General features: G+C 65.6%; 56 protein-coding genes and 1 tRNA gene (2 of these 57 running past the window's edge). 38 read left to right on the plus strand and 19 right to left on the minus strand.

What is annotated here, in order from left to right:
* The 5 genes from GB880_RS00840 to lpdA form a co-directional block, all read left to right on the plus strand.
* On the plus strand, window positions 1-1,034 hold the 3' portion of the coding sequence (locus tag GB880_RS00840) for an inorganic phosphate transporter (RefSeq protein WP_154494401.1). Its footprint begins 451 nt before the window's first position; only the last 1,034 of its 1,485 coding nucleotides appear in the window; the start codon falls outside the window, past its left edge; the stop codon is at window positions 1,032-1,034.
* 133 nt (window positions 1,035-1,167) lie between these two features.
* The gene (locus GB880_RS00845; protein ID WP_154494402.1) at window positions 1,168-2,424 is read left to right on the plus strand and encodes a 3-methyl-2-oxobutanoate dehydrogenase (2-methylpropanoyl-transferring) subunit alpha; all 1,257 of its coding nucleotides are present in this window, start codon (window positions 1,168-1,170) and stop codon (window positions 2,422-2,424) included.
* 1 nt (window position 2,425) lies between these two features.
* Window positions 2,426-3,442, plus strand: coding sequence for an alpha-ketoacid dehydrogenase subunit beta (locus GB880_RS00850; RefSeq protein ID WP_154494403.1), 1,017 nt, complete (start codon window positions 2,426-2,428; stop codon window positions 3,440-3,442).
* Between the two features lies 1 nt (window position 3,443).
* The gene (locus tag GB880_RS00855; protein ID WP_263467225.1) at window positions 3,444-4,760 is read left to right on the plus strand and encodes a dihydrolipoamide acetyltransferase family protein; all 1,317 of its coding nucleotides are present in this window, start codon (window positions 3,444-3,446) and stop codon (window positions 4,758-4,760) included.
* 3 nt (window positions 4,761-4,763) lie between these two features.
* Window positions 4,764-6,152 (plus strand): dihydrolipoyl dehydrogenase, encoded by a 1,389-nt coding sequence (gene lpdA / locus GB880_RS00860; RefSeq protein ID WP_154494434.1) that lies wholly within the window; start codon window positions 4,764-4,766, stop codon window positions 6,150-6,152.
* Between the two features lie 7 nt (window positions 6,153-6,159).
* Here the strand turns inward: lpdA and argF are convergent, their stop codons facing one another.
* The 3 genes from argF to GB880_RS00875 form a co-directional block, all read right to left on the minus strand.
* Window positions 6,160-7,086, minus strand: a complete 927-nt coding sequence (gene argF / locus GB880_RS00865; RefSeq protein WP_154494433.1) for an ornithine carbamoyltransferase — start codon at window positions 7,084-7,086, stop codon at window positions 6,160-6,162.
* 150 nt (window positions 7,087-7,236) lie between these two features.
* Window positions 7,237-8,421 (minus strand): aspartate aminotransferase family protein, encoded by a 1,185-nt coding sequence (locus tag GB880_RS00870; RefSeq protein ID WP_154494432.1) that lies wholly within the window; start codon window positions 8,419-8,421, stop codon window positions 7,237-7,239.
* Window positions 8,422-8,588: 167 nt separating this feature from the next.
* A complete protein-coding gene (locus GB880_RS00875; protein ID WP_154494431.1) occupies window positions 8,589-9,410 on the minus strand; it encodes an ABC transporter permease in 822 nt (273 codons plus the stop codon).
* A 125-nt stretch (window positions 9,411-9,535) separates the two neighbouring features.
* Here GB880_RS00875 and GB880_RS00880 point away from each other — a divergent pair, with 125 nt between their 5' ends.
* The 7 genes from GB880_RS00880 (at window position 9,536) to lpxK (ending at window position 15,535) form a co-directional block, all read left to right on the plus strand.
* A complete protein-coding gene (locus GB880_RS00880; protein ID WP_263467226.1) occupies window positions 9,536-10,075 on the plus strand; it encodes a GcrA family cell cycle regulator in 540 nt (179 codons plus the stop codon).
* A 1-nt stretch (window position 10,076) separates the two neighbouring features.
* On the plus strand, window positions 10,077-10,508 hold the full coding sequence (locus GB880_RS00885) for an NUDIX hydrolase (protein WP_154492951.1): 432 nt from the start codon (window positions 10,077-10,079) through the stop codon (window positions 10,506-10,508).
* A 68-nt stretch (window positions 10,509-10,576) separates the two neighbouring features.
* Window positions 10,577-12,295, plus strand: coding sequence for a methionine--tRNA ligase (metG, locus tag GB880_RS00890; protein WP_154492949.1), 1,719 nt, complete (start codon window positions 10,577-10,579; stop codon window positions 12,293-12,295).
* A 296-nt stretch (window positions 12,296-12,591) separates the two neighbouring features.
* Window positions 12,592-12,677, plus strand: a tRNA-Leu gene (locus tag GB880_RS00895).
* Between the two features lie 381 nt (window positions 12,678-13,058).
* Entirely contained in the window at window positions 13,059-13,304 is a 246-nt protein-coding gene (locus GB880_RS00900) for a DUF4170 domain-containing protein (protein WP_154492947.1), read from the plus strand.
* A gap of 15 nt (window positions 13,305-13,319) precedes the next feature.
* On the plus strand, window positions 13,320-14,549 hold the full coding sequence (locus GB880_RS00905; protein ID WP_154492945.1) for a 3-deoxy-D-manno-octulosonic acid transferase: 1,230 nt from the start codon (window positions 13,320-13,322) through the stop codon (window positions 14,547-14,549).
* On the plus strand, window positions 14,546-15,535 hold the full coding sequence (lpxK, locus tag GB880_RS00910) for a tetraacyldisaccharide 4'-kinase (RefSeq protein WP_154492943.1): 990 nt from the start codon (window positions 14,546-14,548) through the stop codon (window positions 15,533-15,535). Before GB880_RS00905 ends, lpxK begins: the two co-directional genes overlap by 4 nt.
* Window positions 15,536-15,544: 9 nt before the next feature.
* Here the strand turns inward: lpxK and GB880_RS00915 are convergent, their stop codons facing one another.
* Complete coding sequence (locus tag GB880_RS00915; RefSeq protein ID WP_154492941.1) at window positions 15,545-16,207, minus strand: DsbA family protein; 663 nt, start codon at window positions 16,205-16,207, stop codon at window positions 15,545-15,547.
* On the minus strand, window positions 16,204-16,743 hold the full coding sequence (locus tag GB880_RS00920; protein WP_229774658.1) for a DUF721 domain-containing protein: 540 nt from the start codon (window positions 16,741-16,743) through the stop codon (window positions 16,204-16,206). The genes GB880_RS00915 and GB880_RS00920 overlap by 4 nt, the downstream gene beginning before the upstream one ends.
* A gap of 76 nt (window positions 16,744-16,819) precedes the next feature.
* Between GB880_RS00920 and GB880_RS00925 the strand changes: the two genes are divergently transcribed.
* The 3 genes from GB880_RS00925 to GB880_RS00935 all read left to right on the plus strand — a co-directional run bounded on the left by GB880_RS00925 (window position 16,820) and on the right by GB880_RS00935 (window position 20,092).
* The gene (locus tag GB880_RS00925) at window positions 16,820-17,845 is read left to right on the plus strand and encodes an A/G-specific adenine glycosylase (protein ID WP_154492939.1); all 1,026 of its coding nucleotides are present in this window, start codon (window positions 16,820-16,822) and stop codon (window positions 17,843-17,845) included.
* Complete coding sequence (locus GB880_RS00930; protein ID WP_154492937.1) at window positions 17,842-18,969, plus strand: alkane 1-monooxygenase; 1,128 nt, start codon at window positions 17,842-17,844, stop codon at window positions 18,967-18,969. The genes GB880_RS00925 and GB880_RS00930 overlap by 4 nt, the downstream gene beginning before the upstream one ends.
* Window positions 18,970-19,084: 115 nt before the next feature.
* Window positions 19,085-20,092, plus strand: coding sequence for a hypothetical protein (locus tag GB880_RS00935; RefSeq protein WP_154492935.1), 1,008 nt, complete (start codon window positions 19,085-19,087; stop codon window positions 20,090-20,092).
* Between the two features lie 102 nt (window positions 20,093-20,194).
* Here the strand turns inward: GB880_RS00935 and GB880_RS00940 are convergent, their stop codons facing one another.
* The 4 genes from GB880_RS00940 to GB880_RS00955 form a co-directional block, all read right to left on the minus strand.
* Window positions 20,195-21,325, minus strand: coding sequence for a site-specific DNA-methyltransferase (locus tag GB880_RS00940; protein ID WP_154492933.1), 1,131 nt, complete (start codon window positions 21,323-21,325; stop codon window positions 20,195-20,197).
* An 87-nt stretch (window positions 21,326-21,412) separates the two neighbouring features.
* Window positions 21,413-22,045: a ribonuclease HII gene (locus GB880_RS00945; protein ID WP_154492931.1), complete on the minus strand. Its 633-nt coding sequence runs from the start codon at window positions 22,043-22,045 to the stop codon at window positions 21,413-21,415.
* A complete protein-coding gene (locus GB880_RS00950) occupies window positions 22,042-22,521 on the minus strand; it encodes an ureidoglycolate lyase (protein ID WP_154492929.1) in 480 nt (159 codons plus the stop codon). Before GB880_RS00950 ends, GB880_RS00945 begins: the two co-directional genes overlap by 4 nt.
* A 57-nt stretch (window positions 22,522-22,578) precedes the next feature.
* The gene (locus GB880_RS00955; protein ID WP_154492927.1) at window positions 22,579-23,766 is read right to left on the minus strand and encodes an MFS transporter; all 1,188 of its coding nucleotides are present in this window, start codon (window positions 23,764-23,766) and stop codon (window positions 22,579-22,581) included.
* A 233-nt stretch (window positions 23,767-23,999) separates the two neighbouring features.
* Between GB880_RS00955 and GB880_RS00960 the strand changes: the two genes are divergently transcribed.
* The 3 genes from GB880_RS00960 (at window position 24,000) to GB880_RS00970 (ending at window position 27,109) form a co-directional block, all read left to right on the plus strand.
* A complete protein-coding gene (locus tag GB880_RS00960) occupies window positions 24,000-24,749 on the plus strand; it encodes a GntR family transcriptional regulator (protein ID WP_154492925.1) in 750 nt (249 codons plus the stop codon).
* A gap of 94 nt (window positions 24,750-24,843) precedes the next feature.
* A complete protein-coding gene (locus GB880_RS00965) occupies window positions 24,844-26,340 on the plus strand; it encodes a L,D-transpeptidase family protein (RefSeq protein WP_195840788.1) in 1,497 nt (498 codons plus the stop codon).
* A gap of 22 nt (window positions 26,341-26,362) precedes the next feature.
* Window positions 26,363-27,109: an extensin-like domain-containing protein gene (locus GB880_RS00970; RefSeq protein ID WP_229774659.1), complete on the plus strand. Its 747-nt coding sequence runs from the start codon at window positions 26,363-26,365 to the stop codon at window positions 27,107-27,109.
* A gap of 4 nt (window positions 27,110-27,113) precedes the next feature.
* Here GB880_RS00970 and GB880_RS00975 read toward each other — a convergent pair whose 3' ends face one another.
* A complete protein-coding gene (locus GB880_RS00975) occupies window positions 27,114-27,845 on the minus strand; it encodes a Crp/Fnr family transcriptional regulator (RefSeq protein WP_154492921.1) in 732 nt (243 codons plus the stop codon).
* Between the two features lie 121 nt (window positions 27,846-27,966).
* A complete protein-coding gene (locus tag GB880_RS00980; protein ID WP_229774339.1) occupies window positions 27,967-29,289 on the minus strand; it encodes a FliI/YscN family ATPase in 1,323 nt (440 codons plus the stop codon).
* A 159-nt stretch (window positions 29,290-29,448) separates the two neighbouring features.
* Between GB880_RS00980 and GB880_RS00985 the strand changes: the two genes are divergently transcribed.
* From GB880_RS00985 to GB880_RS01030, 10 genes are read left to right on the plus strand one after another with little or no spacing between them, the layout of a single operon-like run.
* The gene (locus GB880_RS00985) at window positions 29,449-29,835 is read left to right on the plus strand and encodes a FlgB family protein (protein ID WP_154492953.1); all 387 of its coding nucleotides are present in this window, start codon (window positions 29,449-29,451) and stop codon (window positions 29,833-29,835) included.
* Between the two features lie 11 nt (window positions 29,836-29,846).
* The gene (gene flgC, locus GB880_RS00990; protein ID WP_154492917.1) at window positions 29,847-30,239 is read left to right on the plus strand and encodes a flagellar basal body rod protein FlgC; all 393 of its coding nucleotides are present in this window, start codon (window positions 29,847-29,849) and stop codon (window positions 30,237-30,239) included.
* Between the two features lie 11 nt (window positions 30,240-30,250).
* Entirely contained in the window at window positions 30,251-30,529 is a 279-nt protein-coding gene (gene fliE, locus GB880_RS00995) for a flagellar hook-basal body complex protein FliE (RefSeq protein ID WP_154492915.1), read from the plus strand.
* A gap of 8 nt (window positions 30,530-30,537) precedes the next feature.
* On the plus strand, window positions 30,538-30,804 hold the full coding sequence (locus GB880_RS01000) for a flagellar biosynthetic protein FliQ (RefSeq protein ID WP_154492913.1): 267 nt from the start codon (window positions 30,538-30,540) through the stop codon (window positions 30,802-30,804).
* A 2-nt stretch (window positions 30,805-30,806) separates the two neighbouring features.
* Window positions 30,807-31,523 carry a flagellar hook-basal body complex protein gene (locus tag GB880_RS01005; protein ID WP_154492911.1) on the plus strand — a complete coding sequence of 239 codons (717 nt, stop codon included), beginning with the start codon at window positions 30,807-30,809 and terminating at the stop codon, window positions 31,521-31,523.
* An 11-nt stretch (window positions 31,524-31,534) separates the two neighbouring features.
* Complete coding sequence (gene flgG, locus GB880_RS01010) at window positions 31,535-32,320, plus strand: flagellar basal-body rod protein FlgG (protein WP_154492909.1); 786 nt, start codon at window positions 31,535-31,537, stop codon at window positions 32,318-32,320.
* Entirely contained in the window at window positions 32,317-32,733 is a 417-nt protein-coding gene (gene flgA / locus GB880_RS01015) for a flagellar basal body P-ring formation chaperone FlgA (RefSeq protein WP_154492907.1), read from the plus strand. Before flgG ends, flgA begins: the two co-directional genes overlap by 4 nt.
* Window positions 32,734-32,744: 11 nt before the next feature.
* Window positions 32,745-33,494, plus strand: a complete 750-nt coding sequence (flgH, locus tag GB880_RS01020) for a flagellar basal body L-ring protein FlgH (RefSeq protein WP_154492905.1) — start codon at window positions 32,745-32,747, stop codon at window positions 33,492-33,494.
* Between the two features lie 8 nt (window positions 33,495-33,502).
* The gene (locus GB880_RS01025) at window positions 33,503-34,030 is read left to right on the plus strand and encodes a hypothetical protein (protein ID WP_154492903.1); all 528 of its coding nucleotides are present in this window, start codon (window positions 33,503-33,505) and stop codon (window positions 34,028-34,030) included.
* A 60-nt stretch (window positions 34,031-34,090) separates the two neighbouring features.
* Complete coding sequence (locus GB880_RS01030) at window positions 34,091-35,056, plus strand: glycosyltransferase (protein WP_154492901.1); 966 nt, start codon at window positions 34,091-34,093, stop codon at window positions 35,054-35,056.
* 12 nt (window positions 35,057-35,068) lie between these two features.
* On the opposite strand, the gene rfbA is transcribed toward GB880_RS01030, so the two are convergent.
* Genes rfbA through rfbC form a run of 4 tightly spaced genes read right to left on the minus strand, consistent with a single transcriptional unit; the run spans window position 35,069 to window position 38,424 of the window.
* Window positions 35,069-35,965: a glucose-1-phosphate thymidylyltransferase RfbA gene (rfbA, locus tag GB880_RS01035; protein WP_154492899.1), complete on the minus strand. Its 897-nt coding sequence runs from the start codon at window positions 35,963-35,965 to the stop codon at window positions 35,069-35,071.
* A complete protein-coding gene (gene rfbD / locus GB880_RS01040; protein ID WP_154492897.1) occupies window positions 35,955-36,812 on the minus strand; it encodes a dTDP-4-dehydrorhamnose reductase in 858 nt (285 codons plus the stop codon). Before rfbD ends, rfbA begins: the two co-directional genes overlap by 11 nt.
* Entirely contained in the window at window positions 36,809-37,846 is a 1,038-nt protein-coding gene (gene rfbB, locus GB880_RS01045) for a dTDP-glucose 4,6-dehydratase (protein WP_154492895.1), read from the minus strand. The genes rfbD and rfbB overlap by 4 nt, the downstream gene beginning before the upstream one ends.
* Window positions 37,843-38,424 (minus strand): dTDP-4-dehydrorhamnose 3,5-epimerase, encoded by a 582-nt coding sequence (gene rfbC, locus GB880_RS01050; RefSeq protein WP_154492893.1) that lies wholly within the window; start codon window positions 38,422-38,424, stop codon window positions 37,843-37,845. Before rfbC ends, rfbB begins: the two co-directional genes overlap by 4 nt.
* 186 nt (window positions 38,425-38,610) lie before the next feature.
* Between rfbC and GB880_RS01055 the strand changes: the two genes are divergently transcribed.
* The 3 genes from GB880_RS01055 to GB880_RS01065 all read left to right on the plus strand — a co-directional run bounded on the left by GB880_RS01055 (window position 38,611) and on the right by GB880_RS01065 (window position 43,880).
* The gene (locus GB880_RS01055) at window positions 38,611-41,586 is read left to right on the plus strand and encodes a calcium-binding protein (RefSeq protein WP_154492891.1); all 2,976 of its coding nucleotides are present in this window, start codon (window positions 38,611-38,613) and stop codon (window positions 41,584-41,586) included.
* A 527-nt stretch (window positions 41,587-42,113) separates the two neighbouring features.
* Complete coding sequence (locus GB880_RS01060; RefSeq protein ID WP_263467227.1) at window positions 42,114-43,199, plus strand: capsule biosynthesis protein; 1,086 nt, start codon at window positions 42,114-42,116, stop codon at window positions 43,197-43,199.
* Between the two features lie 3 nt (window positions 43,200-43,202).
* A complete protein-coding gene (locus tag GB880_RS01065; RefSeq protein ID WP_154493786.1) occupies window positions 43,203-43,880 on the plus strand; it encodes an ABC transporter ATP-binding protein in 678 nt (225 codons plus the stop codon).
* On the opposite strand, the gene GB880_RS01070 is transcribed toward GB880_RS01065, so the two are convergent.
* Window positions 43,881-45,272 carry a phosphomannomutase gene (locus GB880_RS01070; protein ID WP_327077749.1) on the minus strand — a complete coding sequence of 464 codons (1,392 nt, stop codon included), beginning with the start codon at window positions 45,270-45,272 and terminating at the stop codon, window positions 43,881-43,883. It abuts the gene before it with no gap.
* Window positions 45,273-45,430: 158 nt separating this feature from the next.
* Between GB880_RS01070 and GB880_RS01075 the strand changes: the two genes are divergently transcribed.
* From GB880_RS01075 to GB880_RS01085, 3 genes are read left to right on the plus strand one after another with little or no spacing between them, the layout of a single operon-like run.
* Window positions 45,431-45,832, plus strand: coding sequence for a ketosteroid isomerase-related protein (locus GB880_RS01075; protein ID WP_154493787.1), 402 nt, complete (start codon window positions 45,431-45,433; stop codon window positions 45,830-45,832).
* Window positions 45,829-46,410 (plus strand): GNAT family N-acetyltransferase, encoded by a 582-nt coding sequence (locus GB880_RS01080; protein WP_154493788.1) that lies wholly within the window; start codon window positions 45,829-45,831, stop codon window positions 46,408-46,410. The genes GB880_RS01075 and GB880_RS01080 overlap by 4 nt, the downstream gene beginning before the upstream one ends.
* A complete protein-coding gene (locus tag GB880_RS01085) occupies window positions 46,407-47,276 on the plus strand; it encodes a carbon-nitrogen hydrolase family protein (protein WP_154493789.1) in 870 nt (289 codons plus the stop codon). The genes GB880_RS01080 and GB880_RS01085 overlap by 4 nt, the downstream gene beginning before the upstream one ends.
* On the opposite strand, the gene GB880_RS01090 is transcribed toward GB880_RS01085, so the two are convergent.
* On the minus strand, window positions 47,273-48,781 hold the full coding sequence (locus GB880_RS01090) for a 2-isopropylmalate synthase (protein WP_154493790.1): 1,509 nt from the start codon (window positions 48,779-48,781) through the stop codon (window positions 47,273-47,275). The genes GB880_RS01085 and GB880_RS01090 overlap by 4 nt on opposite strands.
* 146 nt (window positions 48,782-48,927) lie before the next feature.
* Here GB880_RS01090 and GB880_RS01095 point away from each other — a divergent pair, with 146 nt between their 5' ends.
* Both GB880_RS01095 and GB880_RS01100 read left to right on the plus strand, forming a co-directional pair.
* The gene (locus tag GB880_RS01095; protein WP_154493791.1) at window positions 48,928-50,598 is read left to right on the plus strand and encodes an NAD+ synthase; all 1,671 of its coding nucleotides are present in this window, start codon (window positions 48,928-48,930) and stop codon (window positions 50,596-50,598) included.
* Between the two features lie 298 nt (window positions 50,599-50,896).
* Window positions 50,897-52,036: a Hint domain-containing protein gene (locus tag GB880_RS01100; RefSeq protein ID WP_229774410.1), complete on the plus strand. Its 1,140-nt coding sequence runs from the start codon at window positions 50,897-50,899 to the stop codon at window positions 52,034-52,036.
* A gap of 77 nt (window positions 52,037-52,113) precedes the next feature.
* Here GB880_RS01100 and pncB read toward each other — a convergent pair whose 3' ends face one another.
* Complete coding sequence (gene pncB / locus GB880_RS01105) at window positions 52,114-53,424, minus strand: nicotinate phosphoribosyltransferase (protein ID WP_154493792.1); 1,311 nt, start codon at window positions 53,422-53,424, stop codon at window positions 52,114-52,116.
* Window positions 53,421-54,017 carry a bifunctional nicotinamidase/pyrazinamidase gene (gene pncA / locus GB880_RS01110; protein WP_154493793.1) on the minus strand — a complete coding sequence of 199 codons (597 nt, stop codon included), beginning with the start codon at window positions 54,015-54,017 and terminating at the stop codon, window positions 53,421-53,423. The genes pncB and pncA overlap by 4 nt, the downstream gene beginning before the upstream one ends.
* Before the next feature lie 99 nt (window positions 54,018-54,116).
* Between pncA and trhO the strand changes: the two genes are divergently transcribed.
* Both trhO and GB880_RS01120 read left to right on the plus strand, forming a co-directional pair.
* A complete protein-coding gene (gene trhO, locus GB880_RS01115; RefSeq protein WP_154493794.1) occupies window positions 54,117-55,013 on the plus strand; it encodes an oxygen-dependent tRNA uridine(34) hydroxylase TrhO in 897 nt (298 codons plus the stop codon).
* 244 nt (window positions 55,014-55,257) lie between these two features.
* A protein-coding gene (locus GB880_RS01120; RefSeq protein ID WP_154493795.1) for an outer membrane protein crosses the window boundary here: on the plus strand, window positions 55,258-55,458 show its 5' end (the start). The gene runs 402 nt beyond the window's last position; only the first 201 of its 603 coding nucleotides appear in the window; the start codon lies at window positions 55,258-55,260; its stop codon lies beyond the right edge, outside the window.

Raw genomic sequence — 55,458 nt, forward strand, 5'->3', positions numbered from 1 at the left:
CATCGGCGCTTTGGGTCAATCTGGCGACCTGGATCGGGGCGCCGGTGTCGACAACACATGCGGTCGTCGGCGGGGTGCTGGGCGCGGGCATTGCCGCCGCAGGCCTTGGCGCCGTCAACTGGGAGCAGATGACGGCGATCGCTGCAAGCTGGGTGGTGTCGCCGGTCATGGGCGGGATCGTTGCCGCCGCCTTCCTGTGGTTCATCAAGAGCCGGATCATCTATCGCGACGACAAGATCGCCGCGGCGCGGCTTTGGGTGCCGGTGCTGGTGGGGATCATGGCGGGCGCCTTTGCCGCCTATCTGGTGCTCAAGGGGTTGAAGCAGCTGATCGACGTTTCGCTGGCCAGCGCGCTGCTGATCGGGCTGGGCATCGGCATTGTCACCTGGTTGGTGATGATCCCGATCACCCGCCGCCAGTCCCAGGGCCTGGAAAACCGTAACAAGTCCTTGAAGGTTCTTTTCGGCATCCCGCTGGTGGTGTCGGCCGCGCTGCTGAGCTTTGCCCATGGCGCCAATGACGTGGCCAATGCGGTCGGTCCGCTGGCCGCGATCGTGCAGGCGACGCAGACCGGCGACTTCAACGGCGCGGTTGCCATTCCGCTGTGGGTGATGCTGATCGGGGCTTTCGGCATTTCCTTCGGCCTGTGCCTGTTCGGGCCCAAGCTGATCCGCATGGTCGGCAGTCAGATCACCAAGCTGAACCCGATGCGGGCCTATTGCGTGGCATTGTCCGCGGCGCTGACGGTGATCCTGGCCAGCGCCCTTGGGCTGCCGGTCAGTTCCACCCATATCGCGGTGGGCGCGGTCTTTGGCGTCGGCTTCTTTCGCGAATGGGATGCCGAGCGGCGCCTGGTCCAGGCGCGCATGTCCCTGCCCGAGGAAAATCGGCTTTCGCCAGAAGAACGGCGCCGACGCAAACTGGTGCGCCGGTCGCATGTGCTGACCATTGCAGCCGCCTGGGTGATCACCGTTCCCGCCGCGGCGCTGTTGTCGGGGCTGATCTTCGTGCTGCTTAACCACATTCCCAACTAGCCAGGCACAGCCGGATCGAACGCTGGCGGGATTGCGTGTTTTTCGCTACTCTGGGCGCAGGACGGCGTTCCGGATGGCGGCCGTGTCGCTGCGGCCAGGCACTGGGGCCCCGCAACCGGTCAAAGGAGACGCCATGGATGATGTCCCTCCCCCAGCCGATTTGCCGCCGTTGAGCCTGACGGTGCCCGAACCCGAGGTCCGGCCGGGCGATCAGCCGGATTTTTCGCATGTGACCATTCCGCCCGCCGGCAGCGTCCGACGCCCCCCTGTCGATGCCGACCCCGAGGAGATCCGCGATCTGGCCTTTACCATCATCCGCGTCCTGAACCGCGAGGGCGAGGCCGTCGGCCCCTGGGCCGAGGGGCTGGCGCTGGATGCCGACGCCCTGCTGGAGGGGCTGCGCCACATGATGACCCTGCGCATCTATGACGCGCGGATGCTGAACGCGCAGCGCCAGCAAAAGACCAGCTTCTACATGCAGCACCTGGGCGAGGAAGCGATTTCCTGCGCCTTTCAACGCGCCCTGGCGCCGGGGGACATGAACTTTCCGACCTATCGCCAGGCGGGGCTGCTGATCGCGGCCGGCTATCCGCTAAGCTCGATGATGAACCAGGTGATGTCCAACGCCGAGGATCCGATGCGCGGCCGGCAGCTGCCGGTCTGCTATTCCTCGCGCGAACATGGCTTCTTCACCATCTCGGGCAATCTGGCGACGCAATATATCCAGGCGGTGGGCTGGGCGATGGCCTCGGCGATTTCGGGGGACCGCAAGATCGCGGCGGCCTGGATCGGCGACGGCTCGACAGCCGAAAGCGATTTTCACGCCGCGCTGGTCTTTGCCTCGACCTACAAGGCGCCAGTGGTGCTGAACGTGGTCAACAACCAATGGGCCATTTCCACCTTTCAGGGGATCGCGCGCGGGGGGTCGGGCACGTTCGCCGCGCGCGGCCTGGGCTTTGGCATCCCGTCGCTGCGGGTGGACGGCAACGACTATCTGGCGGTGCTGGCGGTGGCGCGCTGGGCGACGGAACGCGCCCGGCGCAACCTGGGCCCCACCATGATCGAATATGTCACCTATCGCGCCGGCGGCCATTCGACCTCGGACGACCCTTCGGCCTATCGCCCGGCCGAGGAAAGCGCCGCCTGGCCCCTGGGCGACCCGGTCTTGCGCCTGCGCAATCACCTGATCCGCCTGGGCGCCTGGAGCGAGGCCCGCCACGCCCAGGCCGAGGCGCAGATCCTGGCCGAAATCAGTGCGCTGCAAAAACAGGCCGAGGCCATCGGCACGCTTCACCACGGCCAGCACCCCAGCCCGGCCGAGATGTTCACCGATGTCTATGCCGAAATGCCGCCGCATCTGCTGAAACAACGTCACGAGGCAGGGTTCTGACATGGCCCGCATGACCATGATCGAGGCGATCCGCGACGCGCTGGACGTGGCGATGGGCGCCGACCCGCGAGTCGTCGTCTTTGGCGAGGATGTCGGCTATTTCGGTGGCGTCTTTCGCTGCACCGCCGGTTTGCAGGCGAAATACGGCAAGACTCGCTGTTTCGACACGCCGATCAACGAATCGGGCATCGTCGGGGCCGGCATCGGCATGGCCGCCTATGGCCTGCGCCCGGTCGTGGAAATCCAGTTCGCCGATTACGTTTATCCCGCCTATGACCAGATCGTGTCCGAGGCGGCGCGCCTGCGCTATCGCTCGGCCGGGCAGTTCAGCTGTCCGATGGTGGTGCGCATGCCGACCGGCGGCGGCATATTCGGCGGTCAGACCCACAGCCAGTCGCCCGAGGCCCTGTTCACCCATGTCACCGGGTTGAAAACCGTCGTGCCCTCGAACCCGCAGGACGCCAAGGGGCTTTTGCTTGCCGCGATCGAGGATCCCGACCCGGTGATCTTTCTGGAACCGAAGCGGCTTTACAACGGCCCCTTCGACGGCCACCATGACCGGCCGGTCACCGCCTGGAAAACCCACGATCTCGGCGAGGTGCCCGAGGGGCATTATACCGTCCCGCTGGGCAAGGCGGTGGTGCGGCGCAGCGGCCAGGCGGCGACGGTGCTGACCTATGGCACGATGGTGCATGTGGCGCTGACCGCCGCCGCCGAATCCGGGGTCGACGCCGAGGTGATCGACCTGCGCACGCTGCTTCCGCTGGATCTGGACACGATCACCGCCTCGGTCTGCCGCACCGGGCGCTGCCTGATCCTGCACGAGGCGACGCTGACCTCGGGCTACGGGGCGGAACTGGCCGCGCTGGTGCAGGCGGAATGTTTCTGGCACCTCGAGGCGCCGATCCGCCGCGTCGCCGGCTGGGACACCCCCTATCCGCATACCCACGAATGGAGCTATTTCCCCGGCCCCGCGCGCGTGGCCGAGGCGCTGCGTCAACTGGTCGAGGTGGCCTGACATGGGGATATACGCGATCCGGATGCCCGATATCGGCGAAGGCATTGCCGAGGCCGAGATTTCCGAATGGCTCGTCGCGCCCGGCGATGTCCTGCGCGAGGATGATCCGATGGTGACGGTGATGACCGACAAGGCGACGGTGGAAATCCCCAGCCCGGTGACCGGCACGGTGATCTGGCAGGCCGGCGGGCCCGGCGATGTCATCGCCGTCGGCGCCGAGCTGATCCGGCTGGAGGTGGACGGCGCCGGCAATGTCGCGGCCGCAGCCCCTGCGGCCGGTGTCGAACCCCCGCCCCCCGCATCGCAGGCTGCCGCATCGCCGGCGGAAACCCCGCATCCCAGGCCGCAGCCGGCCCCGGGGCCGCCGCCGCATCCCGATCAGCGCCCCGAGCCGCGTCCCGAGCCGCCGCGGCCGGCACCCGGCGCGCCCGCCCCTCTGCCGCCGCTGCGGGCCGAGGGCGAGCGCCCGATCGCCGCGCCCTCGGTCCGGGCACGGGCACGGGCCGCCGGGGTCGATCTGCGGCTGGTGCGCGGCAGCGGCCCGGCCGGCCGCATCAGCCACAGCGATCTGGACAGCTTCATCGCCTCGGGCGGGCTGCCACCCTTGGCCGGGCCCCGCCCCGACACCACGGTTCAGGACATCCGGGTGATCGGCCTGCGCCGCCGCATCGCCGAACGGATGCAGGCGGCCAATCAGGTGCCGCAGATCACCATTGTCGAGGAGGTGGACGCCACCGCGCTGGAATCCCTGCGCCTGCACATGAACGCAAACGGCAAGGGCGAACGGCTGACGCTGCTGCCCTTCATCGCCCGGGCGCTGGTGCGCGCCCTGCGCGATCATCCGGCGCTGAACGCGCATTACGATGCCGAAGCCGGCCTGATCCAGCGCCATGGCGCCGTGCATCTGGGCATTGCCGCGCAGACACCCGGCGGGCTGATGGTGCCGGTGGTGCGCCATGCCGAAACCCTGGACCTGCGCGCCACCGCCGCCGAAATCGCCCGCGTCAGCGCCGCGGCCAAGGACGGCAGCGCCAAACGCGACGAACTGGCCGGATCGACCATCACCATCACCTCGCTTGGGCCGCTGGGCGCCATCGCCACCACGCCCATCCTGAACATCCCCGAGGTCGCCATCATCGGCGTCAACCGGCTGGCGGTGCGCCCGTTCTGGAACGGCGCCAGCTTCGAGCCGCGCAAGATGATGAACCTGTCGTGCAGTTTCGATCACCGGGTGATCGACGGCTGGGACGCGGCGGTGTTCGTCGCCCGCCTGCGCGAATTGCTGGAAACCCCGGCGCTGATCTTCGTGGAGGGCTGAGCGATGCGCGAGATCCAATGCAGGCTGCTGATCGTGGGCGCCGGCCCGGGCGGTTATGTCTGCGCCATCCGCGCCGGACAGCTTGGGCTGGATACGGTCATCGTCGATGCCGAACCGCCCGGCGGCACCTGCCTGAACGTCGGCTGCATCCCGTCAAAGGCGCTGATCCACGCCGCCGACGAGTTTCACCGCCTGTCCCGACTGGCGGCCAGCCCGGCCATGGGCATCAGCGTTCAGCCGCCGCGCATCGACCTGACATCCACCGTGGCCTGGAAGGACGCCATCGTCGAGCGGCTGACCGGCGGGGTCGCGGCGCTGCTGCGCAAGGCGCGGGTGCGGCTGGTCACCGGCACCGCCAGCATCCGCGACGGCAAGACCGTTCAGGTCGAAACACCCGAAGGCCCGGTCCGCATCCGGGCCGAGGCGCTGGTGCTGGCCACCGGCTCGGAACCCGTCGAACTGCCGGCCCTGCCCTTTGGCGGACCGGTAATCTCGTCGACCCAGGCACTGGCGCTGACCGAGGTGCCGGAACGGCTGGCCGTGGTCGGCGGGGGCTATATCGGGCTGGAACTGGGCACCGCCTTTGCCAAGCTGGGCAGCCAGGTCACCGTGGTCGAGGCCGCGCCCCGCATCCTGCCGCAATATGACGCCGAACTGACCCGGCCGGTGGCGCAACGCCTGCAACAGCTGGGCATCCGCCTGTTGACCGGGGCGCGGGCGGGCGGGTTGTCGGACAGCGGCGCATTGCGGGTGGCCGGCGCCGACGGGGCCGAGGAAATTTCCGCCGACCGGGTTTTGGTCACCGTCGGCCGCCGGCCGCGCGCCACTGGCGCGGGTATCGACGGGCTGCGGCTGGACATGGCCGGCCCCTTCATCCGCATCGACGACCGCTGCCGCAGCTCGATGTCAGGGGTCTATGCCATCGGCGATGTCACCGGCGAACCGATGCTGGCCCATCGCGCCATGGCCCAGGGCGAGATGGTCGCCGAAATCGTCGCCGGTGGCCGCCAGCTCTGGGACCGGCGGGCAATTCCCGCAGTATGCTTTACCGATCCCGAAATTGTCAGCGTCGGTCTGTCGCCCGAGGAAGCCGCCGCTGGGCCGCAGCCCACGACCAGCGCGTATTTTCCCTTTGCAGCCAATGGCCGGGCGATGACCGCCGATGACGATGCGGGCTTTGTCCGCGTGACCGCCCGCGCCGATACCCACGAGATTCTGGGCATCCAGGCCGTGGGCGCGGGGGTTGCGGAAATGTCGGCGGGCTTTGCCCTGGCGATCGAGATGGGCGCGCGGCTTGAGGACATTGCCGGCACGATCCACGCCCACCCCACCCGGGCCGAGGCCCTGCACGAGGCCTGTCTGCGCGCGCTGGGCCACGCGCTGCACATCTGAAGGGCGGCTAGACGCCCAGACACCAGCGCATGATCGCCTTTTGCGCGTGCAGCCGGTTTTCGGCCTCGTCAAAGATCACCGAATTCGGGCCGTCCATGACGGCGCTGGTCGCCTCGTCATCGCGATGGGCGGGCAGGCAATGCATGAACAGCGCCTCGGGCTTGGCATGCGACATCAGCCGTTCGTTCACCTGATAGCCCCGCAGCTGGTTGTGGCGGCGTTCGCGGGCCGATTGCGGGTCGTGCATCGATACCCAGGTGTCCGTCACCACCAGATCTGCCCCCTCGACCGCCTTGAGAGGATCGCGTTCGATCTGCACGGTCACGCCCTGCGCGCGCGCAAAATCGATCGCCTCGCGCTCGGGGTCCAGCGTCGGCGGGCCGGTAAAGGTGAAGTCATAGCCGAACTGCCCGGCGGCATGGATCATCGAGGCACAGACATTGTTGCCGTCGCCCGACCAGACCACCTTGCGTCCGGCGATGGGGCCGCGATGTTCCTCGAATGTCATGACATCGGCCATGATCTGGCAGGGATGGGTGCGGTTGGTCAGCCCGTTGATCACCGGCACGCTGGCGTATTCCGCCATTTCCAGCAGCGTCGCCTCCTCGAAGGTGCGAATCATGATCAGATCGACATAGCGCGACAGCACCCGCGCGGTATCGGCGATGGTTTCGCCATGGCCCAGCTGCATTTCCTTGCCCGACAGCACCATGGTCTGCCCACCCATCTGCCGCACGCCCAGATCGAAGCTGACGCGCGTGCGGGTGGATGGTTTTTCAAAGATCAGCGCCACCATGCGGTTCTGCAAGGGGGTGTCGCTGTCGGGCGTGCCCTTGGGCAGGCCGCGGCGCGCCTCCTTCATCCGGCGCGCGGATTCGATCATCGCGCGCAGGTCGGCCTTTTCTGTGGTATGGATGTCAAGGAAGCTGTTCATATGATGCCGTCTTTCCGATTTATCTGGCCAGCAAGCCGCGTGGCCGGTCGAAGGTCAAGTGTCCAGCCGCAATCGCGGCAGGGCAGCCTTCATCGGTGACGGGTCAGGGCTTGCACAAGTATTGCCGGCCGCCGGGCGACGGGGGCGCGCCTAGGCATCGCCCTGACCGTCCAGCCGCGCCGCCGCCCGGTCCAGCCGGCGAACGGCTTCGGCGATTTCGTCATCGCTGATGGTCAGCGGCGGCAGCAGCCGCAGGGTATTGTCGGCGGCAGCAACCGTCAGCACCTGTTCGGCATAGCCGGCCTTGACCACATCGCCGGGCGGCAGCCTGCATTTCAGCCCCAGCATCAGGCCCTGGCCGCGCACCGCCTCGAACACCTCGGGATGGGCGGCGACCAGGCCTTCCAGCTTCTGGCGCAGCAACCCGGCCTTGCGGCCCACTTCGGCCAGAAACTCGGGCCGGGCGATGATCTCGACCACCTTGGCGCCGACCGCGCAGCCCAGCGGATTGCCGCCATAGGTCGAGCCATGCGTGCCCGCCACCATGCCCGCAGCGGCGGCCTCGGTCGCCAGCACCGCGCCCAGCGGAAAGCCGCCGCCGATGCCCTTGGCCACCATCATGATGTCGGGGGTAATGCCCGCGTATTCATGCGCGAACAGCTTGCCGGTCCGACCCATGCCCGATTGCACCTCGTCCAGCACCAGAAGCGCGCCGGTCTGGTCGCACAGCTGCCGGATCAGACGCAGGTCGTCGTCGGGCAGCGGCCGGATGCCGCCTTCGCCCTGCACCGGCTCCAGCATGACCGCCGCCGTGCGGTCCGTGATCGCGGCCCGCAGCGCCGCCATGTCGCCCCAAGGCAACTGCCGGAACCCGGGCATCAGGGGACCGAATCCCTTCACCATCTTTTCCGAACCTGCGGCGGCGATGGCGCCGGTGGAGCGGCCGTGAAAGGCCCCCTCGAAGGTCAGGATCTCGATGCGGTCGGGATCGCCGTGATGGTCCCAGTATTTGCGCACCATCTTGATCGCCAGTTCGGCGGCCTCGGTGCCGGAATTGGTGATGAAGGCGGTATCGGCAAAGGTGTGTTCGACCAGCATGTCGGCCAGCCGTTCCTGCTGGGGGATCTGATACAGGTTCGACACATGCCAGATCCTGCCGGCCTGTTCGGTCAGCGTGGCCACCAGATCGGGGTTGGCATGGCCCAGCGCATTGACCGCGATGCCGGCGCCCAGGTCCAGATAGCGGGTGCCGTCCGTGGCGATGGCCCAGCTGCCTTCGCCCCGTTCAAAGGCGATGGGCGCGCGGTTATAGGTCGGCAGGACGTGCGAAATCATGGGGATGTCCTCTCTGGGAACAGCCGCAAGCGCGGCGGCGGCAACGATGTCGGCAAGGCAGGCGGGATCGGACGTCGAAGGATCAACGTCGGGGACGGGCGAAATGGGCGGTCCGAACGATCATGGCCATCGCATAGCGCAGCCGCCGCGACCGCGCAACGGGGATTTCAGGGCTTCATGCGATAGCCGCGCGCCAACCAGCGCCAGGCGGTGAACAGCACCGCCGCCACCGTGAGGCTGCAGATCGCCAGCCCGCGCAGCGCCGGCGCGTCCGAAACCCCGGCAATGCCGTAGCGCGCGCCGTCGATCAGATAGAAGATCGGGTTCCAGTGCGCGAGCGTGCGGAAGGGTTCGGGCAGGGCCTGGACCGAATAGAACGTGCCCGACAGGAACGACAGCGGCGTGACGATGAAATTGGTGATCGCCGCCATCTGGTCGAATTTCTGCGCCACGATGCCGCCCAGAAGCCCCAGCCCGCCCATCAGCAGCGCGCCCAGCACGATAAAGCCCAGCGCCCAGAGCGGGTGCGCGATCCCCTGCCCCAGCACCAACGCCATGCCGGTTGCAATGGCGGTGGCCACGATCAGCGCCCGCACCAGCCCGCCCACCAGATAGCCGGTCAGGATCTCGCCCGCCGACAGCGGCGGCATCAGCGTGTCGACGATATTGCCCTGCATCTTGGCCGAGATGATGCTTGACGAGGTGTTGGCGAAGGCGTTCTGGATCACCGTCATCATCAGGATCCCCGGGCCCAGAAAGGCAAGGTATGGCAGGCCCATCACCTCACCCCGGTTCTGGCCCAATGCCAGGGCAAATACGATCACGAACAGCGCCGAAGTCATCAGCGGCGCAAAGATCGTCTGCTGCCAGACGTTCATGAAACGCATGATCTCGCGCCGGCACAGCGTATATAGACCCAGCCAGTTCACGCGCCCGAAACGGCGCACCCCCATCTGGCGGAATCCGGGACGGTTCGACATCGACGGCATCGGCGCTCCTTGAATTTGCGGTCTCGGGCGGGTAAATCTGACTATCCCCGGTTCTAGGGCCGGGTCTTGCGGAATTGAAGCCATGAACACGAAGGCACCGGACCGCCGGTGCAGGAAAGGCAAGCATGTCCTGGACCGATGAACGCGTCGAGACGCTGAAACGCATGTGGGCCGAGGGCCAGTCCGCCAGCCAGATCGCCAAGGAACTGGGCGGCGTGACGCGCAACGCGGTGATCGGCAAGGTGCACCGGCTGGGCCTGTCCAACCGCAACGAGGATGCGCCCGAAGAGGTCGCGCCCGCGCCCGAGGCCCCTGCCAAGGCCGCACCGGCCGACGCGCCGCAACCCGCCGCGCCGGCGGCCCCGGCCGCACCCGCCTTCAATCGCCGCAGCATCGTGCCGGCGGGCCAGCCCTTGCCGCCGCAACCTTCGGCCAACGAAATCAGCCCCGAAGCGCTGGCCTCGGTGCGCGAGGTTGAAAAGCGCGCGCGCAAGCTGACGCTGATGGAACTGACCGAGCGCACCTGCAAATGGCCGATCGGCGATCCGGCGACCGACAAGTTCTGGTTCTGCGGCCTGCCTTCGATGCCCGGCAAGCCTTATTGCGAAGCCCATGTCGGGGTCGCCTTCCAGCCGATGAGCTCCCGCCGCGACCGCCGGCGCTAGCATGAATGGCTTCCCCCGGCTGGCTGCCCTGGCCGTCACCCTGCAGGATGATCGCGTCCTGCTGGTGCGACGGCGCAATCCGCCCGACGCCGGACTGTGGGGCTTTCCCGGCGGCCATGTCGAGCCTGGCGAAACCGCGTTGCAGGCCGCTGCGCGGGAATTGTTCGAGGAAACCGGCGTAACTGCCCGGCCTGTTTCGTATATCGACAATATCGACGTCATCGAGCGCGACGCGCAGGGCAATTTGCGCTTTCATTTCCTGCTGGCCGCGGTGCGCTGCCTGTATCAGGCTGGCCAGCCCGCCGCCTCGGACGATGCGATCGAGGCGGCCTGGGTGCCCTTGGCCGCGGTGGCCCGCGGTGAATTGCCGCTAAGCGCCCGGGTTGCCGAACTTTGCGCCCGGCTGATACCGGGCCGCGGCACGCAGAACTGAACCCTCGAGGCGCTGGCGTTTGTCGCAGGACAAGGCTAAACAGCGCCCGCACTTGGACAGGATCCCACATGGCCCGGCATCTCATCACCTCGGCGATCCCCTATATCAACGGGATCAAGCATCTTGGCAATCTGGTCGGCTCGCAGTTGCCGGCCGATCTTTATGCGCGTTACCTGCGCCAGCGCGGGCACGAGGTCATGTTCATCTGCGCCACCGACGAACACGGCACCCCGGCCGAACTGGCCGCGAAAAAGGCGGGCAAGCCGGTCGCGGTCTATTGCGCGGAAATGCACGCCACCCAGGCCGAAATCGCCCGCAACTTCGGCCTGTCCTTCGACCATTTCGGCCGTTCCTCCAGCGCGCGCAACCATGCGCTGACCCAGCACTTCGCCGGCAAGCTGGACGAAAACGGCTGGATCGCCGAGGTCGAGGAAAAGCAGATCTATTCAATCGACGACGGTCGCTTCCTGCCCGATCGCTATATCGAAGGCACCTGCCCCAACTGCGGCTATGACAAGGCCCGCGGCGATCAGTGCGAAAACTGCACCAAGCAGCTGGACCCCACCGACCTGATCGCGCCGCGCTCGGCGATTTCGGGTTCGACCAATCTCGAGGTGCGGGCGACCAAGCATCTGTATCTGCGCCAGCGTGCGATGAAGGATCAGATCGCGGCCTGGATCGACAGCAAGACCGACTGGCCGATCCTGACCACATCCATTGCCAAGAAATGGCTCAATGATGGCGACGGCTTGCAGGACCGCGGCATTACCCGCGATCTCGATTGGGGTATTCCGGTCAGAAAGGGCGACCAGCCCTGGCCGGGGATGGAGGGCAAGGTTTTCTATGTCTGGTTCGACGCCCCGATCGAGTATATCGCCGGCACCGCCGAGGGCACCGACGCCAGGGGCCTGCCCGACAGCGCATGGCGGCGCTGGTGGCGGCTGGACGAGGGCGCCGGGGACGTGACCTATACCCAGTTCATGGGCAAGGATAACGTGCCTTTCCACACGCTGTCTTTCCCGGCGACCATCATCGGCTCGGGCGAACCCTGGAAGCTGGTCGATTACATCAAATCCTTCAACTATCTGACCTATGATGGCGGCCAGTTCTCGACCAGTCAGGGGCGCGGCGTGTTCATGGATCAGGCGCTGTCGATCCTGCCGGCCGATTACTGGCGTTGGTGGCTGCTGTCCCACGCCCCGGAATCGGGCGACAGCGAATTCACCTGGGACAATTTCCAGCAGTCGGTGAACAAGGATCTGGCGGATGTGCTGGGCAATTTCGTCAGCCGCATCACCAAGTTCTGCCGCAGCAAGTTCGGCGAGACCATCCCCGAGGGCGGCACCGAGGGTCCCGAGGAAGCGGCGCTGATCACGGCGCTGGAAGCCCGCATCCGCGCCTATGAAGGTTTCATGGACCATATCGAGGTGCGCAAGTCTGCCGCAGAACTGCGGGCGATCTGGGTGCTTGGCAACGAATATCTTCAGGCGGCGGCGCCTTGGTCGACCTTCAAGACCGATCCGCAGAAAGCGGCGATGCAGGTGCGGCTGGGGCTGAACCTGATCCGGCTCTATGCGGTGCTGTCAGCGCCCTTCATCCCCTTTGCCGCACAAAAGATGCTCGAGGCGATGCAGACCACGGACGACAGCTGGCCCACCGACTTGCGGGCCGCGCTGACGGCCCTGCCCCCGGGTCATGCATTCAGCGTGCCTGACGTGCTGTTTGCCAAGATCAGCGACGAAAGCCGCGACGAATGGCAGGAACGCTTCAAGGGGATCCGCGCCTGACATCGCCCGGACAATGCCCGTGCTTGCTCCGGGCATTGCCGCTAGAGACGATGCAAGGCCGGTGACTTCCGCAACGCGGGCAGTGCCGTCGGCATCCGACCGGGGGCAGTCACTGTTGCATGACGGCAACGGTCTCCGACCTGCTTTCGGCCGAACAGCCGGCGTCTGCGCCTGGCAGCTTACCGGGCGACCGCAGGGATCGACCCGACCCATGGTCCTGGCGACAGCCAGAGCCCCCGCCGCTGATTCCATGGCTCTTGCCAATCGCGAAGGGCCCGGATAGCCAATTCGCAGGCGCGGGCGTGGCGGAATGGTAGACGCATGGGACTTAAACTCCCTGGGGCGCAAGCCTGTGCGGGTTCAAGTCCCGCCGCCCGCACCATTACCATGCCACCGGAACGCTTGCAGTTGACCTTACGTAAGCCTTGGGAAGCGCAGATTTATTTTGGCAGTTTTGTCTGAATTGACGACAGAAATGCCAGATTGCCGAGCAAATGAAAACGCAGGTGGTCACCTGAATGAGCCACCCGCGATCGCGTAAAAGAGAGCAAGAGAGGGCGCACCGGTTCACCCTCTCTTGCAACCCGAAAGACCCTCACCACCACGCTTGGGACAATCGGGGTAGATCCCTCTGTCAGCAACTTCTACTTAACTTGCATTACGATTCGTCGCAAATGTCAACCGCGCCCGATTTTAAACAAACCCTTGGTTCCCCCGCGCGGCTGGGCTAGTTTCCCGGCGAAGTCTTGGACAGGAGTCATGAATGGCGCAACGTCTTCACTTGGTTTTCGGCGGTGAACTGGTCGATCCGACCCGCACCGAATTCAAGGACACCAACGCCATCCATATTGTCGGCATATTTCCCAATTACGCCGAGGCCCATGCCGCCTGGAAGGCCGAGGCGCAGCGGACCGTGGACAGCGCCCACACCCGCTATTTCATCGCCCATCTGCATCGGCTGCGCGACGAGGAACGCGAAGTCAGCCCCACCGAGGAATTGGGCGCATAGGCCCTCGGCGCGATCATGGCCCTTTTGCAGGCCCCTGCGAAGCTGGCGCTGTGGTTGCATCTGCGCCGCCGCGCCGCGGTCCCCGTGCCCGGACATGCGGTCGCGGCCCCGCCGGGGGAAGGCCCGCTGATCCTGCTGCATCTGGCCGAGCAGCCCGACGATCCGCCCCCGGTGGCCGCCCTGGTCCGGGCGCTGCTGCACAGGCGGCCGAATCTGCGGCTGATCTTTACCGGCGCGCCGCCCCCGGCCGAGGCCTTGCCATCGGGCTTGCGTGCCAGCATCGCGGCCTGTCCGCAGGATCCCGCGGGTGCCCGCCAGATGATTGACGCCACAAGGCCGCGGGCGCTGCTGGTTCTGGGCGATCAGATGCCGCCCGCGCTGATATCGGCGATGACCGATGAGGGCTTGCCGGTGATCCTGGCCGAGGCGCGGCTGACCCGACAGCAGCGGCGCGGGCCCTGGCGCGGCGCCATAGATCGCGGCCTGATGCGACGCATCGACCGTGTGCTGGCCCCCGATCTGACCGCCGCCGCGGCCGCACGCCACATGGGCGCCGATCCGGCAAAGGTGGAATTGATCGGCCCGGTGACCGAGACCCGCCCACCCTTGCCCGTTAACGAGGCAGAGCGCCGGGCGCTGGCCCAGATTCTGGCCGGACGGCACATCTGGCTGGCCGCCGCGCCCACCCTGCCCGAGGCGCGCGCGGTGCTGGCGGCGCATCAGGCGACCTTGCAGCACAACCATCGCGCCCTGCTGATTCTGGCCGGCCTGCCCCCGCAGACCATCCCCGCGATCCAGGCCGAGGTTCAGGCGCTGGGTCTGGCTGCCGTGCTGCGATCGGAAGACGACGATCCTTCCGCCGACGACCATGTGCTGATCGCCGAAGATAGTTACGAAATGGGGCTGTGGTATCGCCTGGCGCCGGTCTGCTTCATGGGCGGCACCCTGCTGCCGGGGGAAGCGCTGCCCCCCCGACATCCGTTCGAGCCCGCAGCGCTGGGTTCGGCCATCATCCACGGTCCGCTGACCGACGCGCATGGCGCCGAATGGGGGCAGCTCGACGGCGCATCGGCCGCGCGGCTGGTTCTGGACAGCAATGGGCTGGCGCGGGCGGCAGCCGATCTGTCAGCCCCCGATCAGGCCGCACTGCTGGCAGGAAACGCCTGGTCGGTCTGCACGGGCGGCGCCGCAGTGTTGCGACGCATCGCCGATACCGTTCTGCAAATGGCAGAGGTCCAGGCATGAACCGGCAGGCCCCCGATTTCTGGTTCCGCCCGCCCGGTTTCAAGGCGCGCGCACTGGCGCCGCTGGGCGCGCTTTATGCCGCCGCCACGGCGCGCCGGCTGGCGCGCGGGGCACGCCAGCGAATGGAGGTGCCGGTCATCTGCATCGGCAACCTCAATGCCGGCGGCACCGGCAAGACACCTACAGCCATCATGCTGGCGCAGCTGCTGCTGGCGCGCGGCGTGGCGGTGCAGATCGTGTCGCGCGGCTATGGCGGCAGCGAAGCCGGACCCATCAAGGTTGATGAAAGACGGCACATCGCCGCCCAGGTCGGGGACGAGCCCTTGCTGATGGCCGCCTTTGCCCCGGTCTGGGTCGCCGATGATCGGCTGGCCGGCGCGCGGGCGGCAGTCGCCGCAGGGGCGCAGGCGATCCTGCTGGACGACGGCTTTCAGGATCCGGCGCTGGCGCATGATCTGTCGCTGGTGGTGGTGGATGCGGCGCGCGGCTTCGGCAACGGGCTGTGCCTGCCGGCGGGCCCCCTGCGCGAGCCTGTCGCCACCGGGCTGGCGCGGGCCGACCTGTTGCTGAGCATCGGCGACACACCTGCCCAGGCGCGTTTTGTCACCGAATGGGGCGCGGGGCTGACCTTGCCGCATCTGCGCGGGCAGCTGGCGCCCCTGGAAACCGGCATGGACTGGCAGGGCTTGCGCGTCATGGCCTTTGCGGGCATCGGCCACCCCGAGAAATTCTTTGCCACCCTGCGCGGTCTGGGGGCCGAGGTGCTGCGCGCCGAGGCGCTGGAGGATCACCAGCCCTTCACCCCGCAGCTGCTGACCCGGCTGGAAACCGAGGCGCGGTTGCTGGGCGCGCAGCTAGTGACCACGGAAAAGGACGCCGCGCGCCTGCCGCGCAACTTCCGCCCGAAGGTGCTTGCGCTGCCGGTGCGGCTGGTGCTGGATGACCCGGCGCCGCTGCTGGAACGGCTGGCGGCGCTGGGTCTTTAGCGGAAAGGATCAGCCCTTGGCGGCCAGCTTGGCGTCGATGATCTTCTTCATGTCGTCCCAGGGCTGGTTCTGAACCGTTTCGCCGTCGATGATGAAGGTGGGGGTTCCTTCGATCTTGTCCTTGGTGGCATTGGCCTGGAATGTTGCCAACAGATCGGCCACCTTCTGGCGGTCGTTCCAGCAGGCGTCCATCTGTTCGGGCGTCATGCCGGCCTTGGCGCCCAGCTTGCGCAGATTGGCGGCCAGCTCATCGCCCGACTTGGCCGACATCCAGGTTTTCTGTTCGCTGAAAATGATGTCGGTCATCGCGTAATACTTGTCGTCGCCGCCGCAGCGCGCCAGGATCCCCGCCCACAGACCAGGCGCATCGAAATAGACATCGCGCTGGATGAACCTGACCTTGCCGGTGTCGATGTATTCCGACTTCAGCCGGGACATGTTGTCGTTGTGAAAATTGGCACAATGCGGGCAGGTAAAGCTGGCATATTCGACGATCGTCACCGGCGCGCTTTCCTGGCCCAGAACGATATCGGCCAGCACCTTGCCCTCGGGCATCTGCTCGCTGGACTGGCTGGTGTCGGCGGGTTTCGCCTCTTGCGCCAGCGCGGGCAGCGCGGCGGCGGTCAACGCGGCCGCGGCGGCGGCGATCAGGGAACGGCGAAGCAGCATCATGAAATGGCCTTTCGGTCGTTGATGTCCCGGCGGGACAGGATGTTCAGCGCCATCTGCCGCATGGCGGCGGACAGCGCGGGGTTGTCGAAGCTGCCGGCGATGCGCTCGGCTTCGGCCAGGCGGGCCGGATCAGGGGACGCGGTGCGCGCCCGCCGCGGCTGGAACGGGGTCTGGCCCTCGGCAAAGCCGGTGGGGGCTGTCTGTGTCAGCACGATTCGCGAAACGGCGTTGAAGCCATAACAGGCGTTCACCCGCTCGCGGATATGGTCGATCTGCATGTGGATCAGCGGCGCGCGCGCCCCGGGCACCAGCAATGTCAGCGTGGCGCCGAAACCCTTGCCATGACTGATCCTGACAGGTCGCGTGAAGGCGGCCAGGTCAGGGCCCACCACTTCGTCCCAATGCGTCAGCAGCCGGGCCACCGCAAAGCCGCGACTTTCGCCCACGCTGCGGATGCGGGGGGCGACAAGCTGGGCGGCTGCCTCGAACCCACGCATCCGCCGGCGCGGCGTTCCATCTGGTTTTCTTTCGGCCATTGCGCGACCATATCATTCCTTCGTGGCGCAGTCTGGACCGCCACGGGCCCGGACGCCAGAGCAGAGAGGCTGAAAATTGCGTGACCTTCAGGTGATTTCGGAACGGCTGCTGGGCTGGTATGATTGCCACGCCCGCGACCTGCCCTGGCGCAACCCGCCGGGAGGCGGCCCGGCCGACCCCTATCGCGTCTGGCTGTCCGAGGTGATGTTGCAGCAGACCACGGTGGCGGCGGTCACGGCCTATTTCCAGCGCTTTGTCAGCCTGTGGCCCCGGGTCGAGGATCTGGCCCGGGCCGATGAGGCGCAGGTGATGGCCGAATGGGCGGGGCTTGGCTATTACGCGCGGGCCCGCAACCTGATCGCCTGTGCCCGCGCCGTGGCGCAGCGAGGCAGCTTTCCCGACACCCGCGCGGAACTGGCGGCGCTGCCCGGTATCGGCCCCTATACCTCGGCCGCGATTGCGGCGATTGCCTTCGACCGGCCCGAAACCGTGGTCGATGGCAATGTCGAACGGGTCGTGGCGCGGCATTTCGCAGTGGAAACACCCCTGCCTGCGGCCAAGCCGCAGCTGGTGGCCCTGACCGGCACCTGGACGCCACCAGAGCGCCCGGGCGATTTCGCGCAGGCGATGATGGATCTGGGGGCCACCATCTGCACCCCGCGCAGGCCGGCCTGCGGCATCTGTCCGATCGCCGACGACTGCCGGGGCCGTGCCCTTGGCCTGGCCGAGCAACTGCCGCGCAAGCTGCCCAAGACGCCCAAGCCCCTGCGCAGCGGCACGGTCTGGATCGGTCTTGGCGCGGACAGCATCCTGGTCGAGACCCGGCCCCGGCGCGGGCTGCTGGGGGGCACCCTGGCCTTTCCTTCGACCGGCTGGGACGGCACAGCACTGCCGCCGCCGGCGCAGGCTGATTGGCGCAGCCTGGGCAGCGTGCGCCATGTCTTTACCCATTTCACGCTGGACCTGACGGTGATGAGCGCACAGATCGACGGCCCGCCACAACGCGGCACCTGGATGGCGCGAGCTGATTTCGACCCGACTGCGCTGCCGGGGCTGATGCGCAAGGCCTGGCGGCTGGCTGCAAACGGGGGCCGGCGATGACGCACGCGCCACTGGCTGCCGCCCTGCCCTTCTGGTTGTCGCTGGGACTGCTGCCGCTGGCGGCGCTGGCCGCAACCCTGGGCGGATGGTGGTTTCTGCTGATGCCGCTTTATGCGTGGTTTCTGACCTCGGTCCTGGATCTGGTGCTGGGTCTGGATGAGCGCAACCCCGACCCGCAGACACCGCAGGCCCGGCTGCGCTGGCACCGGGCAATCACCCTGATCTGGGCGCCGCTGCAGGCCGCGATGATCTTTGGCGGCATATGGTATGCGGCTCACGGCACCCTGAGCGGTTGGGAAAAGCTGGGGCTGTTCTTCGGCATCGGCGTCGCCTCGGGCAGCGTCGGGATCGTCTATGCCCATGAGCTGGTGCATCAGCGCAACCGGCTGGAGCGGTGGCTGGGCGACCTGCTGCTGGCCAGCGTGCTCTATTCGCATTTTCGCAGCGAGCACCTGCTGGTTCATCATGCCTGGGTCGGCACGCCGCGCGACGCGGTGACCGCCCGCTATAACGAAGGCTTCTATCGCTTTTTCCTGCGCGTGCTGCGCGACAGCCCGCGCAGCGCCTGGCAGGCCGAAGCCGGCAGGCTGCGGCGCAGCGGGCGTTCGGCGCTGGATCGGCGCAATCCCTTCTGGCGCTATGGCGCGTTGCAACTGGCCATGCTGGGGCTGGCGGCGGCTCTGGGCGGATGGCAGGGGGTCGCGCTGTTCGTCTGGCAGGCGCTGGTGGCGGTCTGGCAGCTGGAGCTGACCAATTACGTCGAACATTACGGCCTGACGCGCGAATATCTCGGCAATGGCCGGTATGAGCGTATCCGTCCGCATCACAGCTGGAATGCGGCCCATCGCGCGACGAATTGGCTGCTGATAAACCTGCAACGCCATTCCGATCACCATTATCAGCCCGACCGGCGATTTCCGCTGTTGCAGACCTATGGGCCTGATGTCGCCCCGCAATTGCCGTTGGGCTATCCGGCGATGAATTTCCTGGCGATGGTTCCGCCACTGTGGCGGCGGCGGATGAACCCCAGGGTGCGGGCATGGCGTCGGCAGTTCTATCCCGGAATCACCGATTGGCGCCCCTATAATCGCGGCGAATTGCCGATGCCCGGGGAGCGATCCTGACCCGCAAGCCAATCGTCTGTCACGCCCCATGCTGACGCCGGAATGCGGCTAATTTGCTTGCATTCACGACCACCGTGGGTTGAAGTGGTGCCGGATTGGCAATTGGAGCAATAAAATGTCGGAACAGGCGGTTCAACTTGCGTCGGCACCGGTGGCCCCGGGCGCGGGACGGAAATTCTATCCATCGTCGCGGGCAAAGCGGCCCATCGGAATTTTTTACGACGAACTGTCGCGCGGGGTGAACCCGTTCAGCCTGATCGAATCTGCCGGGATCGCCGATGTGACCGATCCCATCGAAAAAATCGCCGATCTGTTCAATCGCTTCGGTATCGTCAAGGTGCGCCGGCTTTACAGCCCCGAGCGTTCCAAACTGCTCAATCAGCATTGCATCGACTTTTCGGGCCTGAAGCCGCTGGATTTCCGCGATGTCTTTGCCAAGAAGAGGAAATGGGCCACCGGCGGCGCGCCGGCGCTGAACGACCCGCGGTTCTGGCCCTATGCCGGGGACGAAACGGTTCAGAAAATCATCGAAGCCCTGCTGGGTCCGCGCAGCTTCGAATTCGGCACCGCCGTTGCCGCGCATTATTCCGCCCGCGGCCTGCACCGCGATTATCGCATGCTGTGCGAAGATGACGCCTCGCCCTATTCCGCCAAAAAGCCGACCAAGCGCATCGTCCGCATCCTGCATTACTGCGGCCTGTCGGGCGGTGCGCTGGGATACATTCCCTTTTCTCACGACGAAGAAAAATTCAGGGAACAGGGCCGCCGCGTCGGGTTGAAACGCGACACCGCCTGGTTCGACCGTCACCGCGAGGTGCTGACCCAGGCGCGGCTGACCCGCAACTTCGACGAGGCCGACGAGATCGAGCGCCACATCTGCTGGGTGAACGCCGATCCGGGCGACATCATCATCTCGAACTCGGCAATGCTGCATTGCGGGGAATATCTGACCGGGCCGCGGTATTTCTTCGTCTCGACCTATGCCGAAACGACGCCGGAAACGCTGAAGATCGCCGCCGGCCAGGCCAAGACCGAAATGGCGCGCGACTATCACCGCTATATGTCGGCCAGGGGCTTCAAGGGCAGCGACGATGTCCTGAAGGCTGCGGGCACCAAGGCATAACCCGCAGGCAGGAAAAAGGCCCCGCCCGGCACTGCCGGACGGGGCAAGGCGGTCCCGGCCGCGCCAGAGCTCGCGGAACATCGGGACTTGGCGAACCGGAAATCAGTGGGCGCGGCCTTCTTCGGCCTCCATCTCGGCGCGGATCTGCTGGCGCAGGATGTCGATGGGCACCATGCGGCCCTCGCGGCGGAAATGCCAATAGGTCCAACCGTTGCAGCTGGGCGCGCCCTCAAGCGCGGCGCCAACCTGGTGGATGCTGCCTTTCACGTCATTGCCGATCAGGCTGCCATCGGCGCGCACCTTGGCCTTGTGGCGGTTATTCATCGAATAAAGCTCTTCGCCGGGCCGCAACATGCCGCGTTCGATGACCTGGCCAAAGGGCACCCGCGGCTCGGCCCGCTTGGGCTTGATGGTGGCGATCGCCTCGGCGTCGAACCTGCGCACGCGGGCGATGCGCTGTTGCGCGACCTCGCGATAGGCAGCCTCGCGTTCGATGCCGATGAAGTCGCGGCCCAGCATCTTGGCGACCGCGCCGGTGGTGCCGGTGCCAAAGAACGGGTCCAGCACCACATCGCCCGGGTTGGTCGAACCGACGAGGATCCGGTGCAGCAGCGCTTCGGGCTTCTGGGTGGGATGGGCCTTGGCGCCACCCGCGTCCTTCAGCCGCTCGCCCCCGGTGCAGATCGGCAAGACCCAGTCGCTGCGCATCTGCACGCCTTCGTTCAGCGATTTCAGGGCTTCGTAGTTGAAGGTGTATTTCGCGCCTTCGGACTTGCTGGCCCAGATCATCGTCTCATGCGCGTTGGTCAGTCGCTTGCCGCGGAAGTTCGGCATGGGATTGGACTTGCGCCAGACGACATCGTTCAGGATCCAGAAACCCTGATTCTGAAGTTCGGCGCCGACGCGAAAGATGTTGTGATAGGATCCGATCACCCAGATGGCGCCGTCAGGCTTCAGCACCCGCCGCGCGGCGGCCAGCCAATCCTGGGTAAAGCGGTCATAGGCGGCAAAACCGGCGAACTGGTCCCAGTGGTCGTCCACCGCATCGACACGGCTGTTGTCGGGCCGGTGGAGTTCGCCCCGCAATTGCAGGTTATAGGGCGGATCGGCGAAGATCAGATCGACGCTGTTTTCGGGCAGGTCGTTCATCACCTGCACACAGTCACCGGCAAGAATCTGGTTCAGGGGTAGCGGACGCGCGGATGCGCGGGAACGGGTGTCTTGCTTGCTCATCACTGCCTCGGGTTTCGGCCATTGGCGGCCGATCTTGTTGCCCGGATGATGATTCAGACCCGATTCGTCGTCAAATTGTTTTTTGAATCAACAGCTTGCTGATTGATCTTTACACAAGATGTTGTGGACGGGGCGAAAGCTGCGCCGATGATATGGGGTCACGCCCAGATTTTTCAGCGCCAGACGATGCGCCGCGGTGGGATATCCGGCGTTCACCTCCCATCCATAACCGGGATGCTGTTGCGCCAAATCCACCATGATGCGATCGCGCAACAGTTTGGCCAGGATCGAGGCCGCGGCAATGGACAGGCAGCGGGCATCGCCCTTGACCACCGTCTGCCCCGGCACCGGCAGGTCGCGCGGCAACTGGTTGCCGTCGATCAGCGCCAGACAGGGGCGCTGGCGCAGCCCGGCCAAGGCGCGACACATCGCCAGATGCGAGGCGCGCAGGATGTTCAGCCGGTCGATTTCCTCGACGCTGGCGTGACCCACTGCCCAGTCGCTGTGGGCCATGATCGCCTGCGCCAGTCGCTCGCGGCACGGCGCGGTCAGCTTCTTGGAATCGTTCAAGCCTTCGGGGATGCGGGCCGGGTCCAGAATCACCGCCGCCGCGGTGACGGGGCCGGCCAGCGGACCGCGCCCCACCTCGTCCACGCCGGCAACCAGGCGCGCGCCCCCGTCCAGCGCCGCCTGTTCCAGGGCAAAATCGGGCAGGCTCATGCCACCACGGTCACCGGCTCGATGGTCGCTTCCTCGAGGTTCACCCCCTCGCCCTCGCGATCGACAACCAGGAAATCGGCGGCCCGGTCCAGCGGCGTCAGCACACCGTGCCAGACATTGGCGCGCAGGTTTACGCCGGTGCCGGCCGGCACCAGAAAGGCGATGGGTTGGCCCGGCCTGCCGTTGTCATCCGGCGCGACAATCGACAGCCACGGATCGGGGCCCAGGGGCATGAACGCCTGGCTGCCCAGCGGGTGACGCTCCAGCAACGTGCAGTCATAGGGCAGGCTGACCGGCTCGGACCGAAAGATCGAGATGATTGCCTCGCCGCCACCGCGCTCGACCGTGGCCAGCGCATGATGGCGTTCGCAACGGCCAGCATTGATCATCTTGCTGGGTGCGGACCGCGGGGTCAGCACCTCGCCAAAGGGGGCGAATTCCTCGGCCGTCAGTGGTCTGATCTGAATGGTCGTCATGGTCTTGTGCTTTCCGAATCGATGGGCGCACGGGCGGAAATGCCCCGCTTCCCCGAACTAGCGCTTGATACGCGGCAACAGGATGGTCAACAGCCCCATCAGCGGCAGATAGGCGCAGACCTTGTAAACGAATTCGATCCCCCGGGCATCGGCGATCAGCCCCAGAACGGCCGCGGCAATACCGCCCATGCCGAAGGCAAAGCCGAAGAAGATGCCGGCGATCAGCCCGGTGCGGCCCGGAACCAGTTCCTGGGCAAAGACCACGATGGCCGGAAAGGCCGAAGCCAGCACCAGACCGATGATAACGGTCAGCAAACCCGTTGCCGCCAGCCCGACATGTGGCAAGAGCAACGTGAACGGCAAAACCCCCAGGATCGAAAACCAGATCACCTTCAGCGTCCCGATGCGGTCCCCGATCAACCCGCCCAGCATCACCCCGCCGGCCATTCCACCCAGGAACAGGAACAGCATCAGCTGCGCCTGTTGCGTGCTCAGGCCGAATTTCTCGATCAGGTAAAAGGTGTAATAGCTGGTGATGCTGGCCACATAGATGTGCTTGGTGAATGTCAGCAGCGCCAGCACGACGATGGCCGCAATGATCCGGCCGCGCGAATAGGGCAATGCCGGCACGGCCCGGTAAGCTGCGCTGCGCCTGCGCCCATCGGCCCAGGCCCCGACCCGCCACAGCAGCGCCGAACCGGCCAGTGCGGCGGCCGCGAACAGCGCCACCGCAGGACGTCCCAGCGGCACCACCACGAAAGCGGCCAGCAGCGGCCCAAGCGCGGTGCCGAAATTGCCGCCAAGCTGGAACAGCGATTGCGCAGTGCCGAAACGCCCGCCCGAGGCGATGCGCGCCACGCGCGAACTTTCGGGATGGAACACCGCAGAGCCTATGCCAATCAGCATCGCGCCCAGCAGCAGCACCCAATATTCATGGGCCAGACCCAGCAGCAAGACCCCGCAGAAGGTCGACCCCATCCCCGCGGCCAGGGACCGCGGCATCGGGTTCTTGTCCGTGACCGCCCCGACCAACGGTTGCAGCAGCGAAGCCGTGATCTGAAAGGCCGAGGTCATCAGCCCGATCTGCCAATAGCTCAGCGAAAACTCTGCCCGCAAAAGCGGGTAAATCGCCGCCAGCATGGATTGCATGACGTCGTTGATCAGGTGGCACAGGCTGATGGCAATCAGAACTGCCCATGCCGTCGACACAGTGCCCTGCCGGTTGACTGTCGCGGCCTCGGACATCGCGAAATCCCATGATTGCTGGAGCCGTGACCTTGTCTGCCCAAGCTGCCGCCTTGTCAACAGCAGGCAGCGCCCTGCCAATCATCGCCGGGTTGACGTTCACGGCAATTTTTCGTTGCAAATCGAACTGATTTGTTCAAGTTTTGTCGCCATGGCGTCTTGTCACATTGTTGACAATGCGTTCCTGCCAGGCGCAACCCCACATGCAAACGACAGCAAACGATGATGGCCCGATGATCAAGCTTCCCGACCATGTGGCGCGCGCGCTGGCCTCTCAGGATCAGCAGCGTCAAAGGCGCAACATGACCTGGCAAAGCGTGCAGGAACATGTGCTGTCGCGCATACAGGATGGCATCTGGCCCGAGGGCAGCCTGATTCCGACCGAGGCCGAGCTGGCGCTGGAATTCGGCTGCGCGCGGGCCACCGTGAACCGGGCCCTGCAGGCCCTGGCCGATATCGGCGTGCTGGAACGTCGGCGCAAGGTCGGCACCCGCGTTGCCCCTCAGCCCCGGGTTCAGATGGTGCGCTTTCTGCTGCGGCGCGAGATCGAGGCCGCCGGCAAGGTCTATGGCTACAGGCTGCTTGCATACGACAGGGTTTCGCCCCCTGCGGATGTCGCGCCCTCGATGCTGTTACGTGTCGATGACAGCGTGATCCGCACGCGCGCCACCTTTACCGCCGACGGCAAGCCTTATTGCTGCGAAACGCGCTGGCTCAACGATTTTGCCACCCCGGGATTGACCCGCGAGGCGCTGGAAAATCTCAGCCCATGCGAATGGCTGCTGGGTCACGTAGCGATCAGCCGGGCCGCGCTGAGCATGGGCGCCGCCGCCGCCGATGATCCCTTCATCGTGGACGCGCTTGGATTGGAGCCCGGCGCGCCCGTTCTGCTGGTGGAACGGATCGATTGGGTTCACAATCTGCCCGTGTCGATGACGCGACGATATTTCCCGCCCAGCCACCGATTTCACGCCGATCTGTGAGTGTTCAAGTCAAGTTGAGTCCGCCCGCCTTGCCTTGAAATGGCGAAACCGGCAAAGATCGTTTCAACCAAGAAAATATCAGGCAAGACGACCGATGAGCTGGTGTTCCCCCTGCCGCCGCGACAGCGGCGCATTTTCGCTTTCTCTGGCGGCTGCGGCCGTGCTCATGATGGCCGATGGCGCAGCGGCGCGGCCAGTGCCCTCGCCTTTCGGGGCAGGACGTGCAGTCGAGGTGACGACCGGCCCTGCGGGCGCACCCGGCGCATCGGGCAGCACCGCGGCCGCGTCACCGGCAAAAGGCCTGGCCCGGATCAGTGCCGAGGAAATCGAGCAGGCCAGCTATGACGGCGGTGACCTGCCGCCCGGTCAGTCTGCCCTGACCGCAAAGGTGCAGATCCTGCTGGATCGTTCGGGCATTTCCCCGGGCGTCGTCGACGGCTGGCGCGGCGGCATGAGCGAAAGCGCGATCCGGGCATTCCAGAGGCGCGCCGGGCTACCCATCACGGGGCGCATGGATCACGCGGTCTGGGATCTTTTGCAGGGCTACGCCGCCGAGCCGGTGACAGGGGACTATACCATCACCGCCGAGGATGCGACCGGCCTGGTCGACCGCATTCCCACCGACTACGCCGAAAAGGCGCAGATGAGTTCTCAAGGCTATACCAGTGTGCTGGAAAAGCTTGCCGAGCGTTTTCACATGGATGAAAAGTTTCTGGCCAAGCTGAACGCGGGCAGGCAATTCGTTCCGGGCACCACGATCAAGGTGACGGTCCCCGCCAAGCCCATCCGCGCACGTGTCACCCGCATCATCATCGACAAGGAAACGCGCCGCGTCGCGGCTTATGACGCCAGCGGGCATCTGGTCGCCGATTATCCCGCCACCGTCGGATCATCGGACACTCCGTCGCCCCATGGCACACATACGGTGGCCGCGGTCGCGCTGAACCCCACATATACCTACAACCCCAAGCGCAACTTCAAGCAGGGCAACAACGACAAGGTTCTGATTGTGCCTCCCGGGCCGAATGGTCCGGTCGGAACGGTGTGGATCGACCTGAGCAAGCCCACCTACGGAATTCACGGCACGCCGACGCCCTCGCAATTGTTCGTGAATCAGTCCCACGGCTGTGTTCGGCTGACCAACTGGGATGCCTGGGAACTTGCGCATATGGTCAAGCCGGGCGAAACCCAGGTCGAATTTCTGCCCCCTGGCGTGCGCATTGCCGATGTGATTGGACACACGGCCCAGACAGCGGTCAGCAAGGTTGCCGCCGCAACCACCATCAGCGGCATTCGCCCCCCGGCCCGGGGTGACCGTCAGCCCAGGTGGCAGGACAATGGCGTCACAGCAACCGCACCAGCCCCGGGTCTGGCAAGTACGGCCGCCGCTGCGATTGCCGGCACGCTGCCCGCCGCTGCAGCCAGCGCGCCGTATCCGGCATCAGCGGGGCCTGACGACGCCGGATTGAAAGGGACCGCCGCGCCAGCGGCCGGGCCGGGGCAGGACAGCGTCGACACCCTGCCGGACAGCATTCCCGGCCAGCAGCCCGGAAGCGTGTCGGTTTTCCCTCCTGCGCAAGACATGAACTAGGATGCGACAAAGGCTGGCGGTCTTGGCAATTGCATTAGCCAGCGCGACCTGGGCGCAGGAACCACCGGCGCGACCGGCCGATCCGCCCCGCCCCCCCGAACGTCCTGCGGACGCCGGCGCAGCCCCCGAAAGCCCCGCCGCGGTGCCGGCCGTCGATCAGGCCGACCGTCCCGGAGAGCCCCCCGCGCAGGCGCCTGCGCCCGAGGATGACTTCACCTATTCCGCATGTCTGCTGGAATTGCGGCTGCTGGGTGCGGTCTTTCACGAACTGCCTTCTGTCGCCGATTCGACCCATACCCAATGCGGCATCGCGCGGCCCATCCGGCTGGAACAACCCCTGCCCGGTATCGAACTGACAGGCGGCGCGATGATGCGTTGCGACACCGCCCGCGAACTTGCGCATTGGTTGCGCGACTTCGTGCGCCCGGCGGCCGCCTTACGCCCAGGGCAATCGGCGCTGGTCGCCCTGGAACCTGGAACAGGATATCAATGCCGCCAAACCGTCGGCGACGATGGCGGTAAGCTGTCCGAACACGCGCTTGGCAACGCGCTGGATATCGCGGCGCTGCGCTTCGAGGATGGCAGTCGCCTGGAGATCAAGCCGCGCCAGGACGGCGGCGATATGGATGCGGCTTTTCAACAGGCCATTCGCGCCACAGCCTGCCTGCATTTCACCACCGTTCTTGGTCCCGGCAGCAATGCGGCGCATGACGACCACTTGCACCTGGACATCAAGTCGCGGCAGGGCGGCTGGAGGCTGTGCCAGTAGCGGTCTAACGACGATAGCGGTCCAGTTCCAGATACTCGGGATTGAACCGGGCCAGTCGAACCAGCCCCGGCCAGTCGAGGATCTGGATATCTGCGCCGACCCAGCGGATCAGGCCGCTGTCGCGCAGATCGCGCACGGCGCGGTTGACATGGATTGCCGTATAGCCCAGCACATCCGCCAGTTCGCGCTGCAGCAACGGCAGAACGAACTGATGGTTGCAGGCCGCCCCCACGCTGGCCAGCCGGGTATAGATTTCGCACAGCAGATGCGCCAGGTGCGCGCTGGAACGTAACGAGGCTGCCGCGACCAGCCATTGGCGATGAATGGCGGCGTCGATCACGGTGGACATCCACAACAGCCGTGTCAGATGCGGAAAGTTCTGTGTGATCTCACGCAGCTGGCCATGATCGACGAATTCGACCTCGCTTGGCCCGACCGAGACGACATCATGTTCCAGACCGGCCAGGACGAAGCCATGCAGATCCACGAAATCACCCGGCACGTGCAATGCGGTGATGACGCGCTTGCCTGGACGGGTCGGGATCTGGTGCTGGCGTGCCGACATTCCGCGCAGCATCATGCAGCTGCGCGTGGCCAGCCGACCGCGCGGCACGATGACCTCGCCTGGTTGAAAGCTGACCGGCGTTGTGGTGATCGCGCGCAGCCGTGAAATATCGGCTTCGGAAAGCTGGTCCCGCTGTTGCAGAAACCGGATGAAATATTCGGTTATGGCCATGGATCTCCTCGGGTCGTGCGCGAAGATTGTCCATTCGTCGGCTGGGGGCAATGCCTCAGCCGCACCGCTTAATTTTCATCAATTAGCGGATAACCCCAAAGGAACGAAGCCTTATTTGCGATCAATCATGCGATACCCTGCCCGAAAGCGCCTCGTCGAGCAGGCGAAAGCCGTGCCGCGTGTCCTGCGTTCTTCGCGTCAGGAAATGATCCAGCGCCGGGTAAAGGCGCACGGCTTCGTCCAGCCGCGGATCCGAGCCCGGCGCATAAAGACCCGCGCGGATCATCAGTTCCGATTCCGCATAGGTGCCCAGCAGGTTGCGCGTTCGCGCAATTCGCGCGTTTTCCTCGGCGCTCGCAGCCTGTGGCAGGGCGCGCGAAACCGATCGCAGTACATCGATCGCCGGAAAGCGTCCGCGTTCGGCAATGGCGCGATCCAGAACCACATGACCATCCAGCGTGCCGCGCAGGATATCGGCAACCGGTTCCTCCATGTCAGAGCCTGCGACCAGCACGCTGAATATGGCTGTAATATCGCCCAGCCCGGCAGGCCCTGGCCCCGAACGCTCTGCCAGTGACATGATCAGATGCGCAGTCGAGGGGGGAAATCCTCGATAGCTGGGACTTTCCCCGGCAGCCAGCGCGATTTCCCGATGTGCTTCGGCGAAACGTGTGATCGAATCGGCCAGCAGCAGCACGTGCCGTCCCTGATCGCGAAAATGTTCGGCAACCGCCATGGCCGCCCAGGCGCAGCGGCGCCGCATCAAGGGTGACTGGTCCGAGGTTGCCGCCACGACAATCGACCGCGCCATCCCCTCTGCACCCAATGTATCCTCAACGAATTCGCGCAGTTCACGGCCGCGCTCTCCGATCATGGCGATTACCACCAGATCGGCGGTGACATTGCGGGCCAGCTGCGCCAGCAACGTCGACTTGCCGACCCCGGACCCCGCGAACAGCCCCATGCGCTGACCGCGGACCAGCGGCAAAAGCGTATCCAGGACGGCAAGACCGGTATCAAGACGCGCGCCCAGTCGGTTGCGCCCGGCAGCCGCAGGCGGAGACGCGCGATAGCTGCGCGGGGCGACACCGGGCCGCAGCGGCCGTCCGTCCAGCGGCTGCCCAAGCGGATCGACAATGCGGCCCACCCAGGACTCGGCCGGGGCAAGCGCCAGTGCCGGCAACAACTCGACGCGCGCACCAAGCGAAAGCCCCTCTGCCGGCGCCTCGGGCAGGATTGCAGCAAGGCTTGCCTGAAGCGATACGATTTCGCCCGCGAGACATTGGCCGTTGCGTGAATGCACGGCCACGCGATCACCCAATGCGGCCTGAAGCCCAAGGCCGGACACATGGATCACCCCGCCCTGCACCGCCGTTACCTCGCCGAAATGGCGCAATGGAGGCAGTTCACGAACCTGACGCGCCAGCGCCTGCAGCCTTTCCATTTCGCCCTCCGGCTTCATCCTCTGCCAAGATTACAGCGCCAGGGGTTAAGGCTTTCTGAACGGCGGACGCAGCGCGGAATTCGACAAATTCCGATGCCGCAAACCATTTCTAAACCAATTGGCGATAAGACCGTCACAAGGGAAGCAAGGAGCAAGCCGATGTTCGACCGGATCGAAACATTGCGCATGGCCGGGGCGCTGACGCAACACGCCTCGCAGCGTCAGAAACTTATTGCCCAGAATGTCGCGAACGCCGACACCCCGGGTTTCCGGGCGCATGACCTTAAGGATTTTGCCGGCAGCTATCGCCGGAGCGGCCAAATTGGCATGCGGCATTCCCATCCCGCCCATCTTGCGGCTTCGTCCTGGGAACAGGCGAACGTCACGACGGATGACGGGCACGAACCCTCGCCCAATGGCAACACCGTCAGCCTTGAAGAGGAAATGATTCGCAGCGCGCATGCCAAGCGCCAGTTCGACCTGTCGCTGGCCGTCACACGTTCCGCAATGACCCTCATCCGCACCAGCATTGGCCGCCGTCAGTAGGAAATCGCAGCATGACCACATCTTTTTCAGCCGTCGATCTGGCCGCCTCGGGGATGCGTTCGCAGGCCGTCCGCTTGCGGCACATCGCCGAGAATATCGCCAACACCGATACCCCGGGCTACCGCCGAAAGCTGGTCGCCTTTCAGCAACAGACGGACTTTGGACGCCCTACCGGCGCCGTGACCACCAGCCCCACCCGCTACGATCCGCGCGAACTGCCGCGGATCTTCGATCCCGCCCACCCGATGGCCGATGAGCAGGGATATTATGCCGGCTCGAACGTCGATCTGGTGATCGAGATCGCCGACGCACGCGAGGCTGGCCGCAGCTATGAGGCCAATCTGAGAGTCTTTGAGCAGTCCCGACAGATGGGCAGCGCGCTGTTGGATCTGATCCGTCGATAGGAGCATTCGCCATGATATCCTCTACCCTGGCCGCACAGGCCTATGATCGCGCCCGCCCCGCGGTTGCTCCGGCGTCGGGCCTGCCCCAGGGCGTCAGCGCCGCCGCGGCAGATTTCGCCCGGGTCATGGAACAGGTCGATATTGCCGCGACCCAGACGATGACCGGGCAAGGCGACACGCACGATCTTGTCCAAAGCATTGCCCAGGCGGAAATCGCGCTCGAGACAGCCGTCGCGATCCGCGACAAGGTGGTCGAGGCCTATCAGGAAATCCTGAGGATGCCGGTCTGAGGTCGCCAATGGACGAGAACCTGATTTTCGACCTGACCCGCCAGGCGCTTTGGATCGCGGTGCGCATGTCAGCCCCGCTGCTGATCGTGGCCCTGATCGCGGGGGTCGTGATCGGTCTGGTTCAGGCGCTGACATCAATCCAGGAAATGACCCTGACCTTTGTGCCCAAGATTGCACTGATGCTCGCGGTTTTCTGGGTCAGCATGAGCTTCATGACCACGATCCTGTCGAGTTTCTTTACCGACCAGATCCTTCCCCGGATCGCAGGATCATAGTCATGGACAACACGATCTACGCCACGCTGACCCGCCAGTCCGGCCTGATGCGTGAAATGAACATGGTGGCAAACAACATTGCCAATGCAAACACCACGGGCTTTCGCCGCGAAGGCGTGGTGTTTTCGGAATACCTGGTATCGCTGGACCGCAGCGGCGAAACGCTGTCGATGGCCAATGGTCGTGGTCGCATGGTGGATCTGCGCCCTGGCGCCATGACCATGACCAATGGCAATTACGATGTTGCGATCGACGGCGATGGCTTCCTGATGGTGCAGACCCCGCAAGGTTCGCGCCTGACGCGTGCAGGGGCATTCATGACCAACGCAGAGGGCGAACTGGTCAATCCCGATGGATATGCATTGTTGGACGATGGCCAGGCCCCGATCGTCGTGCCGGCGGGCGCGCGCAGCGTCGGCATCGCCACTGACGGCACCATATCGGCCGACGGCAATCCGATCGGTCGGATCGGAGTGTTTGCAGCCCCCGACCTTTCCAGGCTGCGGCACGAGGCTGGAACCCTTTTCGATCCCGGCAGCGAGGTCGAGCCATTGGAAAACCCCGTCCTGCGCCAGGGTTTCCTGGAGGAATCGAACGTCGATCCGGTGCAGGAAATCGCCCGCATGATCGAGGTGCAGCGTGCCTATGAACTGGGACAGAACTTTCTGGACCAGGAAGATCAGCGCATTCGCGCTGCCATTACTTCTCTGACCCGGTGAAAGGACAAGGTATGAGAGCGCTTCAGATCGCCGCGACAGGGATGAGCGCGCAGCAGATGCGCGTCGAGGTCATCTCGAACAACCTGGCGAACATGTCGACCGCAGGTTACAGCCCGCGGCGGGCCGAATTTGCCGATCTGCAATATCAGCAGGCGACGCGCCCTGGAACGCTGACCGCGACCACCGGCACCATGGTGCCGGCGGGTGTGCAGCTTGGACTGGGGGTGCGGCCTGCCAGCGTCGCGGTCATGCTGGGCCAGGGTGCGCTGACCCAGACCGGCGGCGATCTTGACCTGGCCATCGAAGGCCAAGGCTACCTGGAAATCACCCTGCCGTCGGGAATGTCGGCCTATACCCGCGACGGCAGCCTGAAGCGGTCGGCAGATGGACAGATCGTGACCTCAGAGGGATATCCACTGGTTCCCGACATCACCATCCCGCAAGAGGCACGCAGCATCGCGATCAATGCCAATGGCGAGGTGTTTGCCTATTTCAACGACCGGGTCGAGCCCGAGAACCTGGGCCAGATCACCCTGGTCAATTTCGTCAATGCCAAGGGCTTGGAAGCCATAGGGGGCAATATGTTCCTGGAAACCCCGGCGTCCGGCGCGCCACAGGTGGCCTTGCCGGGCCAGGAAGGTCTGGGAACCCTGCGCGCCGGTTTTCTGGAAGAAAGCGCCGTCGATCCGGTCCGCGAGATTGCCGAGCTCATCAAGGCCCAGCGCGGATACGAGCTGAACTCCAAGGTGATCACCGCCGCCGATCAGATGCTGGGCACGACGGTGCAGGTGCGATGATGCGCTGGCTTGCGATCGCCTGCCTGCTGGCGCAACCCGCCTGCGCCGATGGGCTGGTGGCCACCCGCACCTTGCCCGCCGGCACCATCATCGGCGCGTCTGATGTCGCCGTGCTGCCCGGACCCGAGGGCGGCCCGGCCGACCCCGCCCATATCATCGGGCAGGAGTTGCGCAATGCCGTATATGCCGGCCGCCCCATCCCCGCGACCGCGCTGCGTGCGCCCACTCTGGTCGCGCGCAACCAGACGGTCACCCTGGTCTATGAACAATCCGCGCTGCGGATAGAGGTCGAGGGCCGCGCGCTGAGCGCCGGCAGCATTGGACAGTCGATCCGCGTCATCAACAACGCATCACGCATCACCGTGTCGGGTCGGGTCGCGGCCGATGGCACCGTCGTGGTCGAACAGAACTGAAAGGTCGTTTCATGCCGAAAGCTTTCCTCTCACGTCCCGCTTCCCTGGTCAGCATGGCGGCGATCCTGCTGTCGCTGACGGCTTGCGGGCGGGTTTCTCAGGTGGGACAGACCCCTGCCATGACCCAGCCTGAAAGCAGCGTCGAGTTTCAGGCCATGACTTCCATGGGCCATGGCGTCAGCGAACTGCCGGATCGGCCGCAAAGCGCCGCATCGCTGTGGAAAACGCGCAACGCTCCGGTCGGCGATCCGCGCGCGGTCGATCGCGGCGATATCCTGACCGTGGTCATCGAGATCGACGACAAGGCCGAAATCCAGAACTCGTCCGGGCGCAGCCGCAGTTCCAGCGACAATGTCAGCATTCCCGCCATGATCGGCCTGCCCCAGAAGGTCGACGCCATCTTGCCGGACGGTGCCAGCATGGAGGAGCTGGCCCAGGCCAAGGCCGCCTCGAGCTTCAAGGGCAGCGGCAATATCAGCCGACGCGACAAGCTGACGCTGCGCGTTGCCGCCACGGTCGTCGACCGCCTGCCCAACGGCGTCCTGCGCATCCAGGGCAGCCAGGAGGTGCGGGTGAATTACGAGGTGCGCGAACTGACCGTCAGCGGCTTCGTCCGCCCTTCGGACATCGGGCGCCGGAACGAGGTGGCCTATGACCGCATTGCCGGCGCGCGCATTTCCTATGGCGGGCGCGGACAGATCAGCGATGTGCAGCAGCCCCGCTATGGCCAGCAAATTGCCGACATCATCCTGCCCTATTGAGCCAGATCATGAAAAAACTGCTCTTGCTGATGGTTCCGCTGTTGGCTTTTCTGGGCGGCGCCCTGGCCGGGGATCTGCTGTCCGGCGGCAAGGATACGCCCACGTCGGCCGCAACCGACAAGGCCACAGCCGCGCCCGGCGATCATCCCCCCGCCAAGAACGAGCCGGCCCATGGCGAGGACAAGGACAAGGACAAGGACAAGGATGCCGCCAGCGTCGAATATTTCCGTTTCCCCAACCAGTTCTTCGTGCCCATCATCCGCAACGGCAGCTCCAATGCCGTGATGGTTCTGACCTTGAGCCTTGAAATCCCGGCCACTGCCCGGACCGGGATCGAGGCGCGCGAACATCCGTTGCGCGACGCGCTGTTGGGGGCCTTGCTGGCCGAGGCCAACAGCGGCGCCTTCGATGGGAATTTCACCTCGGAGCCGGTGCTGGAACGGCTGCGGCAGGCCATGTTGACCGCTGCCCGGCGCGCGGCGGGTCCCGAGGTGCGGCGGGTGCTGATCGAGGACATCGGGCGGCAGGAGGTCTGACAGGGCTGGTCCGGGCTTGCCGGGAATTGTAGGTGCTGCCGGAAACGACCCGGAGCCAGCATGACTGCACCGATCCTGATTGCCATGGCCACCTTCAATGGCGCGCGCTTTCTGCGCCCCCAGCTTGACAGCATCGCCGCCCAGACGCTGCCGGGCTGGCGGCTGCTGATATCGGACGACGGCTCAACCGATGGCACGCGCGGAGTGATCGAGGCCTTCGCCCGCACGCGCGAGCCCGGCCAGGTCACGCTGATCGACGGGCCGCGCCGTGGCGCCACGCGCAACTTCCTGCACCTGACGGCGCAGGTGCCCGCAGGTCACTGGCTGGCCTATGCCGATCAGGATGACGTCTGGTATCCTCAACGGTTGCAACGCGGGGCCGAGTTTCTGGCCCGCCAACAGGGGCCCGCGATCTTTGCCGCGCGCACCACCATCTGCGACCATGATCTGCGCCCCCTGACACCGGCACCGCATTTCCCGGGGCCTTTCGGGTTTCGCAATGCGCTGATCCAGGCCTGTCTGCCTGGGAACACCATCCTGGCGAATGCCGAGGCGGTGGCGCTGATGCAGCGGGCAGTGCCGGCGGCGGCAGCAGCAGGCATCGTGTCCCATGACTGGTGGGCGTATCAGGTTCTGTCCGGGGCTGGGGCGCGGCTGCATCGCGATGCCGCGCAACTGGTCTATTACCGTCAGCACGACGACAATGTCATGGGCCGCAACGACACCGCACGCGCGCGCGCGCATCGCGCGGCCCGCCTGCTGGACGGCCAGTTCGCGCAATGGCTGGCGCGCAATCAACGCGCACTGGAACCGGTCGCCGACCTGCTGCTGCCCGAAAACCGTCGTCTGCTGGCGGATTTCGGCCGGCTGCTGAACAGCCCGGGGCTGTCAGCCGCTGTCAGGATGCTGAAAATGGGGCTCTACCGGCAAAGCCGCCCGGGCACCGCGGCGGTCCTGGCCGCCGCAGGGCTGGGCAGGCTGCGGACAAGGCATGATGATTCCCGGCGGGACAATCCCCCGGGATGAGCGCAAAGCTCGTCACGCCCTGGGCAGCAGCCGCAGCAGATAGCGCCCATATTCGTTCTTGGCGAATCGTGCAGCCCGCTCGCGCAGCATGTCGGCGTCGATCCAGCCCAGATTGTAGGCGATTTCCTCGGGGCAGCCGGTCTGCAGGCCCTGCCGTTCCTCGAGCGTGCGGACGAAGTTTCCCGCGTCCAGCAGGCTGGCGTGGGTTCCGGTATCCAGCCAGGCAAATCCGCGGCCCATGCGTTCCACCGTCAGGGTGCCATCGTGCAGATAGCTTTCCAGCAGGGTGGTGATCTCCAATTCGCCCCGGGCCGAGGGCTTGACCTCGCGCGCGCGCGCTGGCGCGGTGGCATCCAGGAAATAAAGTCCCGTGACGGCGTAATCCGACGGAGGATTCTGCGGTTTCTCGATGATGGTGCGGACCTGGCCCTGATCGTCGAACCCGACCACGCCATAGCGTTCGGGATCGGCGACGCGATAGCCGAAAACGGTGCCGCCTTGGCGCCGGCGATCAGCCACCTCCAGCAGAAGGGGCAGGCCGTGGCCGAAAAAGATGTTGTCGCCCAGAACCATGGCCGATGGCGCCCCGTCCAGAAACGCCTCGGCCAGCAGATAGGCCTGGGCCAGCCCGTCGGGCGAAGGCTGCACCAGATATTCGAAGCGCAGCCCCCATTGCCCCCCGTCACCCAGCAGCCGCTGGAACTGCTGCTGATCGTCGGGCGTGGTGATGATGGCGATCTCGCGAATCCCCGCCAGCATCAGCACCGAGATCGGGTAATAGATCATCGGCTTGTCATAGATCGGCAGCAGCTGCTTGGACACGCCCATGGTGATCGGGTAAAGCCGCGTCCCCGAGCCTCCGGCCAGAATGATGCCCTTGCGTGCGGGAACGGGCGTGTCATCGGTCATGGGTCAACTCCTGCAGGACATGGCGCAGCCCGAGCCGCCAGTCGGGACGGGCAATGCCAAAATCCCGTGCAATCGCGGCACAGTCCAGACGCGAATTGGCCGGTCGTCGCGCCGGGGTCGGATAATCTGCGGTCACGATGTCGGAAATGCGACAGTTCAGGCCGGATTGCGCCATGATTTCACGGGCAAAATCCGCCCAGGTCGTGTCAGGCGCGCCCGACAGGTGATAGATGCCGCCGGCATCCGGGCGCGCCAGCATCGCCTGCGCCATGGTCAGGCAGGCTGCGGCGACATCCCGCGCCGGGGTCGGTCCGCCGTGCTGATCGGCCACCACGCGCAATTCGTCGCGTTCGCCGCCCAGCCGCAGCATGGTGCGGACGAAATTGTTGCCATGGGCCGAAAACACCCAGGATGTGCGCAACACTGCCCATTGCCCGCCCTGCGCGGCGATCCCCTGTTCGCCGGCCAGCTTGCTGGCACCATAGACGCCCAGCGGGCCCGTGGGGTCGCCCTCGCGCCACGGGCGCTGGCCCTCGCCGGCAAAGACGTAATCCGTGGACAGATGCAGAAACGGGATCGCTCTGCGCACGCAAGCCGCGGCCATGGCGGTCGGCGCGGCGGCGTTCACCGCATGGGCCAGTTCCGGTTCGGATTCGGCCCGATCGACGGCGGTATAGGCAGCGGCGTTGATCACCATATTGCAATCTGCATCCGCGATCAGCGCCGCGCAGGCCGCGGGATCGGACAGGTCCGCCGCCTGCCGGTCCAGATAGAGGGCATCTGGGGCCAGGTGCTGCAGTTCGCGGGCCACCTGGCCGCTGCGGCCAAAGACCAGCAGCCGCGTCATCCCCGGCCCAGCCTTTCGCCCACCCCCTGGCGCGACAGCAACGGTCGCCACCAGCTTTCGTTGTCGAGATACCAGGCGACGGTGCGGCGCAGGCCCTCCTCGACCGTGACCGAGGGGCGCCAGCCCAGCTCGTCGCGGATGCGACCGGGATCGATGGCATAGCGACGGTCGTGGCCGGGACGGTCGGCAACAAAGGTAATCAGCCGGTCATGCGGGGCGCCTTGCGGCCGCAGCCGGTCCATTTCGGCGCAGATCGTGCGCACCAGATCGATGTTTCTGGCCTCGTTCTCGCCGCCGATGTTGTAGCTGCGTCCGATCTGGCCGCGCTCCAGCACCAGCAACAGGGCATCGGCGTGATCCTCGACATAAAGCCAGTCGCGCACATTGCCGCCATCGCCGTAAACGGGGATCGGCCGGCCGTGCAGGGCGTTCAGGATCACCACCGGCACCAGCTTTTCGGGGAAATGATAGGGGCCGTAGTTGTTCGAGCAATTGGTCAGGACCACCGGCAGCCCGTAGGTTTCGTGCCAGGCGCGCACCAGATGGTCCGAGGCCGCCTTGCTGGCCGAATAGGGGCTGCGCGGATCATAGGGGGTGTCCTCGGTGAACTTGCCGCTTTCACCCAGTGACCCGAAAACCTCGTCGGTCGAGATGTGGTGAAAACGGAAATCATCGGGCCTTCCGCGACCCTGCCAATAGGCGCGTGCTGCCTCCAGCAGGTGATAGGTTCCGGTGACATTGGTTTCGACAAAGGCGCCGGGCCCGTCGATCGAACGGTCGACATGGCTTTCGGCCGCCAGATGCATGATCGCCTGCGGCTGATGGCGGGCCAGCACCGCATCCAGAGCCTGACGGTCGCGGATATCGACCTGCTCGAACGCATAAAGCGGGCTCTGCGCGACCGACGCCACGTTTTCGGGGTTGGCGGCATAGGTCAGCGCATCCAGGTTCACCACCTGATGGCCGCGGGCAACCGCCAGACGGACAACGGCCGAGCCGATGAAGCCCGCACCGCCGGTCACCAGAATCTTCATAATCTCGCCTCGTAATCGAATGGGCCTTGATAGACGAAAGGGGAATGGAAATCGGCCAGCGCCGGCGCGGCGGCATCGCGCGGCGAGAGGATCGGCGCCTGCGTCAGCCCCCAGTCGATGCCGACCGAATTCCAGGCGACGGCACCGTCGCAGTCCGGCGCATAATAGTCGCTACATTTGTAGATGATTTCCGTATCCTCGGCCCGGGTGACGAAACCATGCAGAAATCCCGCAGGCACCCACAGCTGACGCCCGTTTTCAAAGGACAGTTCCTCGCCATGCCAGCGCCCATAGGTCGGGCTGCCCCGGCGGATGTCGACCGCCACGTCGAACAGCCGGCCCCGGCCACAGCGCACCAGCTTGCCCTGCGCATGGGGGGGCGCCTGAAAGTGCAGCCCCCGCAGCGTGCCGCAAGTTGCTGACATCGAGTGATTGTCCTGGACGAACTCGGGCAGGTCCAGACCTGCCTCTGCCAGGGTGCGGCGGTTCCAGGTTTCCGCGAAAAAACCGCGCGCATCGCCGAATCGACGCGGAGTCAGCACCAGGACGCCGGGAAGCGGGGTCTTTTCGATCTGCATTGACGGCAACCATCACACTGCGCGCCCGCACACCTATGCGCAAAGCGCCGGGCGCTGGCAAGGGCCAGCGAATATCCGACGGGCGCTGGCGATTAAAATGCCCGGGGAAATCCGCGTGACTTCGCGGACAGGCAGGGCAGTCTGGCCTGTGTCCCCTTCGGGCCGCGTCACCCTGAATCTGGAACCATGCGCTATACCCACGTCGCCACCTATATCGGATCGCAAGGCAGTTTCGTGACCGGGGTCACGGACCTGCTGCTGCGGACCGACACAAACGGGCTGGTGCTCTACAGCGTGACGCGTCTGGGCGGGGGCATGGCGGCCTATCGCATCGCGGATCCCGATCAGGGGCTGACCATGCTCTCGGCCCGGGCGTATTCGCCGCTGTTGCGCTATGCCGGTGCGCCCGAAATCAGCGTGATCGACCTGGGCGTGGGCGCCACGCTGTTCAGTCCCGGCCTGATCAACGCCATGGGTCAAGGCGCCGTATTGGCACCCGATGGCGGCTTCGGCAGCACGGTTTATTTTCAGGGCGCGGGCAGGCTGCCCGCCGGCGTCATCCACCTGGGCCAGTTCCAGACCTCGGGCGGCAAGTTCCTTTATTCGGCCCGCGATGGGCAGATGGCGGTGGACATCTGGCGGTTGGGGGCCGGCGACAGTCTGACGCTGGTTGCGACCGCCAAGCTGCCCCAGAACGGGATCAAGGGCGCCGAGATCAGCGACATCACCGTCGTGACCCTGGCCGACCGAAGCTATCTGCTGGCGGTTTCGGCAATGGGGAACCAGATCCTCAGCCAGCAGATCGGGGTCGACGGCCGCCTGGGGCCATTGCAGATCACCGGCGCCGACCGTGGTCTGGGGATGAATCAGCCCAGCCACATCGCCGTTCTGCAGGTCGGGGGCGTGCCCTATGTCGTCGTTGCCTCGGCGCAAAGTTCGTCCCTGACCACGTTCCGGCTGACCTATGATGGCGAGCTTCAGCCGATCGACCATGTGATCGATGAACTGGGCACCCGCTTTCAGGCCGCCACCGCCATGGCGACGCTGATGCTGGATGGCCGCGCCTTCATCTTTGTCGGCGGTGGAGATGACGGGCTGAGCATCTTTACCCTGCTGCCTGACGGCCGGCTGCTGCATCTGCAGACGCTGATCGATACCGACGGCCAGACACTGGCCGATGTCTCGGCCATCTCGGCGGCGGTGGTCAATGGGCGCATCGTGCTGCTGGTCGCCTCGCACACCGAAGCGGGCCTGACCCAGTTCGTGTTCGAGCCCGGCCCGATCGGCCTGACCCGCGTGGTCGGCGCCGATGTGCAGACCGGCACCGCAGGCAGCGATCTGATGATGGCCAGCGCCGCCACCACCGCGCTGGAAGGCGGCGCAGGCGACGACATCCTGATCGCCGGCAGCGCGCCCTTGCGCATGACCGGCGGCCCGGGCGCCGACATCTTTGTCGCCCGCGAAGTGAACGGCAAGATCACGGTCAGCGATTTCGAGCCCGGCATCGATCAGCTGGACCTGTCCTTCCTGGGCATGATCCGCAGCACCTTGCAACTGGGCTTTCGCCCGCAGGTCTGGGGCATCCAGATATTCTATGGAAATTCGGTGATCTGGGTGCGGACCCGGGATGGCACCCCCCTGCAGGCCAGCGACTTCGACAACTCGCTTTTCCCCATCAGCCATTACGACCCACCGGACATGCGCACGAAAATCCTTGGCACCATCCGCGACGACATCCTCAGGGCCAGCAAGCTGGGCTCGCTGATCTATGGCTATGCCGGCAACGACCTGTTGCTGGGCGATGCCGGCGCCGACATCCTCGATGGCGGGGGCGGAAACGACACCCTTTCGGGCGGCGCGGGCAGCGACCGGCTGCTGGGCGGCGCCGGCGACGACCGCCTGTCGGGTGGCGAGGGCGCCGACACCCTTTTCGGCCAGGACGGGCAGGACACCTTGCTCGGCGGGCTGGGCAACGATTTCCTATATGGCGGCAACGGCAATGACCTGCTGCTGGGCGAGGGCGGAAATGACGTGCTCGAGGATCTTTACGGCCACAACACCCTGTCGGGGGGCGACGGCAATGATCGGCTGATTACCGGCCCCGGCCACGACAACCTGAATGGCGGTCCCGGCAACGACTATCTGTCGGGCGGTGCCGGGCATGACAGCCTTTATGGCAGCCTGGGCAATGACACGCTTGACGGCGGACCCGGCAACGACCTGCTGGAAGGCGGCGACGGCGCCAGCCTGCTGCGTGGCGGCACGGGCAACGACTTCCTGCGCGGCGGCAGCGGCAACGACACCCTGTTCGGCGGACCCGACCATGACACGCTATATGGCCAGGGCGGCAACGATTTCCTGAATGCCGAGGATGGCAACGACCTGCTTTTCGGCGGCGCCGGCGACGACACGCTGTTCGGCAGCACGGGCGAGGATACGCTTTATGGCGATGCCGGCAACGACAAGCTTTATGGCGGCGCGGGCAATGACACGCTTTATGGCGGCGCGGGCAGCGATTCGCTTTACGGCGATCTGGGCAACGACATCCTGCGCGGCGGCGACATGGCAGACTGGCTTTACGGCCAGGCCGGCAATGACACGCTGATGGGCGATGGCGGCAACGACTATCTCAGCGGCGGCGATGGCAATGACGCGCTGATCGGCGATATCGGTAATGACACGCTGGAAGGCGGGGCCGGCAACGACCTGCTGAACGGGGGCGCGGGTAACGACGTGCTGAACGGCGCCGCCGGACAGGATACCCTGACCGCCGGCGATGGCGACGACCTGCTCAATGGTGGGGCCGACAACGATATCCTGTTCGGCAGCGCCGGGCGCGACACATTGGAAGGTGGTGCGGGCAGCGACACCCTGTCGGGCGGCGCCGATGCTGATGTTTTCCTGTTCCGCGCCAGTGCGATGGACGGCAGCACCGACGTGATCAACGACTTTACCCGCGGCAGCGACAAGCTCGGCTTTGCGGGGCTGGGGCTCAGCTATATCGGCAGCAGCGCCTTTTCAGGCTCCTTGCAGCTGCGTGTGGAGACCGTCTCAGCCGGCGTGCAGCAGGTGCAGGTCGACATGAACGGCGATGGGCTGGCAGACCTGACCGTGCGCCTTGCCCTGGGAACGGCGCTGGATGCCTCGGATCTGCTGCTTTAGCCGTCGGCGCGGGCAGTAGCGCAGATTTGAATGCAAATGCTGGCCTTGGGGCGCGACTGCATGTAACAACTGCGCGGATACGCTAACAGCGAAAGCGCAAGGCTGTGACCACTCCGACCTCGCCCAGCCGGGGATCCCCGACCCAGCCCGCAGCCACGGCCGCAGAATCGCAGGCGCCAGCCCGGGCCACGCCGGCACAAGCCGATCCCCCGTCGCAATCCGGCGCGAAGCGTCCGTTTCAAACGCAATCGGCCCTCGGCGCCGGGCCAACAGAGGCAAAACCCGCCGCAGTGAACCCGACGACGGCAAAGCCGGCGGCCGCAAGACCCGCCCCGTCGGCGCCCGCCGCAGCGGGCGCGACGCCCGCCAAGCGCCCGGTCCCGGCGCAGCCCCCGGCCAAGACGGCTGCGGCCCAGCCGGCCCCGATCCGCGTGCAGCCGATGCCGGCCCCGGCGACCCCCACGCCGCCGCCGACACCACTCCGCGCCCCTGCCGCGATCGCACAGCCGCGCCGGCGTCACTGGCTGATGCTGATTTCTTTCCTGCTTATGGTGGTGCTGCCGACAATCCTTTGGGCGTGGTATCTCTGGGCGCGGGCCAGCGATCAGTATGTCTCGACGGTCGGTTTCTCGGTCCGAAAGGAACAGTCCACCCCAAGCCTTGAGATGCTGGGCGGCCTGCTGCCCTTTACCGGCAGCAGCGGGGCGCTGGATACCGACATCCTGTATGAATACATCCGTAGCCAGGACATGGTCGAAAAGATCGATCAGCAACTGGGCCTGCGGGCGCGCTTTTCCCGCGAATGGCCGCATGACTTCGTCTTTGCCTTCGACCCCGACGGGCATATCGAGGATCTGACGGATTACTGGCAGCGCCAGGTCAAGGTGCTTTACGACAACTCGACCCAGCTCATCACGCTGAATGTCGCGGCCTTCAGCGCCGAAGATGCCCAGGCCATCGCGGCGGCGGTGTTCCAGGCCAGTTCCGAAAAGATCAACGAACTGTCGACCATTGCCCGGGACGACGCCACGCGCCTGGCCAAGATGGAACTGGACAAGGCACGCGATGAACTGACGCGCACCCGTCAGGCGATGACCGCCTATCGGATGAAATCGCAGATCGTCGATCCGCAGGCCGATCTGGCCGGGCAGATGGGCGTGCTGAGCGGGTTGCAGGCGCAGTTGGCCGAAGCCCTGGTCGCCCATGACCTGCTGGTGGAAAATGCTCCGTCGACGGACCACCGCGTCACCCAGTCGCAGCAGAAGATCGATGCCCTGCGCCGGCTGATCGACGCGGAACGCAGCAAGTTCGGCGTCGCCGGTCAGGGGCCCGCAGGCGAAAGCTATGCCGAGCTGATGGCCGAATACGAAAAACTGGCCGTGGACCGCGAATTTGCCGAAGGCGCCTATCGCTCGGCCCGCATCGCCTATGAGGCATCGATGGCCGAGGCGCAGCGCCAGTCCCGTTATCTGGCCGCGCATATCCAGCCCAAGGTGGCGCAAAGCTCGACCGCGCCGAACCGGCCCTGGCTGCTCTTTGTGGTGGCGGCAATGCTGCTGACCGGCTGGTCGATTCTGGTCCTGATCTATTACAGCATCCGGGATCGCGGCTGAGGCATGATCCGTCTGCAGAATCTGACCAAGATCTACCGGCTCAAGGGCCGCACGACGGTCGTGGCGGACAATATCAACGCGGTCTTTCCCACCGGGGCCTCGGTCGGGCTGCTGGGGCGCAACGGTGCGGGCAAGTCCTCGCTGCTGCGCATGATCGCAGGCACGATGTCGCCCAGTTCGGGGCGGGTCATTTCGGACGGCACGATCTCGTGGCCGGTGGGTTTCGCCGGCAGCTTTCACGGCGATCTGACCGGGGCGCAGAATGTGCGCTTTGTCGCCCGCATCTATGGCGTGGATACCGACGAACTGGTCGCCTATGTCGAGGATTTTGCCGAACTGGGCAAGCATTACCATCAGCCGTTTTCAAGCTATTCCTCGGGGATGCGGTCGCGGCTGGCGATGGGAACCAGCATGGGCATCCATTTCGATACCTATCTGGTGGACGAGGTCACCAGCGTCGGCGACGCGGATTTCCGGGCCAAGTCCCAGCGCGTCTTTGCCGACCGGATGAGCCGGTCGAGCGCGGTTGTGGTCAGCCATTCGATGCCGATGATCCGGCAGATGTGCACGATGGGCGCGGTGCTGGATCAGGGCCGGCTGACCGTATTCGACAATATCGAGGACGCCATCGCCATGCACGAGGCGATCCTGCGGGTGCCGCCCAACGTGGTGGGGGACTGATCAGCCCCTGAGCAGCGCGGCGATTTCGTCGCGCCGCGCCGCCACCAGCTCGGCATCGCCGCGCGATTCCACGTTCAGCCGCACCACGGGCTCGGTATTCGAGCGTCGCAGGTTGAAACGCCAGTCGGCAAATTCCAGGCTGACGCCATCGGTATCGTCGCGCGCCACCGCCTGCGGCGCGAAATGGTCGATGACCCGCGCCATCGCCACCTCGGGATCGTCCAGGCGAAAGTTGATCTCGCCCGACGAAGGAAAGGCCCGCATACGCTGCCCCAGCAACTCGCCCAGACCGATGCCCTTGCGCGACAGCAGTTCAACCACCAGCAGCCAGGGGATCATGCCGCTGTCGGCGAAATGGAAATCGCGGAAATAGTGATGGGCCGACATCTCGCCGCCATAGATCGCGCCGCTTTCGCGCATGGCGCGCTTGACAAAGGCGTGGCCGGTGCGGGCCTGCACCGCCGTGCCGCCGGCGCGGGCGATGATGTCGCGGGTGTTCAACACCACGCGCGGGTCGTGCACGATCCTTTCGCCGGGGTATTTTTCCAGAAAGGCCGCGGCCAGCAGACCGACGATATATTCGCCCGGAATGAACCGGCCGTCCTGATCGAAGAAGAAGCAGCGGTCGAAATCGCCATCCCAGGCGATGCCCAGATCGGCCCCGTGACGGCGCACGGCCTCGGCCGTCATCGGCTGATTTTCCGGCAGCAGCGGATTGGGGATGCCGTTCGGGAAATCGGGATCGGGCTGATGATTGACGCGCAGGAACTGCAAGGGCGCGCCGCGACGCGCCAATTCGTCGGCAATGGCGTCAAAGGTCGGCCCGGCCGTGCCGTTGCCGGCATTGACCAGCACCCTGAGCGGCCGCAGCAGGTCCACATCGACGAAATCGGCCATGGCGCTGGCGTATTCGGTGCGTGCCTGCGCAAAGTCGCGCAGGGCCCCGCGCCGCTGGGGTGGCGCAAACGCACCCGATCGCGCCAGCTCGGCGATGCGGGCGAAATCGCCCTGCGGGTCCAGCGGCGCCGCGCCGCGACCGACCAGCTTCATGCCGTTATAATCGATCGGATTGTGCGAGGCCGTCACCTCGATCCCGCCATCGGCGCCGTAATGGGCAGTGGCGAAATACATCTCTTCGGTGCCGGCCAGGCCCAGATCGCGCACATCGGCGCCGCCGTCGCGCAGCCCCGCGATCAGCGCCGCCGCCAGGCGGGGCGAACTGGCCCGGCTGTCGCGGCCGACAATGACATCGCGCGCCGCCAGCACCTCGGCAAAGGCGCGGCCGATGCGATAGGCAACATCATCGTCCAGTTCGCGATCCAGCCGCCCGCGCACGTCATAGGCCTTGAAACAGTCGATCCGTCGCGCCGGCATCCGATCGGGGTTCGCCATCGTCCCATCCTCCATATCTGCCACCGTCGCTATACCACGCGCGCATCGATGGGAATAATCCGTCAGTCTTGAAGAATGGTTAAGCCTTTTGCGAACAGAATACATGACGGGGCCCGCCACGCGCGCTAGACCTGCCCCAGAGAGCAGAGGAGAAACCGATGGACGCCCTGGCCCTGATCGCCGCCTATTACGACGCCTTCAACGCCGGTCGCACGGATGAAATGCTGACCTATCTGCATGATGACGTCGAACATCACGTGAACGAAGGCGGAATTCGCCGCGGCAAGGATCTTTTCGCCCAGTTCAATGCGCATATGAGCCGCTGTTACCGTGAAAGGCTGGCCGACATCACCATCATGGCGACGCCGGCGGGGGATCGCGCGGCGGCCGAGTTCGTGGTGCATGGCACCTATCTGGCCACCGACGACGGCCTGCCCGAGGCGCGCGGCCAGACCTATGTCCTGCCGGCCGGAAGCTTCTTTGATATTCGCGACGGCAAGATCGCGCGCGTGACCACCTATTACAACCTGGCCGACTGGACCCGGCAGGTCGCGGCATGATCCAGCTCCGCAGCCTGACCGGAGAGGATGTGGCCGCAGTTCTGGACGATCTGGCGCGGTTGCGCATCGCGGTGTTCCGCGACTGGCCCTATCTTTACGATGGCGATGCCGATTACGAACGCGACTATCTGCAGGCCTATCTGGCGCCAGGGGCCGTGGTGGTCGCCGCCTATGACGGCGCGCGCATGATCGGCGCCGCCACCGGCGCCCCGATGGAGGATCACGCCCAGGATTTCGCCGCCGCCTTTGCAGGACGGCCCGAGCGACTGGATCAGATATATTACTGCGCCGAGTCGGTGTTGCTGCCAGAGTATCGCGGCCGCGGCCTGGGCCACGCCTTCTTTGACGGGCGCGAGGCGCAGGCGCGGCTGCTGGGCCGCCGCTACAGCGCCTTTTGCAGCGTGATCCGCCCCGCCGATCATCCGCTGTGCCCGCCGAACTATCGCCCGCTGGACGGGTTCTGGCGCAAGCGCGGCTATCAGCCGTTGCCCGGCGTCATCGCCAGCTATGAATGGCGCGACATCGGTGCCGCCGCACCCACGCGCAAGCCGCTGCAATTCTGGATCAAACCGCTATGAGCCGTCAGGTCCGCATCGCCGCCGCCGCCTATCCCCTGCACTGGCTGGCGGATTTCGACGCCTATCGCGCCAAGCTGGACCGCTGGGTGGCCGATGCCGCTGATTGCGACCTGCTGGTCTTTCCCGAATATGGCGCGATGGAACTGGCGTCGCTGGCCGGTGCGGGCATCGCGGCCGATCTGGAGGCATCTCTGCATGCCGTCGCCGGTTTCGAGGCGGCGCGACAGGCGCTGCACGCCGAACTGGCCGCGCGCCATCGGGTGCATGTGCTTGCGGCCTCGGGGCCCGTGTTCCAGGGGCCGCGTCCGGTCAACCGCGCGGCGCTGTTCGGCCCACAGGGACGCATCGGGCATCAGGACAAGCAGGTGATGACCCGTTTCGAGCGCGAGGAATGGGATGTCGTCGCCGGCGCCGGGCTCAGCATCTTTGACACCGCGGTCGGGCGGCTGGGGGTGCTGATCTGCTATGACTGCGAATTTCCGCTGCTGGGCCGTGCCCTGGCAGAGGCGGGTGTGGAAATCATCCTGACCCCATCCTGCACCGATACGGTCGCGGGCTACAATCGCGTGCGCATCGGGGCCATGGCACGGGCATTGGAAAGCCAATGCGTGGTGGTGCAGGCCCCGACGGTGGGCGCCGCGCCCTGGTGCCCGGCGGTCGATGAAAACCGCGGCGCCGCCGGGATCTATGGGCCGCCCGACGGATTCTGGCCTGAAACCGGCATCATTGCCCAAGGGGCCATAGACCAGCCCGGCTGGGTCAAGGCCAGCGTCGATCTGGACCGGGTGGCGGCCAGCCGCCGCGACGGCCGCGTGCTGCCCTTTGCCCATTGGCCCGAAAGCGCGGCGGCCGCAGCGCGCAGTTAGGCACCTTCGTCGGACCCCGCGCCCGAGGCGCCGGCGGCGGGGTCGGCAGGCATCACCGTGGTCGGCGTTTCGGCCGGGGCCGGGGCGCCTTCGGCTGCGGCGGAATCAGCGGAGGTAGCCGGATCGGGCTGTGCCAGACGGTTGTCCTGCCATTCGCCGGCGGCCTCCTGGCCGGTGGCATAGCGCATCACCCCCGCGCCCTGACGTTTGCCCATCACGAAATGCCCGGTATAGACATCGCCATTGGCATAGGTGGCAACGCCTTCGCCATCGATCTCGCCCTCGCGCCACATGCCTTCGTAGCGGAAGCCGTCGGGCGCGATCAGCCGGCCCTTGCCGTGGCGCAGCCCGGCGACAAAGGCGCCGTCATAGGTGGTGCCGTCGGGATAGGTCGCCTGGCCCTGGCCATGGCGCTCGCCATCACGCCAGGCGCCGTTATAGACATAGCCGTCGGGATAGGTCATGCGCCCCTGGCCGTGGTTGCGCCCGCGCTGGAAACCGCCTTCATAGACCAGACCATTGGCATAGCGGGCCACGCCCTGCCCCTCGATCACCCCGGCCTGCCAGTCGCCGTCATAGCTTGACCCGTCGGGATAGGTAATCAGCCCGCGGCCATCCGGCAGGTCATTGCGCAGCGCCCCTTCATAGACCGAGCCGTCGGGATAGGTGATGCGGCCCAGCCCCTCCATCCGGCCCTCGACCCAGTCGCCGGCATAGACATAGCCGTCCGTGCCGGTAAAGGTGCCCACGCCCCAGCGCTGATCGGCACGGAAATCGCCCTCGTAGCGGTCGCCATTGGCATAGGTGACGACGCCCCGCCCCTCGCGGCGGCCATTGGCAAAGCGGCCCTCGTAGCTGTCGCCCGAGGGCTGGGTCAGCCGGCCCTGGCCGGACATCTGCCCCGCGGCCCAGCCGCCGTCATAGGTCAGACCGTCGGGCATGACCAGCCGGCCCTGACCCGACCGCTGATCGCCCTTCATCTCGCCCTCGTAGCTGGCGCCGTCGGGATAGGTGATCTTGCCCCGCCCCTCTTTCACCCCTTGCTTCCAGTCGCCGTCATAGCGGTAGCCGTTGGGCTGGGTCAGCACGCCCTTGCCATGGTGCAGCGCATTCAGGAACCCGCCCTCGTAAACCGAGCCATTGGCATAGCGCGCCACCCCCTGTCCGGTGATCTGCCCATCCTGCCAGTCGCCTTCATAGGTGCCGCCATCGGCATAGGTGATCTTGCCCTTGCCATGCGGCTTGCCGGCAGCAAAGGCCCCCTCATAGACCGAGCCGTCCGGAAAGCGCGCAATGCCCTGGCCGAGGATCTGCCCTTCGACCCAGTCGCCGGTGTATTCGTAACCCGAAGGCAGCTTGTAGGTGCCGCGGCCGTGCTGCTTGCCGTTACGGAACGTCCCTTCATAGACGCCGCCGTCGTCGTAATGCTTGGTCACCACCGCCTGGGCCATGGCGATGCCGCCACCGGCCAGGATCAGCGCTCCTGCGACAATGACTGCCTTCATCGACCTGCACTCCACCTGGTTGCCGGTTTCGGGGCGGGTTTACCGCAAGGGCGCGGCTGGCGCAAAGGCCGACTTTTCCTTGCCTCTGTCCTGCCCTATCAACATCCTCGACCGGGACGCGTGACGATCCCCGGGAAGGAGCCGCCATGACCGACAGATTCCGCATCACCCTTGGACAACTCAACCCCACGGTGGGCGACCTGCCCGGCAACGCCGCCAAGGCCCGCGCCGCCTGGGATCAGGCCAGGGCCGCCGACGCCGACCTGCTGGCCCTGCCCGAGATGTTCATCACCGGCTATCAGACCCAGGACCTGGTGCTGAAGGCGGCCTTTACCCAGGACGCCATGGCCGCGATCGAGCAATTGGCCCGCGATTGCGCCGACGGCCCCGCCATCGGCATCGGCGGCCCCTTTGCCGACGGCAGCCGGCTTTACAACGCCTGGTGGGTGCTGCAGGGCGGCAAGGTGCTGACGCGGGTGCTGAAACACGACCTGCCGCACAAGCAGCTGTTCGACGAATTGCGCCTGTTCGACCAGGGACCGCTGCAAGGGCCCTATAGCCTGAACGGCATACGCATCGGCAGCCCCATCTGCGAGGACGCCTGGTGGCCCGATGTCGCCGAGACGCTGGCCGAAAGCGGCGCCGAAATCCTGCTGGTCCCGAACGGCAGCCCCTATCACCGCAACAAGCTGGACCTGCGCATGAGCCATATGGTCGCGCGCGTGGTCGAAAGCGACCTGCCGCTGGTCTATCTGAACTCGGTCGGCGGTCAGGACGATCAGATCTATGACGGCGCCAGCTTCGTGCTGAACCCGGGCGAGGATGGCGGGGCGGTCAAGGTGGTGCAGATGGCCCCCTTTGACGAAAGCGTGCTGCACGTCGATTTCCTGCGCACACCGGCAGGGTGGCGCGCCCAGGGCGGGCCGATGCTGCCCCAGCCCGACGAATGGGAACAGGACTATCGCGCCATGACCGAAGGCCTGCGCGACTACATGCGCAAATCCGGCTTTTCGAAGGTGGTGCTCGGCCTGTCGGGCGGCATCGATTCGGCGCTAGTGGCGACGATCGCCTGCGACGCGATCGGGCCGCAGAACGTGCGCTGCGTGATGCTGCCCAGCGAATATACCTCGCAGGCCAGCCTTGACGATGCCGCCGATTGCGCCGACCGCCTGGGCGTGCGGCTGGATACCGTGCCGATCGAAGGGCCGCGTGCCGCCGTCACCCAGGCGCTGGCGCATCTGATGCAGGGCACCCAGCCCGACACGACCGAGGAAAACATCCAGTCCCGCCTGCGCGGGGTGATGCTGATGGCGATTTCCAACAAGTTCGGCGAACTGCTGCTGACCACCGGCAACAAGTCCGAGGTCGCGGTCGGATACGCCACCATCTATGGCGACATGGCTGGCGGCTACAATCCGATCAAGGATCTTTACAAGACCCGGGTATTCCGCACCTGCCGCTGGCGCAACGAGAACCACCGCGACTGGATGCAGGGCCCGGCGGGCGAGGTGATCCCGCCGCAGATCATCAGCAAGCCGCCCTCGGCCGAGCTGCGCCCCAACCAGACCGATCAGGACAGCCTGCCGCCCTATGACGTGCTGGACGCGATCCTTGAGGGGTTGGTTGAGAAGGATCTGGGGCTGAAGGAACTGGTCGCGCAGGGCTTCGACGCCGACACCGTGCAGCGCGTGGAAAAGCTGCTCTTTGCCAGCGAATGGAAACGCTATCAGGCTGCCCCCGGGCCGCGCATCTCGACACGGGCGTTCTGGCTGGACCGGCGTTATCCGTTGGTGAACCGCTGGCGCGATCGAATCTGACCCGTTTTGTTCATTTGACCCAACGTCATACCGAAAGTTCGGTGATGCGTGTGCGCGCTATCATAATTCAAGCAATTGAATAACCGCTATTTTTTGAATTGCTAGCGCGAACCTGTCCTTTCCGACAGGTTAAAAAAATCCGTTTGTCTGTCATCTCTGCCGCTGTAAAGGCGCTGCAGCGCTGCGAACTGCGGCGATCATTCGCGTAAAAGGTATATTTTTAAAGGCTTTTCGCGTGATCGGTCCCGGTTTTTTTGTAGGTTATGCCTGACTCTCAGGCACGTGAGTGGAGTGTGGAATGCCGATCATCACCGAAATCCGTGTCATCTCGCTGGGAACCCATCGCGACCTGGATCCGAATGAATCGGTTCTGGGCGCCGAGCGCGCGGCCGAGCTGGTTGGCCGCACATTCGGCAGCACAACCGATCCCCTGGCCCGCAGCATCTTTGCCCTGACGCTGAACGACGGCAACAGCGACGGCACGATCTCGTTCAACAGCGCGCGGGGCAACCCCCCCGGCGAATTCGTGACCGTGAATGGTGAAACGCATTACCTCGACACCGGCATTCTCTACACGGGCACAGTGCGTTACATGGACGGCACTTCCGCCACCGGCGTGCCGCTGCGTGTCCTGCAGGATACGCAAGGCAACCTGGTCCTGCTGCCACCCCCGCGGAACGCGCCGCAAAGCGAAATCGACGCGCTGACGCAAAAACCCATCGCCTCGATCCAGCTGACCGCTGTGCGGCAGAACGATTTCACCGGCCTGAACAGTTCACGCTATGGCCTTGAGGGAGAGCCGGCTTTTGTCTGTTTCGTCCGCGGAACCTTGATTGCAACCGACCGCGGCGATGTGGCGGTGGAATCCCTGCGTCCCGGCGATCTGGTGCGCACCCGCGACAATGGCTTGCAGCCCTTGCGCTGGATCGGCTCGCAGAAAGTCGGTCCCGAATTGCTGGGGCTGTTTCCTGCGCTGCGCCCTGTGCGGATGAAGGCCGGCAGCCTGGGCGCTGACCTGCCCCGCCGCGACCTGAGGGTATCGCAACAACACCGGATGCTCGTCGATTCGCGCATCGCCGAACGCGTGCTGGGCGCGCCCGAGGTGCTGGTCGCCGCCAAGCATCTGACGGAAATTCCCGGCATCCAGATCGAACAGGATTCGGGCGGCGTCGAATATTTCCACCTGCTGTTCGACCGCCACGAAATCATCTGGGCCGAAGGCGCTTTGACAGAATCGCTGTTCACCGGGCCGCAGGCGCTGAAATCCGTGGGCCCTGCCGCCCGCGCCGAAATCATTGCCCTGTTCCCGGAACTGTCCGAGCCGCGGCATCAGGGACAGAACCCCGCCCGACCGCTTGGCCAGGGCAGAAAGGCACGTCAGCTCGTCGCGCGCCACGCAGCGCATCAACGCGAGCTGCAAAGAGCGCCCTCTGCCTGAAGAGGGCAGCAGGCCCCGGACCACCACATGCCGGGGCCTGTTCCAGATGCGTGCGAACAGGCAGGCCCTTGGGTGCCCTAGACCACCACTTGCATGCTTTTCTGCGCACCGACATCGAACACACGGCGATATCGGGCGATTTCTTCCTGGGGCCCTGTTGCCTTTTCAGGGTTATCCGACAGCTTGACGGTCGGCCTGCCATTCGCAGCCACTGCCTTGCAAACCAGTGAAAACGGCGCCAGCCGGTCGCCCGCCACCAGTCCGCGAAAATCGTTCGTCAGCAGGGTGCCCCAGCCAAAGCTGACCTTGGCGCGGCCGTGGAACCGCCCGAACAGGTCGCGTATCGTGTCCACATCCAGCCCGTCGGAAAAGATGATCAGCTTTTCGCGCGGATCCTCGCCCCGCTCTTGCCACCAGCGGATGGCCATTTCCGCGCCCTCGGCCGGATCGCCGCTGTCGACGCGGATGCCGGTCCAGCCGGCCAGCCAGTCCGGCGCATGGGCCAGAAACCCGCGGGTTCCATAGGTGTCGGGCAGGATGATGCGCAGCATCCCGTCGTGTTCTTCGTGCCAATCGGCCAGCACGCGGTAGGGGGCCTGGCGCAACTCTTCGTCGCTGTCGGCCAGCGCGGCATAGACCATGGGCAATTCATGGGCATTCGTGCCGATGGCTTCGATATCCCGGCGCATGGCGATCAGGCAGTTCGATGTGCCGATGAAGCATTCGTCGCCCAGCCCCTCGACCATGGCTTGCACGCACCAGTCCTGCCACAGGAAACCGTGCCGGCGGCGGGTGCCGAAATCGGCGATGCGCAGGTCGGGGCCAAGTTCGCGCAACTGTTCGATCTTTTCCCACAGGCGGGTCATGGCGCGGGCGTAAAGAACCTGCAACTCAAAGCGGCCCATGTCTTTCAGCACCGCCCGGCTGCGCAGTTCCATGATGATGGCCAGCGCGGGAATTTCCCACAGCATCACCTCTGGCCAGCGCCCTTCAAAGGTCAGCTCATACTGGCCGTCGCGCTTTTCCAGATGATAGTCGGGCAACCGCAGGTTTTCCAGGAACTCCATGAAATCCGGGCGGAACATCTGCCGCTTGCCGTAGAAGGTATTGCCGCGCATCCAGATGCTTTCCCCGCGGCTCAGCGACAGGCTGCGGACATGATCCAGCTGCTCGCGCAATTCGCCCTCGTCGATCAGCTCGGCCAGGCGGATGTGCCTGGTGCGATTGATCAGGCTGAAGGTAACATGCGTATCGGGCCGGTTGCGAAACACCGACTGGCACATCAAAAGCTTGTAAAAGTCGGTATCGATCATCGACCGCACGATGGGGTCGATCTTCCATTTGTGGTTATAGACGCGGGTGGCGATATCGACGGTGGGAACGATCATGCCAGCACCACCCCCGCTTTGCGCATATCAGCCCGGGCGCGTTCCAGCGATCCGTCCAGGTCGATGGCCCGCGTCGCCTGTTCAATTACCTGGGCGCGAAATCCCAGGCGGGTGGCATCGATCGCCGACCATGCCACGCAGAAATCCTGCGCCAGGCCCACAAAGGCAAGATCGGACAGATCCCGTTCCCGCAGATAGCCGGCAAGGCCGGTGGGCGTGCGATGGTCGTTTTCGAAAAAGGCGGAATAGCTGTCGATCTGCGGCCGATAGCCCTTGCGGATCACCATATCGGCGCAGTCCACGGCCAGGGCGGGATGGAAATTCGCGCCATCGCTGCCGATGACGCAATGGGCCGGCCACAGCACCTGCGGACCATAGGGCATCTGCACCAGCGAAAACGGCGCCGCGCCCGGGTGATTGTCGGCAAAGCTGGCATGATCGCGCGGGTGCCAGTCCTGGGTCAGCACCACCGCATCGAAATCGGCCATCAGGTCGTTGATCGGGGCGATGATCTCATCTCCGCCCGCCACGGCCAGCCGCCCGCCGGGGCAGAAATCCAGCTGCATGTCGACCACGATCAGCGCCCTTGGCATGCCCATCCCCTTGCTGTTCAGGAAATTGGTAGGCCCGGCCGGCGGGGGCGTCAATGCCGCAGCTTGATCCGCAGCCGCGCCAAGGCTAAGCCGCCTTTCATGCTGATCGTTGCCGCACTGTATCAATTCACCCGCTTTGCCGATCCCCACGCGCTGAAGGCGCCGCTGGCGCGCCTGTGCTGCGCCCAAGGGGTCAAGGGCACCCTGCTGCTTGCGCCCGAGGGCATCAACGGCACCATTGCCGGTTCGCGCAGCGGCATCGACGCGGTGCTGGCCCATATCCGCGGCCTGCCCGGCTGCGCCGCGCTGGAGGTCAAGGAAAGCCGCGCCGAAACCATGCCCTTTGGCCGGATGAAGGTGCGGCTGAAACGCGAAATCGTGACCATGGGCCAGCCCGATGTGGACCCCACCGCCGCCGTTGGCCATTATGTCGAGCCAGGCGACTGGAATGCCCTGATCAGCGCCCCCGATGTGGCGGTCATCGACACCCGCAATGATTATGAGGTCGCGATCGGCAGCTTTGCCGGCGCCATCGATCCGGGCACCCGCAGCTTTCGCGAATTTCCCGCATGGTGGGACAGGAATGCCGAGCGTTTGCGCGGCAAGCGCATCGCCATGTTCTGCACCGGTGGCATCCGCTGCGAAAAATCCACCAACTTCCTGTTAGGACAAGGCGTGACCGAGGTTTTTCACCTCAAGGGCGGCATCCTGAAGTATCTGGAAGAAATCCCCGAGGAGCAGAGCCTGTGGCAGGGCGAATGCTTCGTCTTTGACCGCCGCGTCAGCCTGGGTCATGGCCTGCGGCCGGGAAGGCACGATCTGTGCCATGCCTGTCGCCGCCCGCTGGCACCCGAGGACCGCGAGCGCCCGGAATTCGAGCGCGGTGTCAGCTGCCATCGCTGCATTGGCGAATACGATGAAACGGACCGGGCAAGGTTTCGTGAACGGCAGCGGCAGACCGAGCGCGGAGAGTGCTTCGCCCCCGACCAGGGCTGATCCCGGCGCGATGCAGTCTGTCTGCGCGAAAGAAAATTGCGGCATTCACCCCTGTTCACTTTCCCATGATCGCGCGAACCCCATGATATTGCGGGTTTTCCATATCCGGCGGCCGGTTGTGCTCACCTGCTGACACGTGTCTGTGCGACCGGCCGGGAAAGGCTTTCCTTCGCGGTTCAAGGTGCTAGGCATGGCGGCCGAGGGATCTGGGCAATGTCCAGCCCGCAAGGAATGGAGAAGTCAAATGAAAGCAATTGCCTACGCAGCCGCAACTGCGCTGGTTGCCGGTGCAGCCCATGCCGGTGGATACGCCGCCCCCGTGGTGGAAACCCCCGTCACCGCCCCGGTGGTCGAGCCGGTGACCATTACCCCCAGCGGCTGGACCGGGTTCTACGCCGGTGCGCAATACGGGATGGGCAGCGGGGATCTGGGCGATCGCGGCGCC

This window comes from Paracoccus sp. SMMA_5_TC (assembly GCF_009696685.2).
Classification (GTDB): domain Bacteria; phylum Pseudomonadota; class Alphaproteobacteria; order Rhodobacterales; family Rhodobacteraceae; genus Paracoccus.

What these genes read in the sequence shown, in the direction of transcription:
- GB880_RS00985 (WP_154492953.1), top strand. Translation starts at nt 29,449, where the DNA reads ATGTTCGACCGGATCGAAACATTGCGCATGGCCGGGGCGCTGACGCAA.
- GB880_RS01025 (WP_154492903.1), top strand. Translation starts at nt 33,503, where the DNA reads ATGAAAAAACTGCTCTTGCTGATGGTTCCGCTGTTGGCTTTTCTGGGC.
- GB880_RS01005 (WP_154492911.1), top strand. Translation starts at nt 30,807, where the DNA reads ATGGACAACACGATCTACGCCACGCTGACCCGCCAGTCCGGCCTGATG.
- GB880_RS01065 (WP_154493786.1), top strand. Translation starts at nt 43,203, where the DNA reads ATGATCCGTCTGCAGAATCTGACCAAGATCTACCGGCTCAAGGGCCGC.
- GB880_RS00965 (WP_195840788.1), top strand. Translation starts at nt 24,844, where the DNA reads ATGAGCTGGTGTTCCCCCTGCCGCCGCGACAGCGGCGCATTTTCGCTT.
- rfbA (WP_154492899.1), bottom strand. Translation starts at nt 35,965, where the DNA reads ATGACCGATGACACGCCCGTTCCCGCACGCAAGGGCATCATTCTGGCC.
- GB880_RS01085 (WP_154493789.1), top strand. Translation starts at nt 46,407, where the DNA reads ATGAGCCGTCAGGTCCGCATCGCCGCCGCCGCCTATCCCCTGCACTGG.
- GB880_RS00955 (WP_154492927.1), bottom strand. Translation starts at nt 23,766, where the DNA reads ATGTCCGAGGCCGCGACAGTCAACCGGCAGGGCACTGTGTCGACGGCA.
- GB880_RS01080 (WP_154493788.1), top strand. Translation starts at nt 45,829, where the DNA reads ATGATCCAGCTCCGCAGCCTGACCGGAGAGGATGTGGCCGCAGTTCTG.
- GB880_RS00875 (WP_154494431.1), bottom strand. Translation starts at nt 9,410, where the DNA reads ATGCCGTCGATGTCGAACCGTCCCGGATTCCGCCAGATGGGGGTGCGC.
- flgC (WP_154492917.1), top strand. Translation starts at nt 29,847, where the DNA reads ATGACCACATCTTTTTCAGCCGTCGATCTGGCCGCCTCGGGGATGCGT.
- GB880_RS00880 (WP_263467226.1), top strand. Translation starts at nt 9,536, where the DNA reads ATGTCCTGGACCGATGAACGCGTCGAGACGCTGAAACGCATGTGGGCC.
- GB880_RS01060 (WP_263467227.1), top strand. Translation starts at nt 42,114, where the DNA reads ATGCTGATTTCTTTCCTGCTTATGGTGGTGCTGCCGACAATCCTTTGG.
- flgH (WP_154492905.1), top strand. Translation starts at nt 32,745, where the DNA reads ATGCCGAAAGCTTTCCTCTCACGTCCCGCTTCCCTGGTCAGCATGGCG.
- GB880_RS01095 (WP_154493791.1), top strand. Translation starts at nt 48,928, where the DNA reads ATGACCGACAGATTCCGCATCACCCTTGGACAACTCAACCCCACGGTG.
- rfbC (WP_154492893.1), bottom strand. Translation starts at nt 38,424, where the DNA reads ATGCAGATCGAAAAGACCCCGCTTCCCGGCGTCCTGGTGCTGACTCCG.
- GB880_RS00850 (WP_154494403.1), top strand. Translation starts at nt 2,426, where the DNA reads ATGGCCCGCATGACCATGATCGAGGCGATCCGCGACGCGCTGGACGTG.
- metG (WP_154492949.1), top strand. Translation starts at nt 10,577, where the DNA reads ATGGCCCGGCATCTCATCACCTCGGCGATCCCCTATATCAACGGGATC.
- rfbB (WP_154492895.1), bottom strand. Translation starts at nt 37,846, where the DNA reads ATGAAGATTCTGGTGACCGGCGGTGCGGGCTTCATCGGCTCGGCCGTT.
- flgG (WP_154492909.1), top strand. Translation starts at nt 31,535, where the DNA reads ATGAGAGCGCTTCAGATCGCCGCGACAGGGATGAGCGCGCAGCAGATG.
- lpxK (WP_154492943.1), top strand. Translation starts at nt 14,546, where the DNA reads ATGAACCGGCAGGCCCCCGATTTCTGGTTCCGCCCGCCCGGTTTCAAG.
- GB880_RS00885 (WP_154492951.1), top strand. Translation starts at nt 10,077, where the DNA reads ATGAATGGCTTCCCCCGGCTGGCTGCCCTGGCCGTCACCCTGCAGGAT.
- GB880_RS00975 (WP_154492921.1), bottom strand. Translation starts at nt 27,845, where the DNA reads ATGGCCATAACCGAATATTTCATCCGGTTTCTGCAACAGCGGGACCAG.
- GB880_RS00945 (WP_154492931.1), bottom strand. Translation starts at nt 22,045, where the DNA reads ATGAGCCTGCCCGATTTTGCCCTGGAACAGGCGGCGCTGGACGGGGGC.
- GB880_RS00930 (WP_154492937.1), top strand. Translation starts at nt 17,842, where the DNA reads ATGACGCACGCGCCACTGGCTGCCGCCCTGCCCTTCTGGTTGTCGCTG.
- GB880_RS00845 (WP_154494402.1), top strand. Translation starts at nt 1,168, where the DNA reads ATGGATGATGTCCCTCCCCCAGCCGATTTGCCGCCGTTGAGCCTGACG.
- GB880_RS01030 (WP_154492901.1), top strand. Translation starts at nt 34,091, where the DNA reads ATGACTGCACCGATCCTGATTGCCATGGCCACCTTCAATGGCGCGCGC.
- GB880_RS00915 (WP_154492941.1), bottom strand. Translation starts at nt 16,207, where the DNA reads ATGATGCTGCTTCGCCGTTCCCTGATCGCCGCCGCCGCGGCCGCGTTG.
- GB880_RS01000 (WP_154492913.1), top strand. Translation starts at nt 30,538, where the DNA reads ATGGACGAGAACCTGATTTTCGACCTGACCCGCCAGGCGCTTTGGATC.
- GB880_RS00940 (WP_154492933.1), bottom strand. Translation starts at nt 21,325, where the DNA reads ATGAGCAAGCAAGACACCCGTTCCCGCGCATCCGCGCGTCCGCTACCC.
- trhO (WP_154493794.1), top strand. Translation starts at nt 54,117, where the DNA reads ATGCTGATCGTTGCCGCACTGTATCAATTCACCCGCTTTGCCGATCCC.
- GB880_RS01070 (WP_327077749.1), bottom strand. Translation starts at nt 45,272, where the DNA reads ATGGCGAACCCCGATCGGATGCCGGCGCGACGGATCGACTGTTTCAAG.
- GB880_RS00960 (WP_154492925.1), top strand. Translation starts at nt 24,000, where the DNA reads ATGATCAAGCTTCCCGACCATGTGGCGCGCGCGCTGGCCTCTCAGGAT.
- GB880_RS01055 (WP_154492891.1), top strand. Translation starts at nt 38,611, where the DNA reads ATGCGCTATACCCACGTCGCCACCTATATCGGATCGCAAGGCAGTTTC.
- GB880_RS00950 (WP_154492929.1), bottom strand. Translation starts at nt 22,521, where the DNA reads ATGACGACCATTCAGATCAGACCACTGACGGCCGAGGAATTCGCCCCC.
- GB880_RS00900 (WP_154492947.1), top strand. Translation starts at nt 13,059, where the DNA reads ATGGCGCAACGTCTTCACTTGGTTTTCGGCGGTGAACTGGTCGATCCG.
- fliE (WP_154492915.1), top strand. Translation starts at nt 30,251, where the DNA reads ATGATATCCTCTACCCTGGCCGCACAGGCCTATGATCGCGCCCGCCCC.
- GB880_RS00920 (WP_229774658.1), bottom strand. Translation starts at nt 16,743, where the DNA reads ATGGCCGAAAGAAAACCAGATGGAACGCCGCGCCGGCGGATGCGTGGG.
- pncA (WP_154493793.1), bottom strand. Translation starts at nt 54,017, where the DNA reads ATGCCAAGGGCGCTGATCGTGGTCGACATGCAGCTGGATTTCTGCCCC.
- GB880_RS01075 (WP_154493787.1), top strand. Translation starts at nt 45,431, where the DNA reads ATGGACGCCCTGGCCCTGATCGCCGCCTATTACGACGCCTTCAACGCC.
- GB880_RS00870 (WP_154494432.1), bottom strand. Translation starts at nt 8,421, where the DNA reads ATGATTTCGCACGTCCTGCCGACCTATAACCGCGCGCCCATCGCCTTT.
- lpdA (WP_154494434.1), top strand. Translation starts at nt 4,764, where the DNA reads ATGCGCGAGATCCAATGCAGGCTGCTGATCGTGGGCGCCGGCCCGGGC.
- flgA (WP_154492907.1), top strand. Translation starts at nt 32,317, where the DNA reads ATGATGCGCTGGCTTGCGATCGCCTGCCTGCTGGCGCAACCCGCCTGC.
- argF (WP_154494433.1), bottom strand. Translation starts at nt 7,086, where the DNA reads ATGAACAGCTTCCTTGACATCCATACCACAGAAAAGGCCGACCTGCGC.
- GB880_RS01090 (WP_154493790.1), bottom strand. Translation starts at nt 48,781, where the DNA reads ATGAAGGCAGTCATTGTCGCAGGAGCGCTGATCCTGGCCGGTGGCGGC.
- GB880_RS00980 (WP_229774339.1), bottom strand. Translation starts at nt 29,289, where the DNA reads ATGGAAAGGCTGCAGGCGCTGGCGCGTCAGGTTCGTGAACTGCCTCCA.
- GB880_RS00905 (WP_154492945.1), top strand. Translation starts at nt 13,320, where the DNA reads ATGGCCCTTTTGCAGGCCCCTGCGAAGCTGGCGCTGTGGTTGCATCTG.
- GB880_RS00855 (WP_263467225.1), top strand. Translation starts at nt 3,444, where the DNA reads ATGGGGATATACGCGATCCGGATGCCCGATATCGGCGAAGGCATTGCC.
- rfbD (WP_154492897.1), bottom strand. Translation starts at nt 36,812, where the DNA reads ATGACGCGGCTGCTGGTCTTTGGCCGCAGCGGCCAGGTGGCCCGCGAA.
- pncB (WP_154493792.1), bottom strand. Translation starts at nt 53,424, where the DNA reads ATGATCGTTCCCACCGTCGATATCGCCACCCGCGTCTATAACCACAAA.
- GB880_RS00935 (WP_154492935.1), top strand. Translation starts at nt 19,085, where the DNA reads ATGTCGGAACAGGCGGTTCAACTTGCGTCGGCACCGGTGGCCCCGGGC.
- GB880_RS01100 (WP_229774410.1), top strand. Translation starts at nt 50,897, where the DNA reads ATGCCGATCATCACCGAAATCCGTGTCATCTCGCTGGGAACCCATCGC.